Genomic DNA, 57671 nt, shown 5'->3' on the forward strand with positions numbered 1-57671 from the left:
CTTCAAACGAAACTTTCTCTTATTACACTACTTTAGCTGGAGCCAATACAAAAGATGTCACAGCATTAATTTCAAATCCTCTTGCTTTTACAAGCAATAACAAAAGTATCTGGACAAGAGTTGAGAATTCAAATGGATGTTTTTCTGTTGCGCAATTAAATCTGGTAGTTTCAACTACACAAATTGACCCTGCTTTTAAAAGATTATTTACTGTTTGTGATGATTCAGTCGAAAATATAAGTGCAGATACAGATGGTATTGCAACCTTTGACTTTAGCAGTGTGACTAAGGAAATTGAAGCAATGCTTCCTTCCGCAAGTATCAATTATTCAATAAAGTATTATGCAAATGAAATAGATGCTTTTGCAGAAACTAACGCAATACCAAATCCTTCTAATTATAGAAATTCGACACCAAATCAACAGAATATCTGGATAAGAGTCGACAGTAATCTAGATAATGCTTGTTTTGGAATAGGACCATTTATAACATTAAAAGTAAATGCAAAACCCAATATAGATATCAATATCGACAAGAGTGATGACGGATTGGTTTGTTCCAATTTGCCAACCTTTTATATTAAACTTGATGCAGGAATCATCGGAAATATCCCAGCCAGTACATACACTTATGTCTGGTCTAAAAATGGAAGTATAATTCCGGGAGAAACAAATGAAACTTTAGATGTTAATGAAGAAGGAAAATATACCGTAGAAGTTTTTACAAAAGATGAAACCAGTTGCAGTAGAACTCGAACCATTACTGTAACTGCTTCGGATATTGCACATCTCGATTCTGTCTCCATATCGGATTTATCAGACTTCAATACAGTCGAAGTAAATGTTTCGGGAACAGGAAATTATGAATATAGTATTGATGATCCAAACGGTTCTTTTCAAGATTCGAACTACTTTGAAAATGTTCGTGCTGGAATACATGAGCTTTATATCAATGATAAAAATAAATGCGGAAAAATATCCAAAACTATTGCTGTACTTGGAATTCCTAAGTTTTTCACACCAAATAATGATGGTCATAATGATTATTGGAATATACAAGGAGCCGATGACGTTTTTAACACAGGAGCAAAAATCCTTATTTTCGATCGATATGGTAAATTAATCAAGCAGATTTTAGCTTCTGGCAATGGCTGGGATGGAACGTATACTGGAAGCCCAATGCCCGCAGATGATTATTGGTACACTATAAAACTGGAAGATGGACGAGAAGTAAAAGGACATTTTAGTTTGAAAAGATAACTTTTTAATAAATTCCAATTTTAAAAAATCCAAATTCCAAATTCCAAACAAAAACATTAAAAAAAAGAAATCCCAAACTCCTAATTGGAATTTGGGATTTTTTATTTAGAATTTAAAACTGATTAGATTTTATATCTTTTTCTATCTGTTTCGCTTAAGTAGATTTTTCTTAAACGTAAAGATTTTGGAGTAACTTCAACATACTCATCTTTTTGAATGTACTCTAAAGCTTCTTCTAAAGAGAATTTGATAGCTGGAATAATTCTAGCTTTATCATCAGCTCCAGAAGAACGTACGTTAGAAAGTTTTTTCGTTTTAGTAACGTTAACAGTCATATCGTCGCTACGAGTATTTTCTCCAATTACTTGCCCTTCGTAGATATCCTCGTTTGGATCAACGAAAAATTTACCACGATCTTGTAATTTATCGATAGAGTAAGGAATAGCTTTTCCGTTTTCCATAGAGATTAATGAACCGTTGTTACGTCCAGGAATTTCTCCTTTGTATGGTTCGTACCCGATGAAACGGTGTGCCATAATAGCCTCACCAGCAGTAGCAGTAAGCAATTGATTTCTTAAACCGATAATTCCACGAGATGGAATGTTGAATTTAATAATCATACGCTCTCCTTTACCTTCCATAGAAAGCATTTCTCCTTTACGGATAGTTACGAACTCAACCGCTCTACCTGAAAGGTTTTCCGGTAAATCGATAGTCAATTCCTCAATTGGCTCACATTTCACACCATCAACTTCTTTGATGATTACTTGCGGCTGACCAATTTGAAGCTCGTATCCTTCTCTTCTCATTGTTTCAATAAGAACAGATAAGTGCAATACACCACGACCAAAAACCATGAATTTATCAGCAGAATCAGTCTCTCCAACTTTCATTGCTAAGTTTTTCTCCAACTCTTTTGTTAATCTTTCACGGATATGACGAGAAGTAACAAATTTACCTTCTTTACCAAAGAAAGGAGAATCGTTAATGGTAAACAACATACTCATTGTTGGCTCGTCGATAGCGATAGTTTGCAAAGCTTCCGGATTTTCGAAGTCAGCGATAGTATCACCAATTTCAAAACCTTCAATACCTACAACAGCACAAATATCTCCGGCAACAACTTCTTCTACTTTTCTACGGCCTAAACCTTCGAAAGTATGTAATTCTTTAATTCTAGATTTGATGATTTTACCATCTCTTTTTACTAGAGAAATTGGCATTCCTTCTTTTAAAGTACCTCTTTCAAGACGTCCGATAGCGATACGACCTGTAAAAGAAGAGAAATCTAAAGAAGTAATCAACATTTGTGGAGTACCTTCAGATACTTTAGGAGCAGGAACATTAGCAATTACCATGTCTAATAAAGGCTCAATGTTTTGTGTTTGCACTTTCCAGTCATCAGACATCCAGTTGTTTTTTGCAGAACCGTAAACCGCTGGGAAATCCAACTGCTCTTCAGTTGCACCTAATTCAAACATTAAGTCAAAAACTTTTTCGTGAACTTCTTCAGGAGTACAGTTTTCTTTGTCGACTTTGTTGATAACTACACAAGGCTTAAGACCTAAGTCAATCGCTTTTTGTAATACGAAACGCGTTTGTGGCATTGGTCCTTCAAAAGCATCCACTAGTAAACATACACCATCGGCCATGTTCAATACACGTTCAACTTCACCTCCAAAATCGGCGTGGCCTGGAGTATCGATAATATTGATTTTTGTTCCTTTATATTGAACAGAAACGTTCTTAGAAGTAATTGTAATACCTCTCTCACGCTCTAAATCATTATTATCTAAGATTAAATCACCTGTGTTTTCGTTCTCACGAAATAACTGACAGTGATACATAATTTTATCAACCAAAGTTGTTTTACCGTGATCGACGTGGGCAATAATTGCAATGTTTCTAATAGATTCCATCTGTGATTTTTAATGGGCGCAAAGGTACACTTTATTTTTAAAAAAAAAATGTTTCTATCATAGTTTGCGTATATACAATCAATTAGTTAATACAAAACATCAAAATATAGCCCTCAAAATAGTATTAACATATGTTTAGTTATAGTTAATTTAACTATATTTGGAGTAATGAAAAGTAAAACTCTCCAAATTACTCTTATTTACACCATCATCTCGATACTTATGGCTGTTTTATGTCATAAACTACTCATAGGTCACTTTTCATCTTCAGAATACTTGTATTTATCCCTTATAAAAGACATTATATTCATTTTAATTACAGGATTGGTTTTTAGATTTATACTTTCAAAAAATGAAAAAAGAAGCAAAACAATTTTTGAAAAGCTAAACAAAACCAACGAAGAAATAAAAGAATCCAATGAGAAATATGACATTGTAGCAAAAGCAACTAGCGACACTATTTGGGATTGGAAAATACAAGAGGATAGCATAAATTGGAACAAAGGAATTGAAAGTGTTTTCGGGTATAACCCAGAAGAAGTAGGAAAAACTTCTAAATGGTGGTTTGACAAAATCCACCCGGAAGATAGTATCCGAATGTCAATAAAACTATATTCTTTCATTGAACAAAAAACGGAAAAATGGCAGGATCAATATCGCTTTAGATGCGCAGACGGAACTTATAAATATGTTCTAGACAGAGGCTTTTTATTGAAGGATGAAAACGGAAGAGCTATCAGAATGATTGGAGCCATTCAGGATATTACCAAACAAAAAGAAGAAGAACAACGATTAAAACTTCTGGAAACCGTAATTACACAATCTAAAGATTCCATTTTAATCACAGAGGCCAATTCTCCTGATGGAAAAATTCCAAAAATAGTGTATGTTAACCCTGCATTCTCTCAAATGTCAGGTTATTTATCCAATGAAATAATCGGAAAGTCGCCAAACATTTTTAAAGGACCAAATTCCGACTCTGAAGAATTAAAAAAACTCTTAAAAGCTATCAAAAATGAAGAAGAATGTCTCATTGAAACTATAACTTATACTAAAAACAAAGAAGAATACTGGGTTCGTTTTTCTATGATTCCAATTTTCAATAACGAAGGCGTTATTTCGCATTGGATTTCCATACAAAGAGATATTACCGATGAGAAAAAACTGGAAACAGAAAAAGAACATCTCATCCGTGAATTAACTCAGAACAATAAAGACCTAAAACAATTCTCTTATATTACCTCTCACAACCTGAGAGCGCCTTTATCGAATTTAATTGGATTATTAAATCTCATCGAAGACATTCCATTAGAAAACGAAGAATTAGAAGAAATTTTAGCTGGCTTTACCAAATCAACACATTTACTAAATGAAACAATAAACGACTTAGTAAAAGTTATCATCATAAAAGACAACCCTTCAATGCAAAAGGAAGAAGTTTCTTTAAAAGAAGTTTTTGAAAATGTCTTCAGCCAGCTCTCCTTTCAGATAGAGCTGCACAAACCAATAATTAAACTTAAATTTGACAAGGTACCGGAACTAAATACAAACAAAGCATATATTGAAAGCATTTTACTAAACCTACTGACCAACTCAATTAAATACAAATCAGAAAACAGAAAATTAAAAATATCAATTACAGCCGATAAGATAGACAACAAAACGATATTAACCTTCAAGGACAATGGAATTGGAATTGATTTAGAAAGAAATCGAGATAAAGTTTTTGGACTTTACCAAAGATTTCACAATTATCCGGACAGTAAAGGATTAGGCCTTTATCTTGTAAAATCGCAGGTAGAAACAATGGGAGGAATAATTTCTATCGAAAGCGAAGTCAACAAAGGAACCACATTTACAATAACATTTAAAAACTAATTATTATGCTCGAGCAGATTTTATGCGTTGACGATGACCCCATCACGCTGATGTTATGCAAAAAAGTAATTTCTAAATCTTCATTTTCGCATGAAGTTATTACAGCTCAAAACGGTGAAGAAGCACTCCATCATTTCAACACCTTAAAATACACAAACGACAAAAACAAAAAAAAACCAGAATTGATTTTCTTAGACCTAAACATGCCAATAATGGGAGGCTGGGAATTTCTAGACCATTTCACTTCATCGGATTATAAAGAATTCAATTCTGTCCCTGTAATTGTTTTATCTTCTACAATTGACCCCGAAGATCTGGCCAAAGCAAAAAAGTATCCAATTATCATTGATTTCCTGTCAAAACCAATTACAATTCCGATGCTGGAATATCTTAAGAAAAAAATAGACCTTTAGGAAAAATTCCAATCTTTAAATTTCAAAAAACAAAGACTTAAAGTTCAAGTATTACATTTTACAAATAAAAATTGCAAATTCCAATTATCATATAAATTGGAATTTGCAATTTTTTATTAATGGGATTTTACAATTGGAGTTAAAACAAAAAAAGTCCCCTAGAAGAGGACTTTTATATTTTTAGCAAATTGTTTTTATTACAATTTAGCAACGTGTTTAGTTAATTTAGACTTCAAGTTAGAAGCTTTATTATCATGAATGATGTTCTTTTTAGCTAATTTATCAATCATAGAGATTACAGTAGATAATTTAGCAGCAGCATCAGATTTATCAGTAGCTAATCTCAATGCTTTAATAGCATTACGAGTAGTTTTATGTTGATATCTGTTAAGAACTCTTTTCTTTTCGTTACTTCTGATTCTTTTTAATGCTGACTTATGATTTGCCATTTTCTTTAATTTTAGATGTAATAATTATTATAAATACTAGTTAAAAAAGAAAAACCTCCCACAATTGCAAAACAATCACTTTGGTTTTAACTAATAAAATAAAAACCGAGACACCAATTTTTATTTTACAAAACTTATTTACAACTAATTTTGTAGTCCGTAGGGGAATCGAACCCCTGTTACCAGGATGAAAACCTGGCGTCCTAACCCCTAGACGAACGGACCTAAATTCTCCTAAGTTGGAAACTATTCAATATGTAATATAACTTGTAGTCCGTGGGGGAATCGAACCCCCCTTACCAGGATGAAAACCTGGCGTCCTAACCGATAGACGAACGGACCGTGCTTCTCTAATGCGGATGCAAAGATACATCTATTTTTTATCTGCACAATAGCTGATGCTATTTTTTTTATAATTTTTTAGTACGCCTTCGCGAAAAGCACTCTTTTAGAAGAAGGATTCCCAGTAAACACACAGGTTCCCGCCTCTTCAACAGCATCCAAAGGAATACAACGGATGGTTGCTTTTGTCAAATCTTTTATTTTTTCCTCCGTAGCCGCAGTTCCATCCCAATGTGCAGAAATAAAACCTCCTTTACCTTCTAAAACTTCCTTAAACTCCTCAAAATTATTCACTTCCGTGATGTGTGTATTACGATAATCGAAAGCTTTATCAAATAAATCTTTTTGAATCTGTTCTAAAAGATTATTTACATGATCAACAATATTTTCGCTGGCAACAACTTCTTTCGTCAAATTATCACGTCTTGCCACCTCAAAAGTTCCGTTTTCTAAATCTTTCGGACCAACTGCAATTCTAACAGGAACACCTTTCAATTCCCATTCTGCAAATTTAAATCCTGGTTTTTGAGTTGTTCTATCATCATATTTAACAGAGATTTTCAGTTTTCGCAGTTTTGCCGTTAACTCATTAACCGCAGTTGTAATCTGAGCTAATTGCTCATCTGTTTTATGAATTGGAACAATAACAACTTGAATTGGCGCTAAATTTGGAGGCAGCACCAAACCTTGATCATCAGAATGTGTCATAATTAAAGCCCCCATCAAACGAGTCGAAACTCCCCATGAAGTTCCCCAAACGTGCTCCTGCTTTCCTTCTGCATTAGCAAACTTAACATCAAATGCCTTAGCAAAGTTCTGTCCTAAAAAGTGAGATGTTCCAGCCTGCAACGCTTTTCCATCTTGCATCAATGCTTCAATACAATACGTCTCATCAGCACCAGCAAAACGTTCTGTTTCTGTTTTAATTCCTTTAACTACAGGAATCGCCATGAAGTTTTCAGCAAAATCGGCATAAACATTCATCATTTTTTCAGATTCCTCTATAGCTTCTGCTTTTGTCGCATGAGCCGTATGCCCTTCCTGCCATAAAAACTCAGCAGTTCTTAAAAACAAACGTGTACGCATTTCCCAACGAACCACATTTGCCCATTGATTAATCAACAAAGGTAAATCTCTATAAGACTGCACCCATCCTTTATATGTAGACCAGATAATTGCCTCACTTGTTGGACGAACAATAAGCTCTTCTTCCAATTTAGCATTCGGATCAACCATTAATTTCCCAGGTCTTTCTTCATCATTTTTTAATCTGTAATGTGTTACTACAGCACATTCTTTTGCAAATCCTTCAGCATTTGTCTCTTCAGCCTCAAACATGCTCTTAGGCACGAATAAAGGAAAATAAGCATTTTGATGTCCCGTTTCTTTGAACATACGATCTAATTCAGCCTGCATTTTTTCCCAAATGGCATATCCGTACGGTTTAATCACCATACATCCTCTAACTCCTGAATTTTCAGCTAGATCTGCCTTAACAACCAGCTCGTTATACCATTTCGAATAATCTTCTGATCTTGTAGTGAGGTTCTTACTCATATTATATAGTTTGGCACAAATTTTGTTTTCAATAATTTTAACTAAATAGTTTGACAAAACTAACTATTTTTGTAATGTGCAACAATAAAAATCACCACAGATATGAAAACTAACATTTCTCTTCGCCGAAACTCTAATCATTTTTACATAATTGGATTAGTGAGTTTATTACTAGCGTCGTGTGGTTCTTACCAAAATTCATCTTATTACGATAATGACGGTGTATATGGTAACTCATCATCAAATCGCTACGTGCAACAATCCAATGGCACAAGCAATCAATACAAAGAATACTTCAGATCTTTGCAAGACGACGATCAGCCAACTGAAATCTTTACAGACGTTGACAATTATACTAATTACTCAGAAAGCGACAGCACTCAAACTGCCTCTGTAGGCTATCCTGCATGGGGAAGTAGCAGTTCTGACGTTTCAGTAAACTTCTACACTAGCCCAACATGGTCTATGGGATTTGGATGGGGATATCCATATTACGGATGGGGTTACGGCGGTTACTGGGGCGGAGGCTACTGGGGAGCTGGCTGGGGATATCCAGGCTACTGGGGTAGCTGGGGTTATCCAGGTTATTGGGGGCCAGGCTGGGGCTATCCAGGATATTGGGGTGGCAGATATTACGGCTACAACAACTACAACTATAGTTACGGAAGAAGAGGCTCTGCTGCTTACTATGGAAACAGATACTACACCAACAACAGAAATTACACTTCTTCTAACAGAGGTTTTATAACAAATAGAAATTATACCACTAACAGAAGCAGCTACACAACCAACAGAAATTACACCACTAATAGATCATCTAACGGTTACACAGACTTTAGAAGAAGCTCAAACTCTACCTATAATAGAGGCACAGACAGTCCTACCTTTACAAATAGAAGAAGCTACAACAATAGCACAGATTACAGCAACTCTGCCAACAGAAGATCTTACAACAATAGCGGCACAACAAACAGAAGCTACACACCTAGCAACAACAGCAGTTCATCTAGAAACTACAGTCCTAGCCCATCACGTTCTATGAATAACAGCGGAGGAGGAAGCATGAGATCGTCTGGCGGTGGCGGTGGCGGAGGCATGAGATCTGGCGGTGGCGGCGGAGGAAGAAGATAATTCTTCCTCAGTAAACTAATTCAAACTAAAAATTATCCAAATGAAAAAAATACTATTCCTACTAATAACAGGAATAACTGTCAGCGCGTCATATTCTCAAGAAGTTTCAGATGCCTTGCGTTATTCTCAAGACAACTTAACCGGAACTGCACGATTTAGAGCCATGAGTGGTGCGTTCGGAGCTGTTGGAGGCGATTTATCTTCCCTAAGCGTCAATCCTGCTGGATCCGCAATCTTTAATACAAATCAAGTTGGAGTATCTTTTAGCAATCAGAATATCAAAAACAATTCAGAATATTACGGAACTCAAACTTCAGACAAAGCGAATTCATTTATCTTAAATCAAGCAGGTGGCGTTTTTGTTTTTAAGGACCGAAACCCTTCTAATAAGTGGAGTAAAATCGCAATTGGTGCCACATACGAAAACACAAATAATTTTAATAATAATATATTTTCTGCCGGAACAAACCCAACCAAATCAATTGACGGCTATTTCTTAGCATATGCAAATGGCGAACCAGGAAAAAACAACGGAGTTCCATTAGGCGTTATTAAAAATTTAGACTACAGAGATCAATTTTTTACAGAACAACAAGCCTATTTTGGATATAGAGGTTACGTAATTAATCCTGTAAACCCCTTAGATGACAACAACACCCAATATGTAACAAATGTACCAGCAGGCGCGCCTGGAGAAAATGGAAATTATCATCAAGAAAACGAAGTTTACACCAGAGGATACAATAGTAAAGTAAGTTTCAACATTGCAACTTCATACAAAGAAAGATTGTATTTTGGAGCAAATTTAAACGTTCACGTCACAGATTACAGGAGGTCATCAAGTTTTTATGAATACAACAACAACCCTTTAGAAACTTATGAAACAATTTCAAACTTACGTTTCAACAATGAGTTATATACTTACGGAAATGGATTTTCATTTCAACTTGGAGCAATAGGCAAAGTAACAGAAGCCTTTAGACTTGGTATAGCCTACGAATCTAATACATGGTACGAGTTATATGATGAGCTTTCTCAAAGTCTTTATACAACAACTGAAACCAGTTCAGGCGCAACTTTTGATAATGCAATAAATCCAAATGTTGTTAATGTATACGACTCCTACACCTTACAAACTCCTGGAAAATGGACATTCAGCGCCGCATACGTTTTTGGAAAATCAGGTTTGTTAAGTATTGATTATGCGATAAAAGATTATGGAAATTCAAAATTCAAACCAATAAACGACGAAGGATTTTCAAGAACCAATAGAGACATCAGCAGCAGTCTGACCACTGCAGGAGAATTAAGAATTGGAGCAGAATACAAAATCAAACAACTAAGCTTAAGAGGCGGTTATCGTTTTGAAGGAAGTCCTTATAAAAACGGAACTACAGTTGGAGATTTGAACAGCTATTCTGGTGGTTTAGGCTACAGCTTTGGATCAACAAAGTTAGATTTAGCCTATTCTTATTTAGAAAGAAAATCAAATCAAGGTTTTTTCTCAAAAGGTTTTATCGATGGGGCCAACATCAATTCTAAACTCAACAATGTAACCCTTACTTTATTATTTGAATTGTAATTAAGAATAAATAGATGAATGAAGATTTCCGTCAAATCAATTTGGCGGATTTTTTTTATCCGTAAAACAACTGCCTTTCATCCAAAAACCTTCACAAAAAAACACCTAAATAAAACCGAAACAAGTGGTGTTTGAATAAAAAAGTGTAATTTTGCACTCCAATTTATAAAAGTATGAGAACCAAGTCTTTAAAAAAGAACAAAATTAACGTAATCACTCTTGGGTGTTCAAAAAATGTTTATGACAGTGAAGTCCTTATGGGACAGTTGCGCGCTAATGGAAAAGAAGTTGAACATGAAGCTCCAGCAGAAAAAGAAGGAAACATTATTGTAATTAACACTTGTGGTTTTATTGACAATGCAAAAGCAGAATCAGTAAACATGATTTTGGAATACGCCGATAAAAAAGACAGAGGACTTGTTGACAAAGTATTCGTAACAGGATGTTTATCTGAACGTTACAGACCAGACTTAGAAAAAGAAATTCCGAATGTAGATCAATATTTTGGAACTACAGAATTGCCTCAATTATTAAAAGCTTTAGGAGCAGATTATAAACATGAGCTACTTGGAGAACGTTTAACTACAACTCCAAAAAACTACGCCTATTTAAAAATCGCAGAAGGATGCGACAGACCTTGTAGTTTCTGCGCAATTCCACTAATGAGAGGTTCTCACGTTTCTCAGCCAATTGAAAAATTAGTTAAAGAAGCTGAAGGACTTGCCAAAAATGGTGTTAAAGAATTAATTTTAATTGCTCAAGACTTAACGTATTATGGTCTTGACCTTTATAAAAAAAGAAATCTTGCCGAATTACTAGAAGCTTTGGTTAAAGTTGAAGGCATTGAATGGATTCGTCTGCATTATGCATTCCCAACAGGTTTTCCAATGGATGTTTTGGATGTCATGAAACGTGAACCAAAAATCTGTAACTATATAGACATTCCGTTACAGCACATTTCAGATTCAATCTTGAAATCAATGCGTCGCGGTACCACTCAAGCTAAAACAACTCAATTATTGAAAGATTTCCGCGCTGCAGTTCCTGGAATGGCAATTAGAACGACTCTTATTGTTGGTTATCCTGGCGAAACTCAGGAAGATTTTGAAATTTTGAAAGATTTTGTTCAAGAAATGAAATTTGACAGAATGGGATGTTTTGCTTATTCTCATGAAGAAAATACTCATGCTTACTTACTAGAAGATGATGTCCCAGACGATGTAAAACAAGCAAGAGCAAATGAAATAATGGAATTACAATCACAAATTTCATGGGATTTGAACCAAGAGAAAGTTGGTAAAGTTTTCAAATGCATCATTGATAGAAAAGAAGGAGCACATTTTGTTGGCCGAACTGAGTTTGATAGCCCTGATGTTGACAATGAAGTTTTAATAGACGCTTCTAAACATTATGTAAAAACAGGTGAATTTGTTAATATAAAAATAATTGAAGCTACAGAATTTGATTTATACGGAGAACCTGCTTAAATTTACGCTGAACAATTGTTAATACTAGACAAAAATACTTTTATGAAACTTACACAAAACTTAATTATTTTCGTTTTTACTTTATTTTGTTTCAACTCTGTTTCTGCTCAATATGGAAATGGCTATTATAATAATGGCTATGGTAACGGTTATGGAAGAGGCGGCGGAATGGGAATGGATAGAAGTATGATGGCGGGACAAGGGCAAGGCTCACAAAGCAAACCTAAAGAAATTCCTGTGGAAGAAACTGCCAGTAAAATTACTGAACAGATGAAACCAGAACTTAAACTTGATGATTTACAAGCAATTGCCATTACAAATGTTTTAGCAGACAGTTTAAGAGAGCAAGGCATTTTATTAAAAAATGAGAGTAGCAATCAAGATTTAAAAATTGAGCAAATGAAAGCTCTAAGAGAAACTACTGATAAAAAAATCATCTCTTTTTTAAATCCAGATCAAGTTGAACCTTATAAGACTTTCATGGAAAAATTGAAAGAAGGCAAGACAGGCAAACCTAAAAAGAAAAAAAATAAGGATTCTAAAGACTCTAAAGAAGTAAAAGAAAACGCAGATACGAAAATTGAAGAATAATCGTTTAAGCTTATAAACAACGAATTATGACAAAAAAGCATTTTTGTTATCTGATTTTAGCCGTAATTATCAGCGCTTGTTCTACTAATCCGTACAAGACTACCGAAAAAGCGTACGACCAGCAGCTAAAAACTTTAGAAAACCAGATCACGAGCAAGGAAGTACAGCCAATTCCAGCAACCACGGTTGTTATTGACACTACTTATGCACAGCAGTTGAAAATTGTAAAAGATACTTTGTCAAAGACAAATTCAACTTATTTGCAAAATGGGATCAATACGGAATGGATTGGAACCGTAAATTTCAATTTAAGAAAACCGAGTTTCGTTATCATCCATCATACTGCTCAAGATTCATTACAACAGACTATAAATACTTTTACCAAAACCAAAACACAGGTAAGTGCTCATTATGTCATTTCTGAAAATGGAAAAGTAGTTCAAATGCTTAATGATTATCTTAGAGCTTGGCATGCGGGAAATTCAACTTGGGGAAAAGTAACCGATTTAAACTCCTGTTCTATTGGAATTGAACTTGACAATAATGGTTTTAAACCTTTTACCGAAGCACAAATAAGTAGTTTAGTCGCTTTATTGACAAAATTGAAAAAGGATTACAATATTCCAACTCAAAACTTCATAGGCCATGCCGATATTGCTCCAGGAAGAAAACAAGACCCAAGTGCTTTATTTCCTTGGAAAACACTAGCTGAAAAAGGTTTTGGAATCTGGCAGGACGAAGTTTTAGAACCAGCTCCTTTTGATTTTAAAATAGAACCCGCCCTTAGAATCATTGGATACAACACCAAAAATTTAACTGCAGCAATTCAAGCTTTTAAATTGCATTATATCCAAACGGATACAACATCCGTTTTAGACAGAAAAACAATTGATACTATTTATTCTATCTACAAGAAACAAGTTCAATAAATAACATAAACTGGCTTTAAAATATATAACGCATTTCTAATAAAGAAATGCGTTTTTTTTATTTATAAAATCAATCATACTTGAGAAAAACAATAAAAATATGGTACGCAAAAAGATGCACTGCGGCGCATCTCTACAGCTACAAATACAAAAACAACAGCATTTTCACAGTTATAATTGATTAAACAAAGCACAGTTGCGACTTTCACTTCCAACCCTTAACTTCCAACCCTTAACTTTTAACTTTTAACTCTTAACTCTTAACTCTTAACTCTTAACTCTTAACTTCCAACTCTCAACTTCCAACTCTCAACTTCCAACTCTCAACTTCCAACTCTCAACTTCCAACTCTCAACTCTCAACTTCCAACTCTTAACTTCTAACTCTTAAAAAAAAAAAAGCTGCCAAAACATTAATATGTTTCGACAGCTCCAAAAAAAAAAAAAAAATATCAATCTTTATCTCTAGAAAGAGTATGTTGTTGCAATTAAAGCATAGAAGCTTCCTCCTGTTGGCAATGCATCTTTATCTAAGAATATATCTTCAGAGGCTGCATCGTATCTTAGCTCAGGAATAATTGTAAGTTTTCCAACTTTGTAATTTAAAGAAACTGTGTTTGCAAATACACTAGATCCTGTTAATGTTCCCATACTTGGCGCTGCATCTTTAGCATCAAAATACTCCATTCTGTAAGCCAGCAATAATGATGGACTGAAAGAATAATTAGCATATCCAACTATTGAAAACCATTCTCCGTCTAAAGCGCTGTCAAAATCATTTGTTGTTTTTGCATAAGTCGCATTTAAGCCAAGAGAGAAACTATCACTAATTGTTTTCGAAGCAGTTAAATCAAACTGAGTTTTATTCTCGTCTGACACTGGAATGATACTTCCTGGTATTGCATTTGTACTTCCTGTTGTAAAGTTCAAATAAGCACTTCCGGTATCACCAATATACCCCACTTGTCCAATGAACGTTTTTTGGTAAGATCCCGCATCCATAGCCGATTTAAAATCGGTTGGATTTGTCAATCCTAACATAGCTGTGAATTTCCCTGACGTATATTGGGCTTTCACACCAGTATTAAAGAACGGTCCGTATGAGAAAGCATACGACATACTGTAGTTTTTGTTATCTACAGCATCTAAAACTTCATATCCTATATGAGTTCCGAAACTACCCGCAACGAACTTAAATTCATCCGTTACATTGTAGGTAAAATACAACTGTTTAATTAAAAATTTTGCACTTGCATCTTTATCCGGTGTCTCATTATACGAAAACTCTGCTGCTCTTTTTCCGAAACCTAAGTCTACAAAAACAGAAGCTTTTCCGAACGTATGACCTGCTTCTATCGACGCCATTCCTAATTCGAATGAATTCTGTGAGTTGGTGAAGCTCGTTAATCCATTCATTTGTTTTGAAAAATCATATTTATAGTACGCATCTGCAGAACCTCCCCATGTGGTTGCTGGAGCGGCTGCTTCCTCTTCTTGGGCAAAGGCAAAAGAACTTGTTAACATCGCGGCTAAAATGTGAAATGCTTTTTTCATGTTTTAAATTGGTTTTTAGTTATTAAATTGATTCTGGTTAGTTAATCGTTTATATATCTATGTAATAGTATAAGTCATTTCTAAAACCTTTCATGCGCCTTCAAATCATCATCATTTTCATTAGCGAATTTATTAACTTTTGTATCATCAGAATAATTCAAAACCGCTTTTTTGACGTTTTTAGTGAAGAATTACGGATTACAAAAATTAAATTAACAATAATCGTTATTTGATATTATTCTTCAATTGTTTTTGAAAATTCAATAACAGGTTTTTACACAAATAGACCTAAAAATACAATGCAAAACAAAAAACAACCCTTTTTAAAAACAAAAAACATCACTAAAAAGCATAAAAAAAATACCATACCCCATAAATTTTAGGGGTAATTATAAAAAATACAAAAATAAAGACAAACAGAAACAACATATAGACATGAACTCAACCGTAAAAATCAAAGAAAATAATTCTTACAAAAATTAATCTCAAAAGCACATTGCGTTCAATGGCAATTTTAAGCATCAAAAACTGACTTATAATAAAAAAGCCCGCTCTTATTTGAGCGGGCCATCTATCTTGTTTATCATTTTTTATTCCGACTTATTATATTTTCTTAAATACTCACGGACCTTTATTCCAGACTCTTTTAAATCCTCGTCTTTCCATTTTCCATCAGATTCGGCAGTTTTGTTTAAAATTGAACATGTTTCATCTTTATCCGATACTGACCAAGTAATCCAACTTATCTTTTTAGCTTCCATCCAATCAATATAATCCTGCCAAGCTTGGTAATTTAATGGTCCATCACCAGAAGCTTCCATTCCAGCTGATTCTGATACGAAAACCGGCAGACCGCTTTTTATTGCTGCGTCCGTTCTGTCTCTTAAGTCTTTTCCGTGTGTGGCCGCATAAAAATGCATTGTATACATTATATTAGCATAACCTGTTATGGGATCTTCAGCAGGAAGATCGATATCCTGATCCCAATGAGGACATCCAACCAAAATAATATTATTAGGATCGTTCTCTCGAATCACTCTAATTACTTCTTCAGCATAATTTTTTACTTCCCACCAAGTCTCATAATCGGGCTCATTAAAAACTTCATATATAATATTAGGATACTTAGCATACTTTTTTGACATTTCTGCAAAAAACTCTTTAGCTTCTTTTAAGTTTATATTATGACTATGCCAATCTATAATTACATAGATATCTGATTTTATAGCACCTTTTACCACCGCTTCTACTTTTTCTTTAGAAAACTGCGGATTATTTATATAGGAGAGATCACCGAGCTCTACTCCCATTGCAGCACGAACTATATTACAATTAAAATCTTTCTTAAGCCAGTTTACCGCCTTTTCATTATAAAATCTAGGCCATAAACTATGCCAGCCAAAACTCAAACCTCTAAGAACAATTGGATTGTTATTCTTATCTACCAACTGTGTTCCCTGAACGCTTAGCTGACCATGTTTTTTTACAAACTGAGCTTTTGAAGCGTGTACAAAAATCAAAATAAAAACAATGACATAATAAAGCTTAGATTTCATAATACATTTTTTAAGGAATTAATTTTAAAGTAACCACATCATGTGAAGCTATTGCAGTACTAAATATTTTTTTCGTATTTCCTGCTTCTTTATTTTTCCAAAGATCTTTTATTTTGAATGTTGTTTTTGCAAAATTTGCTTCATATCCAAAATCAACATCCTTGAAATTGTTTTTATTCCAATCAAAACTGAATTTCTTTGCTGTTTCAGTTCTATTAACAAAACTCACTGCCCAAGCTCCATCTGAAAGTGGTTTCACCCATACTTCTACTCCATCTAATACAGCGTATTTAAATCCTTGAATCCCTAATTTATCTTGATTTACTGCCAGAAGTTCTTTATTGGTTAAAATTGCTAAAGTTTCTTTTGACATTTTTCTATAATCATTTCCTGTAAATAAAGGTGAAGACAGCATGCACCACATTGCAAAATGTGTTTTATCTTCTGTATCATTCATTTCGTTTCCAACCTCCATCATATCAAAATCATTCCAATGATCTGGACCAGAATATTTACGAATATCTTTTCGCATATCGACGATTTTCATAAATCCCCAAGAAGACCAATTTTCTGGGTGCTTGAATTCGCAGTCAAAACAAGGATAAATATCTCCCGAAATTCTCCAAAGATTCCCAATTGGTTTTCCCCATTCCCATGGCTTATTGTCACCCCATTCGCAAAGACTGAAAACAATTGGTCTGCCCGCCGTTTTCAGCGCATTACTCATGGTTGCATATGCTTCTTTAGCCGTAATTCCTTCTGTGTTGCACCAATCGTATTTTAGAAAATCAATTCCTAGTTTCGCATAAAATCTAGCATCTTGATATTCGTAACCTCTTGTACCAGGATAACCTGCACAAGTTTTTGTTCCTGCACAATTATACAAGCCAAATTTTAACCCCTTATTATGCACATAATCAATCAGCGCTTTCATTCCGTTTGGAAATTTTACTGGATCTGGCACTAAATCTCCATTTTCATCTCGTTCATGCGTCATCCAGCCATCATCTAATACAATATAATTATATCCAGCAGCCGCTAAACCAGATGAAACCATAATATCTGCTGTTTCCTTTACTAACTTTTCATCAATATTGGTTGCAAAAGTATTCCACGAATTCCAGCCCATTGGCGGCGTCATGGCAAGACCTTCAAATTTTCCGCCCAATTGTTTGTGGGTATTACCTTGACCAAAACCAAAACTGGTTATACTAAAAGCAAGTAGTAAAGCAATTTTTTTCATTTTTTCTAATTTAAAATATTTAAAAAAATGTTCCCTAATTTTTCAATCAGAGAACATTTTTAAACTAACTAAAACAAACTATTTTATAAAAATCCTAAATCATCTATATAAAGGATACTACCTGGAGTAATAGTACCTCCAGAAAATTCTTGAATAAATACACTGTCAAAATTACCATCAGTTAAAAGCTCTGGATGCAAAGCAGAAATAGGAATTGAAATATTATTCCATTGCCCAGGCACTAAAGTAACCGTTGTACCTTTAGCAGAATCACCTGTATCACTATTTATGGTCACCATAATTTTAGTGCTTTCTGTTGGGAATATAGACATTTTAACAAATTGATAATCCGAAGTATTTAGCGCTAAATCTGAATGCATAAAAAGACCACTCCAAGCTTCAGCAACTTTTTTAATTGCATTTGTACCTCTACTGACTTTTTCTGTGCTTTCCCAGGTGATATCACCTCCCCAGCCCCAGCCCCATCCTTTCAATGAGTCTTCGTATAATAAATATTTTAGCCCAATACCGCTTGGAGCAGAAACGCCAAAATCAGTTTCTACAACAATAAGTGCGTAAGAATTAAAATCGGCTGGAACCGTTGCTTTTATTTCTGTTTTAGAAACCGCAGTAAATGTAGCCGCAGTAGAACCGAATTTCACACTTTTAACTTTTACAAAATTTTGTCCTGTAATTGTAATAACATCTCCCGGAGAAGCTAAAACTTGCGATAGAGTACTAATTACTGGAGCTGGAGGTGTTAATTCAATCACATTACTTAAAACATTTACAAAACCATTTGTCCCGTAATAATCTAGCCCTGGCGCTTCTTTATCAGATCCGTTAACCTTTAAAACGCCATTGGTTACATTAATGCTTAGCAGATATAGATCAGAATTCAACGCATTTGCCATTGTAGCATAATCCCCTGTTTCCAAATAATCAGCCTCGACACCTGTAAGTTTACCCACTCTTTTTTTGACACCTTTAATAACATGACTTAAAACAAGTTGTTTTAAATCTTCTACAGGAACTAAATTTATATCTGGATATCCTAAATTATTTACATAACCATTGGCTACCAAATAAGCATCGAAAGTAGCATCGTTTGGAACAAAATAAGTATAATTATCAGCCGTATCTAACGTCGATTCTAAACCAGCTAATTTTATTGCTTTTGTAAACGTCGTTAAATTACTATTTGCCTGAATTAAGCCATATGCCGTATTGTAATTTTGCTGTGTTCCTCCAATATCTTCAATTTCGTTATCGCAGGAAGAAGCTGCAACAACCAAAAAGACACTTAGAGCAATGTGTTTTACTTTATTATATATATTTTTCATAAATTCTCTTTTAGTTTTTTAATTATGAATCCTGATTAATAGACTAAATTTTATTGTTCAAATCTATTTTTTTGAATCCTAACAATTATTTCAACACCAATCCGACATCGTCTAGATAGATCACATTTCCGCCAAAACCGCCAAATTCTTGATATCCAATTTGAGATAATTCAGTTGGATTACCAAGTGAACTATATGGCACCTCAACATAAGTCCATGAAGTTCTGACATCAACTATCACAATGTTTTTCTCAGTATCTCCATTAGCAAAAAACTTCACTTTTCCTGCTTTTTCACCTTTAACCCAAAATCTTACCGCTTTGAATTTATCTGTATCATGATAAGACCAATTATTAATACCAATTACATATCCATCCCATTCTCCTGCCTTCCATTGGATACACTTAGTTCCCTGATAAACATCTTTAGCATAAGCCGCATCAAACTCATTAGTACCATCCCAAAGAGATTGCCAGCCCCAAATATTAGTAAAAGCATCGTCATAAATTTCGGAACCTATTACTTGTGGAGCTACCGTTGTTCCAGAGACATTTGTTATCGATAAATTTTTCAAATAACTTCCTTCAGGAACTTTAACCACAATTTCTGTTAATGTTGAAGAAATCGGCTCTACTCGAATATCTCCAAAATTAACTACAGGACGCAAGAAATATTCACCAGTAATGGTGATGATATCTCCTGGGTTTGGATTGACAGGAAATCCTGTAATATTAGGATTTGGAGGTCTGATAGCTATTTTATAACTCAAAGTTCCTTTACCTGTAACTATCTTCATCTCATCCATTTCATTGTAGTACGGTGTTTTTGCATCGACCAATACCACAATAGCATTATCTGTTACGAAAGTTGGATTAAAATAAGACTCTAATCCATTAAATGAAATCGATTTTAATGTAGCAAAACCAGATCCTCTAATGATGTAGTAATTTCCTGCATTAATGATATCCGTCGGAACATCAACTTCTCGATCTCCTTCAACCAAAGGATCGTCAACAACAGATCTGCTAATTCCAGTCACTTCAAGTTTTCCAGACGAACCTGCTCCATCATCATTTGAACAAGAAGCCAACAGCAAAATTGAAATCGAAGCCAAAAAATACAACTTCAATAACATTCTATTTTTTATATTTTTCATAGTGATTTACTTTTAAAAAATTATTTGAAAGCGTAAGGAACTGGCGCCTCTTTCAACTTTGGATTTTTTCTAACTTCAATATCTGGTTTTGGATAAATAAAATCGGTTGGCGTAGGCGTGTAATGCATTACTCCTTGCGAATCAAAACCTCTATCTTGCTGAGAAATTATATTGATTGCTTCCTGACGTGGCAATCTTCCTAAATCGAACCAAAATTCTCCTTCAAAAGCAAATTCGACTCTACGCTCATGAAATAAAGCCACTTTTGTTAAAGGCACATTTGCCCCTAAAGTTCCTAGACCCGCTCTAAACCTTACTTTATTAAATGATTCTTTTGCTGCTGCATTAGTAGTTTCATCTGCTCCTGCCATAATTGCCTCTGCATGAATTAATAAAAGATCGGCATAACGCATAATATAATTACAGTTATTCATTCCTCCCCAAGAATCAGCTGGTCCTGTCTCACTAGTAACTTGGCCTACAACATATTTCTTAACAGCTGCTCCTGTATTAGCTAATACATCCGGATATTTTGTTTTGTCCATAACAAAACCTACAACACCGTCTCCTTTCATGTTAGGATAAGAATCCCCATAAATCATAAAAGACTCTTTTCTTCTTAAATCTCCAATTTCAAAAGCATCCTGAACATCATTACTTGGAACATAAGTAGCACCATACGAAGCATTATCATTCAAAATATCTAAACCATATTGAATATTAGAGAAATTCCCTCCTCCATAAGTATTTATAGCTCCAGACCATTGCCAAGAATAAATAGATTCTTCGTTGTTATTTTTACTTGTCAAAAACAAATCTGCGAAATTTGGCAGTAATCCAAACTCACCAGAGTTAATTACCTTTTCAGCCATTACTTTAGAATCTGCATATTTTTTTTCATATAAATATACTTTGGCTAAAAATGCTTCGGCAGAACCTTGAGTCACAAAAATGTTCTCTCCACCAGGAGTTCTAGATCTCATTCTTGCTTTAAGATTTGCTGCTGCAAATTTCAAATCATTTTCAATGAAGGTATACACATCTTCAATTCTGTTGGTATTAACTAGAGGATCCTTAGCCAAAGCTAAATTATCTTCTATAATTGGCACTGGTCCATACAAACGAACCAAATAAAAATAGGCAATCGCTCTAAAGAAATGTGCCTCAGCAATAGTATTTTTAATCACTGCTCTGCTCACATTAGCCGTAGCATTTTTTTCAATATTATTAATTAAGTTATTGGACTGTGCTACAATTGCAAAACAAGCTCTCCAAGGATCCAGCAAAATTGGACTATCAGAAGTCAATTTAAACTGAATCAGCTCTGGTCCATCAGCATAGGCTAAACAGTTTCCAGATGAAAGCTCAGACAATGCGTAAAAGTTCTTAGTATAATAAGGAGCCCACATTGCACCATACATTCCATAAGTAGTTCTTGCAACCTGCTCATCAGTATTATAAAACTGGTCACTGCTGTAACTATCTTCAGATGGGCGATCCAAAAAATCTTCGCTACAAGAAGTAGTTGCCAAACCTAGTGTTAAGAATAAAACCAAGGTCTTTATATTGATATATTTTTTCATAAGAGTAGTAATTAAAATTCTAAATTCATTCCAAAAGTGAAACTACGATTGGTAGGATAACGACCAGAATCAATTCCTGATAATAATGGATCTTGATTGTACGATCCTACCTCTGGATCATAACCAGTGTATTTGGTAAATGTGTAAAGATTTTGAATACCAAAATAAAATCTTAATTTACTAATGCTCGCTTTTGAAATCACGTCAGAAGGCAGATTATAACCTAAAGTTACTTGCTGGATTCTTAGATAGGAACCGTCCTCTACATAACGATCAGAGATAGCTATATTTGGATGTCCGTCACCACCATCAGGTCTTGGGTATTTGGCATCCGTATTTTCTGGCGTCCAAAAATCTGCAGCTTCTGCCAATTGATTTTCATACAAACGTTGGTTTTTAGTACCTGCACGTCTTGTTAAGTTCATTACTTTATTACCATAGACTCCTTGTAACAGAACCCCTAAATCAATATTTTTATAGGTAAATGTATTGTTGAAACCATAAGTGAATTTTGGCTGTGGATTACCAATATAAGTCAAATCCTTTTCATCAATAAGACCATCTTTGTTTTGATCTACATACTCAACGTCTCCTAACTGACTTTTTACCGCTTTATTTCCTGTAAAAGGAATAGGTGCATTTGCCAATTGTTCATTCGTTCTGATTATACCAACAGACTGATATCCGTAAAACTGACCAACTGCCTGACCAACTATTGTTTTAGTTACTGCTTTTGTAGTATAATCATTAAGCATTACATCTTTAGTCAAATCAAAATTATCCTGCAGGCTTAACAATTTACCTCTATTAGTTGAGAAAGTCGCTTTTGAAGTCCAAGAAAAATTCTTCCCAAACTTATTATTATAATCTAGAGTCATTTCAAAACCTTGGTTTCTTAAGCTACCTAAATTTACACTAGGTGCTCCTAAACCTCCTTGATAAGCATCTGTTCCTGTAACATAATAAGGTAACGGTAAAACAAATAAAAATCCAGCAGACTGTTTTCTATATACTTCAAACGTTGCTTGCAGCTTTGATTTAAAAAGTGTAAAATCCAAACCTATATTGGTTTGTTGAGAAGTCTCCCAAGTTAAGTCAGGATTGGCAATGTTATTGACTGTAAAGAAATTACCCATAGCCGATTTTATTGCACGAACGGTACTCATGTAACCCCCACCGCCAATATTTTGGTTTCCTGTCTCACCATAACCAACTCTAATTTTGATATTGTCAATATATTCTCTAGTTCCTTCCATAAAACTTTCGTTTGAAAGTTTCCAAGAACCTGAAATCGAAGGAAAGTAACCCCATTTTTGACCTGGTCCAAAATTAGAACTTCCGTCTGCCCTCATTGATGCAAGGAGAGTATATCTATTATCATAATCATAATTAAAAGTTCCGAAGTAAGAGTAAAAAGCAGAGCTTCCTTTGTATTCTGAAGCCACAAGTGTATCTGGATCACCTAAACTAATAGAATGAACATCATTACTTACCAAACCAGAAACTGTTTGTGAATTTCCGAACCAATGACTATCATTAGCCTCTTGAGCTGCTAAGAAATTAAAATGATGATTACCTGCATCAACTTTATAGGTTAAAACGTTTTTAACATTAAGACCATACCAATTGTTCGCTCTCTCTGTTAGCTGGTTAGTCTCTCTGACTGCGGCACCCCATTTATAAGTAGGTTGAAAACCTTCAAAATTATCCACATTTGTAGATCCTCCAAATTCAAATTTATATTCAAGTCCTTTTGCCAATCTGAAGCTCGCATAAAAATTTCCTATAAAATTTTTCTTAATCAGTTTATTAGTATTCATCAAAGCAGAAGCCACTGGATTGATCCAAACACCAATTGATCCATCTGCCGGTGGTCCTGCATAGTTACCATTAGTATCTTTTACCGCAACATCAGGAGTAGACAAGATAGAAGTACTAATAATTCCATTACTTGCACCATTAATAGTGATGTCTTCATTGGTAATTCCAGTTCCAAGAGAAACCCCAACTGTCAGCCAATCTTTAAGTTTGCTGTCAATATTCGTTTTAAAACTATATCTTTTGAAAGCTGAACCAATAACAATACCTTCCTGATTGGTATAACCACCTGAAATATAATAATTAGTACCATCTTTTGCACCTGAAAACGAGATCTGATGATTATTCATTATTGCCGTTTTATAAATCTCATCCTGCCAATTTGTTCCTTTACCTAAAACAGATGGCACAGCAAACTCGTCTCTCGGCGTTACACCGTAAACAGCGGCCAAAGCATTTTGCTGCGCTGCGTATTGACTTAAAGTCATAGTATCTAATAAGCGAGTTACATTTTGAACAGAGAAATAGGAATCATATGTGATTTTCCCAGTTCCCTTTTTACCTCTTTTAGTAGTAATAATTACAACCCCATTCGACGCTCTAGAACCATAAATAGCAGTTGCAGAAGCATCTTTTAAAATATCCATAGTTTCGATATCATTGGGATTCAAAAAAGCAATAGGGCTAGAAGTTACGTTTCCTGTGTTTGCACCCAGATAGCCTGTAACAATCGAACCTCCGGTTGCAGTATTTGCAGCATCTCCAGAAATCGGAATACCATCTATTACATACAACGGTTCGTTAGTTCCAGATATCGAAGTAGTTCCACGTATTTTCACTGACACACTACTTCCTGGCTGTCCAGAATTATTCGTTACTGCCACCCCTGCAGCACGCCCTTGTAATAATTGATCTACTGATACTTGTGGAGAATCTGCAATATCTTTTGAAGTTACTGTAGAAATAGCCCCCGTTAAATCCTTTTTCTTAACGCTACGATATCCTACGTTTACCAGAACTTCACGTAAATCCTCTGCACTAAGTTTTAGGACAACATTGATTATCCCTCCATTTTTCACATTAATTGTTTGTGTAACATAGCCAATAAATGAAACAGAAATAATAGAATTTGCAGGTGCATCGATAGAATATTTTCCATCAAAATCTGTTGAAACTGTCTTTTTTGTACCTGTAACCACTATGTTCGCTCCAGGAATAGATAATCCTTTGTCGTCCGATACTGTTCCAGAAACTTTTACCTGAGCCGTAATAAAATTACTTGTCAGTAACAAAAATAATATCAAAGGAGCGGCTCTGTGGTTAGCCTTCCAATGAATGAAGCTAGTCATTAGTTTTTTCATAATAAATGTTTGGTTAGTTTAAATTTGTTTATGCCAATTGTTTATTGCCAATTTAAGAGATAAAAAAAGCAGGGTGTATTTTTTCTCTTAAATTATTTAACAAATCTATAACAGAGAGAATTATCAAATCGATAATATTATATCATTTAATGATAATATTTTTACTTTAAACGAATAAAAAAACACATATTAAAATAAAACACATCAAAAATTACATTATTCTCAATGGTAATCCTCAAAAGAACCTAAACCATACATAAAAAACAACAAAAACTCAAAAATCAAACGTTTTCGTTAAAAATAATATTTGTTAGTGATAAAAAAGTATCATTATAAAATACGTTTCAAACCAGAAAAATCTTCTCTATACTGACTAGGTGTACAGTTTTTCGTCGCTTTGAAACTGCGATTGAAGTTCGCAATATTATTAAAACCTGATTTGAATGCCACTTCAGAAACACTCATATCTTTTTCTACCAGCCAACGTGCCGCATAACCAATTCGGATATCATTAATATAATTCACAAAAGTTTTTCCAGTACGTTTTTTAATAAAACGATTAAAAGAAATAATAGACATACTGGCTACATTGGCAACATCTTCCAAAGTAATTTTTTCAGCAAAATGTTTCTGCACATATTCGTAAACTAATTTCATTTTATCGTAATCATCAAACGTATCATAGTCTACTGTATAAGTAGAAAGCAGACGTTGATTTCTAGAATTTGCCAGATCATATAATAGAGAAGTAATTTCCAGAAAATAATCCATTCCATCTAGTTTCGAGAGCCTCACAAGCCTTGGCGTCAATTCTTCAGCCGTTTTTTTAGAAAAAAGAATACCATGAATAGATCGATTAAACATATCCCGAATTGGATTCATGATACGTCTCGACAATAACGATTCGTGAAATAAATCGTTATGAAACTGAATCGTAATCTCATGAATTTTTTTACTAGTACATTTATTAAGTTCCCAGCCATGATATAAATTTGGCCCAATCAAAACCAGCTCGACATTATCGATTTCTTCAATATTATCTCCCACAACTCTCTTCACTCCTTTTCCGTTTAAAATAAAGTTTATTTCGAATTCTGGATGATAATGAACAGGAAAATCGAAGCTGTCTTTTACACGATCGAAAACCAAAAAACTATCACCTGCTGAAAGAGGCGCAATTTCTCTATAAAAATTTTTTGTAGTACTCATCTTAAAAACTATTTCCAGGAAAGCAATATTTCTCTTTTTTGACTGCAATAATATGATATATAATTGATAAAATAATATTAATTACACGATATTCATCCAATTATCTTTGAAAAATAAATTATCATTTCTTCAAAAAGAGCTTTAATAATAAACATTAATCATTTTTAATGGAATATCTTTTTATAGTTTTAATAATTTTAGAGGCAAATTGCTAAAGAATTTTCGAACAAAATAGTCAATAGATTTTCAGAACCTAAATCATTGTATCTTTAGCATTTAGCTCCATAACAACTAACAATCCGATAATGAAAAAACATTTTATCATGCTTCTAACAGTTGTATTAATTGGTACTTCTTGTAAATCACAGAAAAAACCAAGTGATACAAATTTGTCACTTTCAGATAAAAAAGCAACTTCAGAGACTAAAACACTTTACAAAAACTTATATACACTATCTCAAAAAGGTTTTCTATTTGGTCATCAAGACGATTTAGCGTATGGAGTAAAATGGAAATATGAAGATGGACGAAGCGATATAAAAGATGTTGCTGGCGATTACCCAGCCGTTTATGGATGGGACATTGCAGGCTTGGAGAAAGACAGTCCTAATAATATAGACGGTGTTCCTTTTGCTAAAATGAAACAATATATTATTGAGGCCAATGCAAGAGGTGGCATTTCAACCATAAGCTGGCATTTTGATAATCCTGCAACAGGAAAAGATGCTTGGGACCATACTCCAAATTCGTTGAAAACAATTTTACCTGGTGCAGAAAACCATAAAAAATTCATTTCCTGGTTAGACAAAGCCGCGGTTTTCTTCCTGTCTTTAAAAGATAAAAACGGAAAAAACATTCCAATTCTCTTCAGACCTTTTCATGAACTTACTGGTGGCTGGTTTTGGTGGGGAAAAGGAAATTGTACTCCTGAAGAGTTTAAAACGGCTTGGAAATTCACCTTTGACTACCTTCAGAAAAAAGGTGTCCACAATTTAATCTATGTATACAACACTGGTAGTTTTGGCACTGAAGCCGATTTCCTAACCAACTATCCCGGAGATAATTATGCTGATATTTTAAGTTTTGACACTTATCAAAACAGTAATGATCCGAATGGAGAAAAATTCATAAGTGAAGTTCAAAAACAATTTAAAATTCTCAATAAAATAGGCACTGAAAAACACAAATTGATCGCATTGGCTGAAGCAGGTTACGAAGCGGTTCCTGATCCAAAATGGTGGACAGGTACTTTGTTAAAAGCAATTGGAGATTATAAAATTTCTTATGTCTTATTATGGAGAAATCATGGCTGGCAGGAAAAAGAGCAAAAAATGCATTATTACGCACCATTTTCTGGACAAGTAAGTGAGAAAGATTTTGTCGATTTTTATAACCTAGATAAAACTATATTTGAAAAAGACATTCCAAAAAAATTAAAATAACTGCCCAAAATAAATTAAAACCTTAAAAAATAACCAATGCACGACAAAATCAGTTTAAAAGAAAAAATCGGTTACGGACTTGGAGATGCTGCTTCATCTATGTTCTGGAAAATTTTCAGCATGTATTTACTGTTTTTCTACACCGACGTTTTCGGATTAGCACCTGCCGTAGTAGGAACTATGTTTTTAATTACCCGAATCTGGGATTCTTGTTTTGACCCAATTGTTGGGATTCTGGCTGACAGAACCAAAAGCAAATGGGGAAAATTTAGACCTTACTTACTTTGGGTAGCTATACCTTTTGCCGTAATTGGAGTATTAACTTTCTATACACCTGATTTTGATGAAAAAGGCAAAATCATTTATGCCTATGTTACCTATTCTTTAATGATGATGATTTATTCTTTGATTAATGTTCCTTACGCTTCACTTTTAGGTGTAATGTCTTCTGATCGAAAAGAAAGAAATACACTTTCCTCCTATCGAATGGTTTTTGCTTTTGGCGGAAGTTTATTAGCGCTTTGGTTAATTGAACCTTTAGTAAATTACTTTGGAGGAAATCTCAATTCTAAATCGGGATGGCTGGCAACAATTGCCGTTTTCGGATTCATTACAACTATCTTTTTCTGGGCTTGTTTTGCATTCACAAAAGAAAGAATCAAACCTATTGCAGATGAACAAAACAACCTAAAAGAAGACCTAAAAGATCTTTGGAAAAATAAACCTTGGTGGATTTTGCTTGGTGCTGGAATTGGAGCATTAGTTTTCAATTCTATTCGTGATGGAGCTGCTGTTTATTACTTTAAATATTACGTAAGTAGTGCTGTAAATTTTGATTTTTCACTTTTTGGAAGTGATTTTCACATGACACCAACTTCAATTTATTTGATTTTAGGACAAGCAGCAAACATCATTGGCGTAATCATCGCTACACCAATTGCCAACAAAATTGGTAAAAAGAAAACCTTTTTTGGAGCTATGGCTTTAGCAGCAATTTTAAGTCTTATTTTCTATTTATTCGGAAAAGAAGATATTTTCTTAATCATGAGTTTTCAGGTTTTAATCAGTATTTGTGCAGGCTGTATTTTCCCATTAATCTGGTCCATGTATGCTGACAGCGCCGATTATTCGGAATGGAAACAAGGACGAAGAGCAACAGGATTGGTTTTTTCAGCTTCTTCAATGTCGCAAAAATTCGGCTGGACCATTGGCGGTGCCGGTGCGGGATGGCTTTTAGGATATTTTGGTTTTCAGGCCAATGTGGAGCAAACCGTGGCAACTCAAAACGGAATTCAATTAATGTTAAGCATACTGCCGGCAATTGCAGCGGCTATATCTGTTGCATTCATTTTATTTTACCCTTTATCAGAAGAAAAACTACAAATTATAGAACAGGATTTAAACGAAAAGAGAGATCAAAATTAACAAACAATACAGATAAAGAAATCAATTTATATGACAACAATAACATCTTCGGCGACTTTTCAGGAAAGAAAATCGGCATTGGAAAAAGAACATAAAGCGCTGATTGAGCTTAAAAACATTCCAGAACAAACGGCTGGAAATGGCATATACGAACGTTATAAAAACCCTGTTGTTACTGCAGCACATGCTCCTTTAAACTGGCGTTTTGATTTTAACGAAAACACGAATCCATTTTTGCAAGAAAGAATTGGTATCAATGCCGCTTTTAACGCTGGTGCAATCAAATGGAACGACAAATATCTTCTGGCTGTTCGTGTAGAAGGAATTGACAGAAAATCGTTTTTTGCGATTGCCGAAAGTCCAAACGGAATTGATAATTTCAAATTTTGGGATAAACCTTGTGTAATTCCGCAGACTGAAGATCCAGATACAAATGTCTACGACATGCGTTTGACCCAGCACGAAGACGGTTATGTGTATGGTATTTTCTGTACAGAAAGAAAAGATCCAAAAGCTCCAAAAGGCGATACAAGTTCAGCTGTTGCCAATGCCGGAATTGTACGCTCTAAAGATTTAATAAACTGGGAAAGATTACCCGATTTAATTTCGAATACAGGTCAACAGCGAAATGTTGTACTACATCCAGAATTTGTAAACGGAAAATATGCTTTATACACGCGTCCGCAGGATGGTTTTATCGATGTTGGATCAGGAGGCGGAATAGGTTTAGGTTATGTGGAAGACATGAAAAATCCAATTGTAAAAGACGAAAAAATCATTTTTGGGAAACAATATCATACCATTTATGAATTGAAAAATGGTTTGGGACCAGCACCAATTAAAACTTCAAAAGGCTGGTTGCATATGGCACACGGAGTTCGTAATACCGCTGCAGGATTACGTTATACTTTATACTTGTTCATGACCGATTTAAATGATATTGCAAAAGTTACGCATGTTCCAGCTGGACATTTTATGGGACCTGAAGGAATTGAAAGAGTTGGCGACGTATCGAATGTTTTGTTTTCTAACGGATGGATTGAAGACAAAGATGGAACTGTTTATGTGTATTATGCTTCTTCAGACACTAGAATGCATGTGGCTGTTTCTACTGTAGACAAACTAGTTGATTATGTTACCAATGCTCCTGCTGACACTTTTGTTTCTGCAGGTTCTGTACAAACCATTATTAATCAAATCGAAAGAAATAACACAATTTAAAATATCGTGTCATTACAATCAAAGCTTTTAAAATCGGAACTGACTGCAGAACTTGATGCCATTCTAAACTATTGGTCAGAACGAACTGTAGATGAGAAAAATGGCGGTTTTGTTGGACAAATCGATTTTAACGATCATCTTATTGCCAATGCAGAAAAAGGTTCAGTTTTAAATGCCCGAATTCTTTGGACGTTCTCTGCCAGTTATAAAACCACAAAAAACGAAAACCACAAAAAACTGGCAAAGAGAGCATTTGATTTTCTTGCAGCTTATTTTTATGACACACAATTTGGAGGTCTTTTTTGGAGTATTAATGAGGATAAAACTCCAAAAGACACCAAAAACCAGATTTATGCTCTAGCCTTTGCGATTTATGGTTTATCTGAATATTATGCGATTTCGAAAGAAGAAAAAGCACTAGAAATAGCTAAAAATCTATATCAAAAAATTCAGGAACACAGTTACGATCCTGTCAACAAAGGTTATTTTGAAGCTTTTACCAGAGATTGGCAACCAATTGAAGATTTACGCCTAAGCGCCAAAGATGCCAACGAAAAGAAAACCATGAATACACATCTTCATATTATCGAAGGTTATGTTAATTTATATAAAGTCTGGAAAGACGAAAAACTGCTTGAAGTTATTATCGAACTTCTGGAAACTATCGAGAAATATTTCATCAATACCAAAACAGGACATTTACGTTTGTTTTTTGATGAAAACTGGAAAGAAAAACCAGATGTTATCTCATACGGACATGATATAGAAGCGGCCTGGCTTTTACAGCAATGCGCCGAAATTTCGGGTGATGAAACTTTGATTGCAAATTATAAAAAACATGCCGTTCAAATTGCCGAAGTAACCAAAGAAGGTTTAGACACAGATGGCGGTTTGTGGTACGAGTACAATCCTGAAAAAGATGAATTGATAGCTGAAAAACATTGGTGGCCTCAAGCCGAAGCCTTAATTGGTTTTTACAACGCTTATCAATTAACAGGAAAAGAAGAATATCTGGATATTGTTTACAGGAACTGGAAATTCATAAAAAAACATATAATCGACCAGCAAAACGGAGAATGGGTTTGGGGAGTTTTCCCTGACTATACTGTAATGAAAAAAGACAAAGCCGGATTCTGGAAATGCCCCTATCACAACGGACGCGCCTGCATAGAACTTATGCAGCGAATTCAAGATTAATTTTATTCAATTCTAATTTTAAGTCGTTATGAAACATTTTTTTCTTTTTAGTTTATTGCTCACCTCTTTACTAATTGATGCACAAACCAATCTCCTAAAAAATGGAGGTTTTGAATACGATTTAACCAATTGGAACGGACAAGAAAATGGTGCACTTTCTCCTTATGATAGAAAATCTGGGAAAAACAGTGCCTTAATTAATCAGTTTACGGGTGCAGAATGGAGAGCATTTGATCAAACTGTTCCGCTTGCAAGAAATACTTATGCGATCGAATGCAATGCCTGGATGAAAGTTGAAGGCGTGGAAAATCAAAAAGAAGATTATAAAGCAGCAATCGTAATTGTAGAATTTCTCACTAGTGCAGACAAATCAATTAGCTCCGAAACAATTGCTCGTGCAAAAGGAACAACCAATTGGATCAATTATAAAAAGGCTGTAAAAGTTCCCACAGAAGCTAAAAAAATCAAAGTTATGCTGGCTTTGGCGCAAACAAACGGTACTGTATTTTTTGACGACATAAAAATAACAACACTTTCTGAAGAAGAATTTTCAAAATTGACTCCAGAAACCAAATAAACCAAGATGAAAAAATCACTTTTGAAAATAATAGCACTGAGTTTTTCTATTTTAATTTTGGTTGGATGTTCTTCAGATAATGATTCCAATAACGAAGTCATAGTCGATCCACCGACACAAGATGATCCCTTAACGACATCAAATGTAACGACTTACATGGTTGATCCAAGTGCTACAAACGAAACTAAAGCGCTGTTCTATAATTTAAAAAGACTAGCACAGACCAAAACGGCTATAGGTCAACAAGATGCCTTCAATGGTTTTTATCAGGATACGGGAGGAGATTCAGATATCAAAAAAAATACAGGTTTTGATCCTGCTGTTTTAGGATCCGATTTTATGTTTATAACCGATAAAAGCAATAACGAACAATCTAACAACTGGTTCTACCAGCAGGAACAAAAAATTACCGCCGATGTTAAAGCCGCTTACGCGAAAGGAATAATCAATACCTTCAGCTGGCATTTGAGAGAGCCTAATAAAGAAGAATCTTTTTATGCTGCTGATATGACTTCTGAACATAAATCAACAGCTTTTAGAAGTATTCTTCCAGGAGGAGCAAATAACGAATGGTACAAAAAGAAACTAGACAAAGTGGCCAAAGTTATTCTGAATCTAAAAGGTGCCAATGGCGAATTGATTCCTGTAATCTTTAGACCTTTCCATGAATTTGATGGAAGCTGGTTTTGGTGGGGAGCCGATTTTTGTACAGCAGATGAATACAAAAAAGCTTATCAGTTTACGGTTGATTATTTGAAAAACACAAAAGGAGTCCACAACATTCTGTATGCTTTTTCTCCTGATAATTCCTATACTACCGAAACCAATTACTTAAGCCGTTATCCGGGTGATAAATATGTCGATATTATCGGAATGGATAATTATGGTGATTTTAATAATCAAGGGCAGACAGGATCTGACAAAGCCAATGCTAAACTGAAAATTCTTTCGGATTACGCTAAAGCAAAAGTAAAAATCGCCGCTTTGACCGAAACAGGTTATCGTGTTACCAATACAACACCTGCCGTTACCGATTGGTTTTCGACTTTATTATACAGTGCTTTAACTAAAAATGATATTCAGATAAGTTATGTTATGTTTTGGAATAATAATTCGGACGGTTATTATGTTCCAAATGGAACGGTTTCTAATGCAACCGATTTTAAAACTTACAGTCTCAAAACAAAATCAGCTTTGGTGAATTCCCTGCCAAAAATGTATGAAATGCCAAAATAATGACTCAAACCCGACAGGTTTCAAAAACCTGTCGGGTTTAGCTCCAAAAAATACAAATTATGAAAAACAGATTTTTTAAAACACTTTCCTTAGCCTTGATTTTCTCTACGATAGCTTGTCAGGCACAGGAAAAAATTACCGTAAAAGGAAACCAGTTTTACAAAGGCGACAAACCCTATGCTTATATCGGAACCAATTATTGGTACGGGAGCATGCTGGCTTCAAAGAAAATCGGCGACCGCAAAAGACTGATTCGTGAACTGGATTTAATGAAGAAAAACGGAATTGATAATCTACGTATTTTAGTCGGTGCCGATGGCGGAAAATATGATTTTACCGTTCGCCCAGCGTTGCAATACGAGCAGGGAAAATACGACGAAGATTTATTGGATGGATTGGATTTCCTTCTTAATGAAATGCAAAAACGAAATATGTATGCCGTTTTATACTTAACTAATAACTGGGAATGGTCTGGCGGAATGTCGCAATATTTGGAATGGAATGGTAAAGGCCCTATTCCTGTTCCTAATATTCCGCCAAATACTTGGCCTCAGTTTATGTCGTATACAGAGCAATTTCACAGCTGTGAACCTTGTATGGAAGCTTTAAATAATCATGTTAAATTTATTATTGGAAGAACAAATACTTATTCTAAAAAGAAATACAATGAAGATAATACCATTATGTCATGGCAGGTTGGAAATGAGCCTAGGCTTTTTACAATAGAAAACGAAGTAAAATTCACAAAATGGCTGAATAACATTGTGGATCTGATTAACAGTTTAGACAAAAATCATTTGGTTTCTACTGGTTCTGAAGGAAAAAACAGTTCGAATGACAGTATGGAAATCTTTGAAAGAACACACCAAAACCCAAATATCGATTATTTAACGATGCATATCTGGCCTAAAAACTGGAATTGGTTCAAAGCGGACAATGCTGAAACTACAATGCCCAAAACAATTGAAAATGCTGGTAAATATATTGATGATCACATCAAAGTGGCCAACAATCTAAAAAGACCCATTATCATTGAAGAATTTGGTCTTCCGAGAGAAAATGAAAATCTGAATGCGGGAGCTTCTTCTGTTTACCGAGATAAATTTTACAGCTATATTTTCGGAAGAGTTGCAGAAAGCGTTAAAAATGGCGGGCCATTGCAAGCAGCCAATTTTTGGGGATACGGTGGTGAAGGAAAAGCGATTCATCCTGATGGAAAATGGAATCCAGGAGAGCCTTTCACAACAGATCCACCGCAAGAACCGCAAGGCTTAAATTCGGTTTTTAATGGAGATAAATCGACATTGAAAATTGTAAAAGATTATAATCTGAAATTGAAAAAATAGAATGAAATTCATACCTGTTTTTCGTAGAGACGCACTGCAGTGCGTCTTATGCGTAAAGAATATGTGCGACGTAAACTGGGCGTAGACGCACTGCGGTGCGTCTCTACAGAATAACCAAAACAAAAACTTCATGAAAAATATATTTATTCTTTTTTGTTTTACCCTCGCAAACTTTTCTTTTTCACAAAAGAAACAGGATTTCAACATAATTTCTCCAAATGGAAAAATCGATGTGAAAATTGCTGTGAATGACAAAATTTTATGGTCCATTTCGCATGAAAAAGATTTGATTTTAGCACCTTCCGAAATGACTATGACTTTGGACGGAAATGTTATTTTAGGAAAAAATCCAGTTGTCCTAAATTCAAAAAAAGAAAGCGTCAATACTTCTTTTGAAACGCCTTTATACAAAAAAAAGACCGTAAAAAATCAATACAATAAATTGACTATCAACTTTAAAAATGATTTCGCAATTGAATTCCGTGTTTTTGACGATGGAGCAGCATATCGTTTTATCACAAAAAAGAAAAAAGAGATTACAGTAAAATCAGAAGAAGTAGTTTTAAATTTTGATCAGGATTACAATACTTTAATGCCATATGTTCGTGATTTGAGAAATCCAAAAGATCAATTTATTTCTTCGTTTGAATCGCATTATGAAAACAAAAAAATCAGTGAATTTTCTAAAGATACTTTGGCATTTTTACCTTTTTTAATTGATTATAAAAACCATAAAAAAGCAGTTTTCCTTGAAGCAGATTTAGAAGATTATCCAGGATTATTTATCACCAACAATAAAAACAAAACAGGTTTTGAATCTCGTTTTTCAAAATATCCAACTCAAGAAACCAATGGCGGATTTAATTTCCTCAACAAATTAATTACAGAAAGAGCCGATTATTTGGTAAAAACCAAAGGAACCAGAACTTTTCCGTGGAGAGCGATTGTAATTGCTCAAAATGATGCCGATTTAGCCAATAACGATATCGTTCAAAAATTGGCTGAACCATCAAGAATAAAAGATATTTCGTGGATAAAACCTGGAAAGGTGGCCTGGGATTGGTGGAACGACTGGAATATTTACAATGTCGATTTCAAAGCAGGAATCAATACCCAGACTTATAAATACTATATTGATTTTGCTTCTAAAAACAAGGTTGAATATGTGGTTTTAGATGAAGGCTGGAGTGTTGAAACGGATATCATGAAACACAATCCAAATGTAGATTTGGAAGAATTGATTGCTTACGCGAAAGAACGAAACGTCGGTATTATTTTGTGGGCTTCGTGGATGGCAATCCATAATAAAACAGAAGCCGTTTTTGACAATTATGCAAAACTGGGCGTAAAAGGTTTTAAAGTCGATTTTATAGATCGTGACGATGCCAAAATGGTGAATTCCGTTTATGATATTGCGCAGAAAGCAGCAAATCATAAGCTAATTATTGATTTCCACGGAATGTACAAACCAACTGGAATTCAGCGTACTTATCCAAATATTTTAAATTTTGAAGGCGTAAAAGGTTTAGAAAATAATAAATGGACACCAAATGATGATGTACCGCTTTATGATTGTACCATTCCATTTATCCGAATGATTGCCGGCCCAATGGATTACACACCAGGCGCGATGCGAAACGCCACAAAAAGCGAATTCAAACCTAGTCATTCGACTCCTATGAGTCAGGGAACCAGATGTCACCAATTGGCGCTTTACACTATTTTTGAAGCTCCTTTACAAATGATGGCCGACAGTCCAACGGCTTTTATGAAAGAGCAGGAAAGTACCGATTTTATTGCTAAAATCCCAACTACTTTTGATGAAACTCTAGCTCTTGATGGCGAAGTTGGAAAATATGTTTCAATTGCCAGAAAAAAAGAAAATATTTGGTATTTGGGTACCATAACAAATTGGGATCCCAAAGACATTACAATTGATTTTTCTTTCCTTGAAAAAGGCAAAAAATTCCAAGCTGAAATTTTCTCTGATGGCCTAAATGCCGACAAAGCCGCAACAGATTATAAAAAAGAAATCATAACCGTGGATTCAACAACGAAACTAAAATATCATTTGGCAAGCGGTGGCGGATTGGCAATGATTATTAAATAAAAAACTCTTCTAAAAGTTTTCAAACCCGACAGGTTTTGAAAACCTGTCGGGTTTAATTACGAAAACGTAAAACCTATATTATTGGAAACCGACAGGTTTTAAAAAGCCTGTCGGGTTTGTTACTCATGACATAAACGTTATGCTAATATCTTCTCAATCTCATTCAATTCATCATGCGTAAATTCAGTATTCTCCAAACAATCAATATTATTACACAATTGTTTTACAGAACTCGCCCCAATTAAAACTGATGTAATTCGTTTGTCTTTTTGCAGCCAAGCCAAAGCCATTTGTGCCAAAGACTGATTTCTGTTTTTAGCAATTTCATTCAGCTGAATTAATTTCTGAATTCTTTCCTGCGTAACCTCATCTTCCCTCAAATGTCCGTTTGGATTATGGGCTCTTGAATTTTCTGGAATTCCGTTTAAATATTTATCTGTTAAAAGTCCTTGTGCCAAAGGCGAAAAAGCAATGCAACCTACTCCTTTTTCTTCTAAAACATCTAATAAACCATCTTCAACCCAACGTTGCAACATAGAATATTTTGCTTGGTGAATCAAACATGGCGTTCCTAATTGCTTTAAAACATCAACCGCAACACGAGTCTGTTCTGCCGAATAATTACTAATTCCAACATAAAGCGCCTTTCCACTTCTAACAGCATAATCTAAAGCCATCATGGTTTCTTCGATTGGTGTTTCGGGATCCGGACGATGCGAATAAAAAATATCTACATAATCGACTTTCATTCTTTTTAAACTCTGGTCTAAACTTGACAATAAATACTTTCTTGATCCCCAATCTCCATAAGGTCCATCCCACATAGTGTAACCTGCTTTGGTTGAAATAATAATTTCATCACGCAGATTTCCCTGAAAGTTATGCCACAAAATTTTACCAAAATTAGTTTCAGCAGAACCGGGAACTGGCCCATAATTATTGGCTAAATCATAGTGCGTAATTCCTTTATCAAAAGCCTCTACAGCAATACTTTCTGCATTATCAAAATTATCTACTGATCCGAAGTTATGCCATAATCCTAAAGAAATCTCTGGAAGCAGCAAACCGCTTTTCCCGCATCTGTTATATTTCATTGTTTTAATTTATAAGTTGAAGGTTTAATAGATTTTAAAAATACGAAAAAATACTAAGCTTTGCCACAAAGGCACAAAGTCACTAAGATTTTTAAACAAAAAGAAATCGCCACGAATTTACGAATTATTTATTTAAAATTTGTGAATTCGTGGCGAAAAAAAAACCTTTGCTTCTTAGCGCCTTCGCGGCAAAACCCTTTTTAGTCTTTTATTTCAAAACCACCTTGCAAACCTTTATCAGAACTTCCTCCAACCATAATTTTAAAAGTTCCAGGTTCAACCAAATAAGTTCCCTCGTTGTTATAAAATCCTAATTCTTTATCCGTTAAAGTAAAGTTTACGGTTTTAGTTTCTCCTTTTTTCAGATTAACCAATTCAAAACCTTTCAATTCTTTTATCGGACGCACAATACTTGCATATTCATCATGAATGTATAATTGAACAACCTCTTTCCCATCATAGTTTCCAGAGTTTGTAACCTCAACACTCACCTGAACTTTTTCTCCTTTTGCAAAAGCAGTTTTATTAATTTTCAGATTTTTATAATCGAATTTAGTGTAGCTTAAACCAAAACCAAACGGAAACTGAGGTGTTTTTTCTACATCCATATAATGCGACCAGAAAACGTTTTTATCACTATCAACTGGTCTTCCTGTGCTGTATTTGTTATAATAAATTGGCACTTGTCCCACATTTCTTGGAAACGACATTGGCAGTTTTCCACTTGGGTTATAATCGCCATATAAAACCTGTGCCACAGCATTTCCAGTTTGAGTTCCCAAATGCCAAGCTTCTACAATTGCCGGCACATTCTCTGCAGCCCACGGAATACTCAACGGACGACCGTTATTTAAAACCAAAACCACATTTGGATTTACTTTATAAATTTCTTCTAATAATTCTTGTTGTAAGCCTGGTAAATTCAAATCGGTACGGCTTCTTCCTTCACCGCTTTGGAAACCATATTCACCTAAAACCATTACCACAACATCTGCATTTTTTGCGGCTGTTTTTGCTGCTTCAAATCCGCTTTTGTCTGTGGTGTTGAAAACTGTTTCCGTTAAGAAAGTAGCTTTTTGTTTTAATAAATCTGCTCCTTTTTCAAAAACCAATTGATTGTCTTTGTATTGTTGCATTCCTTCTAAAACCGAAACTGCAGTATCATCAGAAGCTGCAATTCTCCAGCTTCCTAAAGGACTGTTTTTATCATTTGCCAAAGCTCCAATCAAAGCAATCTTTTGTCCTGATTTCTTTAACGGAAGTAAATTCTTTTCATTCTTTAATAAAACGATCGATTTTTTCGCCATGTCCAAAACGCCTTCATTATTGGCTTTACTTCCAACCACTTCTTTTTCACGTTTTTCATCGCAATATCTGTACGGATCATCAAATAATCCCAATTCAAATTTCACACGAAGAATTCGGCGAACGGCATCATCAACCAAAGATTCTTTTACTTTTCCTGATTTTACCAAATCAACCAATTTTGCCACATACAAATACGATTCCATATCCATATCAGAACCCGCAACTACAGCTTTTGCAGTTGCATCGGCTTCGTCTTTTGCATAACCATGTGCAATCATTTCGCGAATCGAAGCGTAATCAGAAATTACAAATCCGTCAAACTTCCATTTTCCTTTCAAAATATCTCTTTGCAAGAAGACATTTCCAGTTGCAGGAACACCATTTAACGTATTAAATGAATTCATAAATGTACGAACTCCCGCATCAACAGTGGCTTTAAAAGGTGGCAGAACCGAATTGTACAATTTAGAGTTACTGATATCTACAATATTATATTCCAAACCGGCTTCAACATAACCATAAGCAGCAAAATGTTTCGCACAAGCCGCAATCGTATTTACTTTAGCCAAATCGGCAACCGTTTCTCCCTGAAAACCTTTTACTCGGGCATAAGCCACTTTGCTTCCTAAATATGGATCTTCTCCCGCACCTTCCATCACACGTCCCCATCGCGCATCATTTGCCACATCGACATTGGGTCCAAAAGTCCAATTAATTCCAGACGCCGAAGCTTCATCTGCCGCAATTGCCGCCGATTTCTTAATCGCTTCTAAATCCCAGCTCGCTGCTTCTGCCAACGGAATCGGACTTAACGTTTTATAGCCATGTATTACGTCAAAACCAATAATTAACGGAATCCCCAAACGAGTTTCTTCTACAGCAATTTTCTGAACAGCACGAACTTCCTTAACACCACGAACCGTCAGCATCGATCCGACTAATCCTTTTCTTAAATGTTCATATTTTAATTCGGCTGATCCACCTTTTGGTGCTGGTCCCGTAACATCCCAAAAACCATTATATTGATTCATCTGTCCTACCTTTTCCTCAAGCGTCATCAACGGCAAAAGCAAATCTATACGCTGCTCAACAGTTTTATTTTTATCCAGATACGGCTTTTTTTGTGCATTCATATTTCCAATCGTAAAAAGGGAAAAGACCCCAATAAATATTATTTTTTTGTTTTTCATAGTGTGGTTTAGTTAGTTTTTTCTTTAAGATTCTGAGGTTCTGAGATGCTAAGATTCTAAGTTTTTTTTGGCGTGTCCCGCCGAAAAAGGCGGGTCGGGCTTTCGGCTATATCTTTTGTTCCGTTTCTCTTCACAAAAGGATACCGCCTCAATCCCTCACGCAAATCGGTTTCAAAAGACACAATCTTGTCATTTCGACTGAAAGGAGAAATCACACTCGGAATTCGACAAAGATTGGCGAATTTCTGTGTGGGACTTCGACTTCGCTCAGCCTGACAAAAAATGCGGAAAATCTACATTTTAAAATCTAAAATCATTCCGTCATAAAACAAGAAGCCGGCAAATTCGCTTTATTAAACAAATCCGATTGCGTTGTGTTTCCCCATGCAAATCTCACTTTTGTTGGAGAAATCACTTTTTTACTTGTCAAAATCACTTCGTTATTTTTAATTGAAGCTTCGGCTGGATAGAAAACTCCATCTGTTCCTGCAACTTCAAACTGATTGGATTTTTTATCTTTAAAATACAATCCGTCTGCATAGTCAAAAGAGACGGTTGCTTTATTTTTGTCTATCTTAAAGGTTTTAAAAAGTGGTCCATTAACCAAATTAGAATTGGTTTTATAAATTTCAGCCAAAGCTAAATTCGCCAAACGAATTCCAACCGATTTCTTATTTTTTGGATGAATATCAATCGTATCCGAAATATCACTGATTACCACCATTCCAGTTTTCGGAACTTCTTTCAAAAGTTTTCGCTGAGAATCTCTTACCGTCACATTCGAAAAGTTATTGCTTCCGGTCTTAAATGGCGCTATCTGTACATAATAAAACGGAAATTCGTCTTTCCATTCTTTTCTCCAAGATGTAATTAAAGCACCTAATGTTTTATCATAAACTAAAGAACCAACATTAGATTCTCCCTGATACCAAAGCGTTCCCGCAATTTTAAATCCGATAATTGGGTAAATCATTGCATTGTAAGCACGTCCAGGCTGTCTTGGTCCATATTCTTGTTCATTGAGTTTTTTAGCGTTTTCTAATAAAACAGGATCGTTATTAACAACTTCAGATGACATCCAGATTTCAGCAGGAGTTCCGCCCCAATTCGAAGAAATTAATCCGATAGGAACATTTTTTAAATCCTCGCGAAGACGTTTAGCAAAAAAGTATCCAACCGCACTAAAATATTTCATGGTTTCAGGAGTTGATTCAGTCCAATTTCCCAATAAATTATTCTGTGGATTTTCGGCTGTCAATTTCGGAACCGTAAAAAATCGGATATTCGGATTTGTGGCATTTTTAGCTTCTTCTTCTCCCTCGTCAATTCCCCAGCTTACCGACATTTCCATATTAGACTGACCTGAACAAAGCCAGACTTCCCCAATCAAAATGTTTTTCAAAACCACTTCATTATAACCTTTTATAGAAATCGTAAAAGGTCCGCCCGCTTCTGGAGTTTTAATTGTCAATTCCCATTTTGCCTGATTGCTGGCAACGGTTTTATATTCTTGATTATTCCAACTCGAAACCAATTTGATTTCTTCTTTTGGATTGGCCCAACCCCAAATTTTCACTTCAGAATTGCGTTGTAAAACCATATTGTCTCCAAAGATATTTGGAAGCGAAACATTTGCCATCATAGTACTGGAAATCAACAGAAAGAAAACAAACTTAAATATATTATTTTTCATTTAGAAGCTTTTTTAAAAAAGGTCCGTATTGATCTGCCATTACTTTTTGATCTGCCACATCTGGATGTCCTAAACAGCCATTTGGTTTCATTGGTTTAAACTTAAAAATCAAAATAGGTTTATGCGATTTATCTGTTGCAAAAGCTTGCTTTACTTTGTTAAGACAATCTTCAAAGACCACTGCTCTGTCTCCACCAACCATTGGACTGTTTGTAATTACAATTTGTGCTTTTGGATTGTGTTCATAAAGCATTTTTATAAAATTGATATAATTCGAAACGTATTTTTCAGCATTAAAAGGCAAACGCTCTTTCTTGCCATCTCCACCAGAAAAATCATTAGTTCCCAACGCAATGCTGATAATATCTGGCTGAAAAGCAAAATCATATTTCGGTTTTGAAGTCTCTTTTGTGAGATATAAATTTTGATAAACGTCTGGCATAATGGCTTCGTCTCTATTTTCATCATTCCAGTTTCGGTAGATTCCGATTCCTGAAACAGAACTTGTCAGGTAATCAACATCAATTGCTCTCGAAAGCGTCGGACCATATGCATAATATCCGTTATGGTGATCCATATATTCCCCTTTTTCACAATTAACAGCATCACTTGCCGCTGCGCAGGTTATAGAATCTCCTATAAATTCTATTTTCTTTTTCTTTTTTGCTGTAATTGAAGTCAGTTTTGCAGTCGTACCTGCAAATAAAACCCCTCCCGTATGTGCTTCTGTATTTTTGTATATTTCCAGTTTATGCACTTTATTTGAAGAAGTCGTTTTTATTGGAAAAGATTGTGCCGGGCCTTTTTCAATTTTAATTTTCCCAAGATATTTTCCATCCAAAACTAAATCAACATAATTATGATGTTCATACGAGTCAACACTTTGCAGTGATATCGAACATTCGTTTCCAATGAAATTAAACGAAACTGAAGAAGCAGTTCCTATTAAAACAACATTTCCGTTCTGAAGTTGTTCAATACGACCTTGGTACAAGAAAGTTTTAGCAGAATTTTGAGTTTGTGAATTCGAAACTACTGAAATCAGCAAAAACGAAATTAAAAGAGTTATTTTTTTGAGAAACATAATTTATTTGTTAAATCTAAATACGATTCACAAATATATTTGAAATGAATTATTCAGAAAGATACTAAAATGTCAAAATACGATAAAAAAACACCACATAAACACATCATTTGGATGCCAAATGGTGCACATTCGTACTTTTTAGGGTGTTTTTGTGCTTTTTAAAACAAAATAACGGTTTATCTTTAGCGTTTCAATTTATATAAAACTAAAAAAAATGAGATCACGCCTACTGTTATTTTTACTTCCTGTTATTTTTCTTTCTTCTTTCACTTTAAAAAAGAAAGAACCTCAAATAGTAGTTCCAAACACTAAAATTCAGACCGAAGTAAATCGTGATTCTATTATTTCTTATGCCAAACAATATCTAGGAATTCCCTACAAATATGCCAGCAGTGATCCAAACAAAGGTTTCGACTGTTCTGGTTTTGTGAGTTATGTTTTTAAGCACTTTAACCAAACACTTCCTAGAAGTTCCAGCGGTTATAAAAATTTAGGAACGGCTTTAAAACCGGAAGAATTTAAAGTGGGGGATGTTTTAGTTTTTTATGGATATAAAAACAGAAATGTAGTGGGGCATGTCGGCATCATCTGCGAAGCCAACGGGATGCAGTCCAAATTTATTCATGCCTCTTCAGGAAAAGCACAACAAGTGACTATAACAGCGCTTGATACAGAACATTATACCAAACGCTTTTATAAATGTGTTGATGTTTTGGCTAAATAGTTTTATTATTATTTTTTCACGCAGATTTTGCAGATTATAGCAGATTTAATTAGATCTTTTGCTCACTTCAATAAATAAATCTGTGAACATCTGCTTAAATCTTTTCAAATCTGCGTGAGATCAACTTTTATTCTTCGGTTAAGAGCTTTAGCAAACTCTCGTCTCTTTGGTAATATACCAAACGGTTTTATAAATGTGTTGATGTTTTGGCTAAATAGTTTTATTATTATTTTTTCACGCAGATTTTGCAGATTATAGCAGATTTAATTAGATCTTTTGCTCACTTCAATAAATAAATCTGTGAACATCTGCTTAAATCTTTTCAAATCTGCGTGAGATCAACTTTTATTCTTCGGTTAAGAGCTTTAGTAAACTCTCGTCTCTTTGGTAAATATCTTTATAGAAATTTAGTTGTCCGTCACGATCTACCCAAGCCGTAAAATAACCAATATAAACCGGAACTTTTTTCTTCAAAGTATACCAGCTTTCTTTTCCGGCATGCATGGCTTTATCAATTCGTGCTGGATTCCAAGCTGGATCTGGTTTTAATAACTCAATTGCCAATTCTCTTGGTTTTGCTACACGAACGCAACCGTGACTGAAAGCTCTGCTTTCTCTTTCAAATAAACTTTTTGACGGTGTATCATGCAGATAAATATTGCTTGAATTTGGAAATAAAAACTTTACCAATCCCAAAGAATTATTTCTCCCAGGAAGCTGACGGACAGAGCCATTATTCCACTCCAAGTTTTTCTTTTGCAAATAATTTTTGTCTCTAGCCATTCCCGGTTTTATCTCCGATTTTATAATACTCGGCGGAACATTCCAATACGGACTAAAAACAATGTTGCTCATCATTCCACTGAAAACAACTGTTTTTGTCATGGCTTTCCCCACAACAACTGCCGATGTAAAAGCAATTTTTCCATCTTCAATTATATACAATTTGAACTCCGGAATATTCACTTCAATGTATTTCTGTCCTTTTTCCAATTCGGGATCAATCCATCTGCAACGCTCCATATTGGCAATAATGGTTTTGATTCTTTCCGAAACCGGAATATTTAAGTCTGTAATATGTTCTTTTAAAATACTATTTTTTGGTGCATAGCCATGACGCAATTCATAGTTTTTCATGGCTTTCATTAAAACTGTATCGCAAACCGCGCTTTTAGTATCTTCCTCAAGATCTTTAGTTACAAAAAGCCTTTCTCTGATTTGAGCAATCACATTGGATGAATCTCCTACTTTCAGACTTTTATAATCTTCTCCGGTTTCAATTGTTTTCCATCCTCCTTTTTTCTCTATTTCACGATATTCTTTCAGCGCATCACGAAGTTTGTAATACTGGCTGAACATCTTTTTTTTCTTATCATCCTGTATGGTTGATTTCTTAAAGATTGAATCTGAAAGTACTTGGTAATTCAGTTTTTTACGAGGTAAAAGCCATTCTAAAGAAACCACTGTTTTTTCGTCAAAACCACCAACTTTTTCACCGTAATAGTAATATAAATTAGAAAGCAATAAATCGGTATCTTCTTTTGAAAGTTTAGAATTAGCATTGTTATCAAAAACGGAACTTAGTTGTTCATTATAAGGAAAATTAGCTTTTAAACCTTCCTGATCCAAGTTTTTGTACTGATTGAATAAGGTGTTACCAAATTCCACTACCCCTTTATTATCCTGCCATAATTGAGTGGATTTGTTTTTTTGATACAAGGAAGTCACATCCGTTTTAAATTTTGCCAATTTTGGATAACTTTCATAAAACTTTGCAATGCGGACAGTATCAATAGTAAGCTTTAATTCCGGGATTTTTTCAACTTTATTTATTACATTTTCTTCTTTCTTATCTGCTTTCGAATTACACGAAAAAACAATCAGAAAAACAACTGCGATTAAGGGCGTATACCAAATTTTCATAAGTAGGAATTTTTATTAAAAGTAAAAAAAAATCTATTAAATCAAAATCTTAAAAAAGCGAATCGTAGATATGCTATTTTTATATTATTCGCAAAGTCTCCAAAAACAAAAAGCCCCAAACAATTTCTTGTTTAGAGCTTTTACCATATAACCAACCTATTAAAAATCTTAAATTACCGTACCCTTTAAAGTAAGGATTTTTGGAGTTGTTTCTGCACTTGTTGTCACAGTAACCGTCTTTGTAAACGCTCCTTTGTTTGCTGCATTATAAGTAGCAGTAATTTTTCCGGATTTACCAGCCTGAATTGGTTCTTTTGTATAGTCTGTAGCAGTACAACCGCAAGAACCCTGAACATTGGTAATCACTACAGCAGTTTTTCCAGTGTTTTTAAATTCATAAACAATTGCTTTTGGAGTTCCTTGTGGAATTTGTCCAACATCAATTGTTTCTGCTTTCCATACAATTGTAGAAGCTGTAGTTTCTGAAATTGCAGTTTCTGAAACTAGAGATTTTACCGGAGCAATTGCCGAAAAAGACATTAGGCCTAAAGCCAAAGCTAACATCGAAATTTTAATTATTTTCATAACGGATATATTAAAATGGTTTATAGTTCATTTTGATATTACAAAGGTAATTCAGACAAAATCAAAACGCTGTTAACCGCTTTCAAACGTTTGTTAATGACTTGTTAACCGCCTGTTTTTAGGCTAAAATTGATTAATATTACACTCTCAAAATTGCTTATTCTTGAAAATTAATAAACTCAACAGTATCATTCTCTTAGGATTGGTAGCCATCATTAGTATATTGGTGGCACAATTGCTATGGACAAAAGAGGCTTTTACTATCGAACAAAAGAAACTGAGTCAGAAGGCACATATTGCTCTGCTTGAAGTGGCTAAAAAATTGTACGAAGGAACGAATCATGAACTTCCTGCTCAGAATCCAGTACAGAAAATTTCGAATGACTATTATATCGTAAATGTTGATAATGAATTTGAACCCGAAATTTTAGAGTTCTATTTGAAAACAGAATTCAAGAAAATGAATATCACCACCGATTTCGAATACGCAATGTACAATTGCCAAAGCGACGAAATGATTTATGGTGATTATATTACGCTTACAAAGAAAAAATCAGAATGTAAAAAGACTGTTTATTTTCCGAAACATAAAAATCTGGTTTATTATTTCGCTGTTCGTTTTCCGAATGAAACGACTTATTTGTTTAGCTCGATGCGATTCTGGTTTATTCTTTCGACTGCTTTGATCTTAATTTTGCTGATTTACGTTTATTCTATTTTCAAACTTTTACAGCAGAAAAAATACTCTGAATTACAGCGTGACTTTATCAATAATATGACGCATGAATTTAAAACGCCTTTGGCTTCCATTCTTATTGCTTCTAAATATTTGATTGAACAAAAGCCTATTAAAGAAGATAAAAAACTTTTTACTTATACTGATATTATTATCAATCAGGGGAATAAGCTGAATAGCCATATTGAAAAGATTTTAAATATCGCGAAATCAGATTATGCTCCTTTGGAACTCAACAAAGAAAGTATTTTGATTGTTCCGATAATTGAAGAAGCTATAGAAAACATCAAGTTAAAATATCCTGAAGCTTCTCTTTCTATTGAAACGGCATCAACTCAATATTTAATCAATACAGATGCTTTTCATTTTGGTAATCTGGTTTATAATTTATTGGATAATGCAGTGAAATATTGCAATGAAAAACCTGAAATCAAAATTAAAATCACAGAAGAAAGCAATTGTTTAAAACTAGAGTTCAATGATAATGGAATTGGGATTAATCCTAAAAAAATATCTTTTATCTTTGATAAGTTTTACCGTGTTCAGAACGAAAAAAGTAACGAAGTCAACGGATTTGGTCTTGGCTTGTTTTATGTAAAAGAAATCTGCAATCTTCAGAGCTGGAAAATAAAAGCCGAAAATAATCCGGAGAAAGGCGTTACCATAACTTTATCTATTCCTTATAAAAAATGAGAAACTTCAAAATACTTTATGCAGAAGATGATGAAACTCTTGCGTTTTTAACCAAAGATAATTTGGAACAAAACAATTATGACGTAACGCATTGTTCCGACGGAAAATCAGCTTTAAACATTTTTGAAGAGGAAGAATTCGATATCTGTATTTTTGATATTATGATGCCAAAAATGGACGGTTTTGAGTTGGCAGAAGCGGTTCGAAAAATTGATGTTGATGTTCCAATTATTTTCCTTTCGGCCAAAACTTTAAAAGAAGACCGAATTAAAGGTTTACGTCTTGGAGCCGATGATTATTTGGTTAAACCTTTTAGTATTGAAGAATTATTATTGAAAATTGAAATCTTCTTAAAGCGTTCTCAGAAAAATATTCCGCCTGCAAAAACAATTTATGAGGTAGGAAAATATCAGTTTGACACCAAAAATTTTATTCTTTTTAATGATGAAGAAAAAGTCGGATTGACACAACGTGAAGCCGAATTATTAAAACTTTTTCTGGATCACAAAAATTCTGTTTTAAAACGCGAACAAATCTTAACCTCTTTATGGGGAACAGATGATTATTTTATGGGAAGAAGTCTAGATGTTTTTATTTCGCGTCTCCGTAAGATCCTGGCAAACGAAGAAGGGATTTCGATAGAAAACCTGCATGGAATTGGGTTTAGGTTTTCTATTGGGTAAACTTTTTTTCTTTTGAAGCAAAGTAACGACAACGTTTTGTCATTTCGAGCGTAGGAGACTCGAGTGATAGCGAACAGGGGAAGCAAATCACACACGCTAATCGCCAAAGATTGTCGATATACTTTGCGGAGTTCCTAGTGTGATTTCTCCCTTCGGTCGAAATTGACAAACTAGAAGTAAACTTATTGAATAAAAATTATTAGTAACTCCAACATAAAAAACAGATTTCGCTTTATTTGTCAAAATATAAATGAAATAGGTATGAAAACCTTCTTGTAAATGCATAAACTTAAATAATAACAATCCTGTTAAAAATAAAGAAAAATCTGTAAATTAATTTTCGAAAAACTTTGTATTTTTAATATCTAATTTTCTTGGATATGAAATTACATCATTTGCGAAATGCCACTTTGGTGATTGAAACAGAAAAGCATGTCATTTTAGTTGACCCAATGTTAGGCAAAAGAAAAACAATTCCTCCTTTCACTATTTTCAGATACAAACCAAAACGAAATCCACTGGTGGCACTGCCTAAAAACAGTCGCGATATTTTAAGCCGTGTGACGCATTGTTTGATTACACATTTACATCCGGATCATATTGATAAAGCAGGTGAAGTATTTTTGAGAAGAAAAAGTGTTCCTGTAATTTGTAGTTCCAAAGACGAGAAAGCACTTGTCCAACGTGGCTTGAGCGTAATTCAAACCCTAGAATATTGGGAACCGCAAAAATTCCTCGACGGAAAAATAACTGGAATTCCTGCTATACACGGTTACGGATTTGTCGCCAAATTAATGGGAAATGTAATGGGATTTCATATTGAGCTGGCCGATCAAAAATCAATTTATATTAGTTCTGATACCATTTTTACAGAACATGTCGAAAAAGTTTTGACAGAGTTAAAACCTGACATTGCCACTGTTGCTTGCGGTACCGCAAGATTAGATTTTGGACAGCCCTTATTAATGCGAATGGATGATATTTTGAAATTCACCAAATTGGCTCCGGGAAAAGTTTTTGCTAATCATTTAGAGGCTTTAAATCATTGTCCAACAACTCGTTTACTACTAAAAAATGCTCTTTCGGACAATGGCCTTTTAGGAAAAACGGTTGTACCAAATGATGGTGAATGTATTGAGTATTAGTTAAAGTACCAACAATCCAAACTCACGCAAAGTATTTACAGGTTTTGAATACCAAAACAATTCAAAATCTTCTAATTCGGATTCGAAATCATTCTTTACTTCCTGGAAAGTAAAGTTTTTAGCATTTGAAATCGAAATCTTAGACAGAATCGAAATCAGCCATTCTCCTTCTGCTTTACTAGTCTGAACATCGAAACTTTCTTTTTTATCATGAAAAGTAAGCGACATCATTTCCCAGCTTCTTCCTTTTTTTGATTTTTTGAAAATTTCAGCAGAAGGTTTTCCGCCAAGCCAGACTACTTTTGCATTTGGTTTTGTATTGAAATCGTTTTGTTCTTCAAGTGCGTTAAAGATAAAATCCGGATGAATTTTTGTTTTCGGAATCTTAAAATCGAACCATTCCTGCAGTTCGTAATCAAAACAAATTCCGTGCATGAAATTAAAGAGTGATTTTTTTAAGCCAAAGCTAAATTTATCATGATTGATTCCCGTTGCATCCGTATATTCAATATCATTATTGGCGAAAGCTCCAATTTTTTCCGTTTTCTTAGTTACGCCAAACTGTTCCGGATACAATCCAACCGGACTATGAGCTGTCAAAGCAAACTGATGCCAGAATCCAGATTGCAAAACCCCCGCTTCAAAAAGCTGGCGAACCATTTCTAGACTATCAACCGTTTCCTGAATCGTCTGAGTTGGGTATCCATACATTAAATATGCATGTACCATAATTCCCGCTTCGGTGAAATTTCGAGTTACTTTTGCGACTTGTTCTACTGTAACGCCCTTGTCAATTAATTTTAGTAATCGATCTGAAGCAACTTCTAAACCACCAGAAACGGCAATGCAGCCAGAAGCTTTTAGCAACAGACATAAATCTTTTGAAAAACTTTTTTCAAAGCGAATATTTGTCCACCAGGTTACGGCTAGTTTTCTTTTTAGAATTTCAAGCGCCAGAGCACGCATTAAAGCTGGTGGAGCCGCTTCGTCCACAAAATGGAATCCATTTTGTCCTGTTTTTTCAATTAATTCTTCTATTCGATCGCAAAGTAAACTTGCTGCAACGGGTTCGTAAACTTTTATGTAATCTAGAGAAATATCACAGAAAGTACATTTTCCCCAATAACAACCGTGTGCCATTGTGAGTTTATTCCATCGTCCATCACTCCACATTCTGTGCATCGGATTTACAATTTCGATAACCGAAATATATTTATCCAAAGGCAGATCGGAGTAATCCGGAGTTCCAACCTGAGATTGTTTGTAATCGTGTTTTAAAGAATTATTTTTATAAACCACTTCCCCATTTTCCAATAGAAAAGTCCTTTTAAATGAATTATAATCCGGATTTTCTAAATTAGCTATTAATTCTTCGATTGGCACTTCACCATCATCTAAAGTAATAAAATCGAAAAACTCAAAAACACGTTTATCCGAAAGCGAACGCAATTCGGTATTTGGGAAACCGCCCCCCATTGAAATCTTAATTTCAGGATTATTCTGCTTTACCCATTGCGCCGAACGAAATGCACTGTATAAATTTCCAGGAAACGGAACAGAAATTAAAAACAAAGTTGGTTTTACAGTTTCAATTTTTTCTTTCAAAAGTGAAATTAAAATGGAATCGATATAAGTTGGTTCTTTTTGAAGCTCGGCGTATAATTCGTCAAACGAATTGGCACTTCTTCCTAAACGTTCTGCATATCGGCTGAAGCCAAAATTTTCATCGACACATTCTACAATAAAATCCGAAATATCTTCAAGATATAAAGTAGCCAAATGTTTGGCTTTATCCTGAGTTCCCATTGTTCCAAAAGCCCAATCCAATTCTTCCAACTGCGCAAAACGAGAAGCCTCGGGCAGAAAATCTTCCTGACAAATCTGCAAGGCTAAAGTTGGATTTTTTCCTTGCAAAAACTGAATTACAGAATCAATTGTTTTGATGTACTCATCCTGTAAAGCAAAAATACGTTTCGAGTTATCTAAAATTTCATTTCCAACAACATCAAACTTAAAACTTGAAACTTGAAACAAATTTTGAAGTCCTTTCTTTGAAAACAATTCTAAAATGACATCAATACCCAAATCAGCCTGAACCGATTCTATATTCTTTGTATTCAGAAAACCTTTTATATACGCCGTTGCCGGATACGGAGTATTCAGTTGGGTAAATGGCGGTGTAATTACAAAAAGTTTTGTTTTCAAATGGAATTATTTTTTTTGCAAAAATACAGGTTATTGAGGACTTTTTCGCATTTGATTTTTTGATTTGAAATTGTAAACATTTAATTACATTTGTCTCAGCCCAAATTACTCAAATGAAACAAAAATTACTTTTTCTTTTTCTACTAGTTACAGTTGCATTATTCTCTCAAAATAAAAATCAATCTATTGGTTTTAAAGAAAACAAAGGACAAATTGTAGATCAAAATGGAAAATTAAACACAGCTGTTAAATATTTATTAAACGCGAACGGTTTAAATGTCCAACTCAAAACAAATGGCTTTTCTTATGATGTTTATGAAGTAAAAAAAACTCCAATTCTTGGTTTAAGAACTGCAAAAACACTTCCTTATTTAACTCAAAAAGAAAAGGAAAGAAAAGAAGAATTTAATTTAGAATATGTTTTTCATCGAATAGACATTGATTTTCTAAACTCCAATCCAAAAGTTGAATTAATTACCGAACAGAAATCAACTGATTTTGACAACTATTATAATATTCCAAATAAACCTGAAGGAATTACCGGAGTTTATCAATACAAACAAATTACTTATAAAAACATATACCCAAATATTGATGTTGTTTTTACAATTCCTGATGATCCACAAAAGACCGTCGAGTATAATTTTGTAATTCATCCAAAAGGAAATATCTCGGATATCCAGTTAAAATTTAATGGTGCAGAAACGAATTTAGTGAATAACAAAATCCAAATGAATGTTCGTTTTGGAAAGATGGAGGAAACGCTTCCTGCAAGCTGGATTGAAGAAAAAGGGCATAAAAAAGAGATTATTGTTGGGTATAAAAAAATAAAAAAAGATGTTTATGGATTTCGTTCGGCCAATTTTTTAAGTGGAAAAACTGTTGTAATTGATCCTGTACCTATTAAACTATGGGGAACTTTGTACGGAGATAAAACTAATAATTATTACATACTTGAAACCACTAGTTTAATTGCTGATAATTTAGGAAACTCATATCTAACTGGCGCTACATCAGCCTTTAATTCTTCCTTTGCGAGCTCTGGCGCACATCAATTAACAATTCCTCCTTCAATATATACCTCAACAAATGGAATAATTGCAAAATTTAGTCCAGATGGAAATCGCTTATGGGGAACTTACTATGGAGGTAAAAATTTTAATCAAATTACTGATATAAAAATAGATTCTCAACAAAACCTAGTTATTTCTGGAATTACTCAAGGAGATACAAATATTAGTACTTCTGGAGCATTCAAATCTAACATAAGCGGAGACTACGATGCATTTTTAGCTAAATTTAACACTTCGGGTGTAAGGATTTGGGGAACCTATTTGGGGGGAGAAAATATAGATGCCGCATATGCCCTGGATGTGGATTTGAATAATAACATCTATGTTGTTGGCAGAACTAAAAGCAAATCAAATATTTCGATTAATAACAATTTTCAGACGCAATGGAATAATGATTTTGATGGTTTTATTTCAAAATTCAATACTAATGGAGACATTGTTTGGAGTACTTATGTAGGAGGAGAAAATTGGGATGAACTCCAAAATATAGTGGTTAAAAACAATTACTTTATTACGGGTGGATATTCCCTTAGTTACAATAATATTGCTTCGTCAGGAGTTTTTCAGGAACACCATGATGTTAATAATCATTCAGACGGAATCGTGTATAAATTTTCTCTAAATGGAGATCGAATTTGGTCATCGTACTACGGAGGAGAACAGGTTGATTATATTTATACTATCGCAGTTGATGATGAAGACAACATTTATCTAGGAGGAGAAACAGCAAGTAACAACAATATAACAACACCAGGAAGCTTTGAAAGCTCTAACATTCTTTCTCTATATAAAGGTTTTTTAGTAAAACTAAGTAGTAACGGAAAAAGGATTTGGGGATCTTACTTAGGTGAAGCTCTTCCTTATTCTCTCTTTTTTAGAAATAACTCTTTATATATTGGAGCTACAAATAATCGTTCTTATAGTACTAAATTAACAACTCCTTGTTCTTACAAACCAAATAATGAATCTTCGGAAGGATACATTGGTAAATTTTCAAAAGATGGCGAACTTATTTGGGGAACCTATATTGGGGGAACAAGTACATTTCGAAAAACTAAAATTGCCTTAGGAAACAATTCCATATTCATTAGCGGAATTACTTATTTAAAAAACGGAATTACAGATAATACATCATATCAGCAGAACCTTTTAGGTACAGAAAATTATTTTTTGATGAAATTTCAAGAAAATAATTCAACTACGGTTCCTGAGCTCGAAAGTAATTCCCCTGTTTGTACAGGAAGTACTTTGGAACTAAAGTCATCTGGTGGAACAAATTATTTTTGGACTGGACCAAACGGATTCACATCAACAGAACAAAATCCAATTATAATCAATGCCAAATCAATAAACAGTGGCGAATATATATGTTTAATTGGTGGGGTAGCTGAATGTGAAAAGACAAAAAAAATAACAGTTTTAGTTAATGAAACTAATACTCCAACTACAATCGCAAATCAACAATTTTGCACGGGACAAAACCCAACAATATCCAACTTGGAAATTACTGGAAATTCAATAAAATGGTACGATGCACTAACAAATGGAAATTTATTAGCAGAAACAACAAATCTAGAAAACGGTAAAACGTATTACTCATCTCAAACAGAAAACGGTTGCGAAAGTCCAAGATTTGGAGTTACGGTTTCAATAGTAAATACTCCTTCTGTTCCATCTGGAAATCCAGAGCAATCTTTTTGTAAAAAAGAAAACAAAACTCTTAATGACATTCACATAACGGGACAAAATGTCAAATGGTTTGATACCATGATGTCTGCATCAGCATTACCAAATACTACCTTATTAGAAAACAACAGAATCTATTATGCATCTCAAACTGTTGGATGCGAAAGTGACAGAACGCCAATTTTGGTTCATGTTTACGATACTCCTTTACCCACTGGAAATAACAACCAGCAATTTTGTATTGATGAAATTGCCACTTTAGAAAATTTAAACATAACTGGAACTAATATTAAGTGGTATGATACTTCAACAGCTGGAAATATTTTACCTGAAACAACTTTGTTACAAACTGCAATTTATTACGCTACGCAGACTGTAAACAGTTGCGAAAGTGAAAGATTTGAAGTAAACGTTAAAATCCAAGACACTCAAATTCCTATTGCAGATTCTCCACAAATATTTTGTATTCAAAAAAATGCAAAAATTAGTGACATTAAAGTTTCGGGCAATAACATCAAATGGTACGAAAATATTTCTTCAAATATTTCTATTTCAGAATCAACACCTCTTGAAAACGGAATTACTTATTATGCCACTCAAACTATCAATAAATGTGAAAGCGATAGAATTCCTGTTACCATAAATATTTTAGAAGCAACAACTAGCGATTGTATCCATTTTGTTGAGGAACTTCCATACCCAAAATTCTTTACTCCGAATAATGATGGTCATAATGATACTTGGACGATTGATTTTGCTTATTTAGCCCCAAACAGCGGTATTAGAATTTTTGACCGTTATGGGAAATTTATTAAAGAATTACGTCCAGACACTTCTTGGGACGGAACTTACCTTGGTCATCTGGAACCCGCATCAGATTATTGGTTTATTGTCAAAAGATTAAATGGTACAGAATTTAGAGGCCATTTCAGTTTGAAGAGATAATATAAAACACAAAGTCCGCAATTCTTAATAAGGATTCCGGACTTTTATTTTTTAAGATATTAACTTTTAAAACTTATGTTCATCTTTACTAATTACTATAAATGAAATCAAAGAAATAAAAGCAGCTGTTACCAAATAATAGCCCACATAACTCACATCATATGTCTTGGCTAACCAAATGGCAATCATTGGTGCAAAAGCTGCTCCCAAAATCCCAGCCATATTAAAAGTTAATGATGCTCCAGAATAACGAACATTTGTTGGAAATAACTCTGATAAAAAAGTACCTAACGGACCATAAGTAAATCCCATTAAAGACATTCCGATACAAGCAAAAATCGTAACTAATGCTATGTTTCCGACACTTAAGAAATAAGAAAAGAAAAATCCGAAAACAGCAATTGCAGCTGTAGCCAGAATAAGCATTTTACGGCGCCCAATTTTATCTGCCACCACCGCAGAAACTGGAATAAAAAGCGCAAAAAACAATACAGAAAATAACTGAATCAACAATCCATCTCTTTTCACGATACCTAAATCTGAAGTTGCCCAGCTTAAGGTAAATACAGTCATCAAATAGAAAACCAAGAAAGTTGTGATCGCTGCAAAAGTTCCAAAAATCAATTGGTTCTTATATGATTTTACTAATTCCAGAAAAGGAACTTTAACTTCTTCCTGCTCTTTTTTAGAATTTTCGAAAGAAGGTGTCTCTGTAATTTTTGTTCTGATGTAAAAACCAACGATTACCAACAAAGCACTAGCAATAAATGGAATTCTCCAACCGTAATTCATAAAATCTTCATTGCTCATCGAATCGGTTAAAAGCAAAAAAGTTCCTCCCGAAAGCAGTAATCCAATTGGCGCTCCTAGTTGCGGAAACATTCCGTACCAAGCGCGTTTATTTGGTGGAGCATTTTCTATAGCCAATAAAACAGCTCCTCCCCACTCGCCTCCTAAACCAACACCTTGTCCAAATCTGCAAAGCATTAACAATAAAGGTGCTGCAACTCCAATACTTTCATAACTTGGCAGAAAACCAATCGTAACTGTAGAAATTCCCATAGTTAATAAAGCGGCAACTAAAGTAAATTTTCGACCAATTTTATCTCCATAATGTCCAAAAAAAGCAGAACCCAAAGGACGAGACAAAAATGCAATTGAAAATGTTGCTAAAGACTCCAATGTTGCCATTGTCGAATCTGAACTAGGAAAAAATAACTGTGGAAAAACCAACACCGCTGCATTGGCATAAATATAAAAATCAAAAAATTCGATTGTTGTGCCAATAAGGCTTCCAAAAAGAACATGTTTTAAGGAGTTCTTTTTATTCGGGTTCGTTTTCATGTAAAATTGATATAACTTTTTTTTGATTACAAAAATATAGTTTCATTATTAATAATTTACATTTAAGAGGATTAGTTTCAAAACACTTTCAATTTTTTAACAAAATTCATGTGTTTTATATTTTAACAAACTAATTACTTATCGATTTTCAAAAACCTGATTCAGGGAACTTTAAAATAAAAATGAAAAATCAAATCTTAAGCATTCGTTAAAAACGTTTTTAACTGTATATTTTCATTAAATTTACAGCTGTCAAAAATAAATTTAAAATTATGCCTACCGACTGTATCAGCTTTCAATCTTCTGGTTATTTTTCTAAACTAATGCAAGATTACTTAGATCAAAAAGAAGAATTAAAACCGCTGTACAATAATTTTCCAACCTTAGAAAATTTCGAAAAACAAATTGCTGAAAAAACAGCTAATTTTGATCACAACAACCGAATCCCATTGGTTAAAACCTTGGAAAAACAATACCAAAATATTGAAATTTCAGATTCGACGAAACAAAATATTTCGCTTTTAGCACTCGAAAATACTTTTACCATTACAACCGGACATCAGCTAAATTTATTCAGCGGGCCGTTGTATTTTTTGTATAAAATCATTTCTGCAATTAATTTAACCAAAGAATTAAAATCTAAA

41 protein-coding genes and 2 tRNA genes (2 of these 43 cut by a window edge) are annotated in these 57671 nt (G+C 34.3%); 22 read left to right on the top strand and 21 right to left on the bottom strand.

Going from position 1 to position 57671, the window contains the following annotated elements:
* Nucleotides 1-1259, top strand: the final stretch of a protein-coding gene (locus tag BM289_RS07330) for a T9SS type B sorting domain-containing protein (RefSeq protein ID WP_091492099.1). The gene continues 3232 nt to the left of window position 1, outside the view; only the last 1259 of its 4491 coding nucleotides appear in the window; its start codon lies off the left edge, out of view; it ends in the stop codon at nucleotides 1257-1259.
* A gap of 122 nt (nucleotides 1260-1381) precedes the next feature.
* Here the strand turns inward: BM289_RS07330 and typA are convergent, their stop codons facing one another.
* Nucleotides 1382-3178, bottom strand: a complete 1797-nt coding sequence (gene typA, locus BM289_RS07335) for a translational GTPase TypA (RefSeq protein WP_091492101.1) — start codon at nucleotides 3176-3178, stop codon at nucleotides 1382-1384.
* Between the two features lie 168 nt (nucleotides 3179-3346).
* Here typA and BM289_RS07340 point away from each other — a divergent pair, with 168 nt between their 5' ends.
* Both BM289_RS07340 and BM289_RS07345 read left to right on the top strand, forming a co-directional pair.
* Nucleotides 3347-5056: a PAS domain-containing sensor histidine kinase gene (locus BM289_RS07340; RefSeq protein WP_091492103.1), complete on the top strand. Its 1710-nt coding sequence runs from the start codon at nucleotides 3347-3349 to the stop codon at nucleotides 5054-5056.
* Nucleotides 5057-5061: 5 nt separating this feature from the next.
* Nucleotides 5062-5469, top strand: coding sequence for a response regulator (locus tag BM289_RS07345; protein WP_091492105.1), 408 nt, complete (start codon nucleotides 5062-5064; stop codon nucleotides 5467-5469).
* Nucleotides 5470-5666: 197 nt separating this feature from the next.
* On the opposite strand, the gene rpsT is transcribed toward BM289_RS07345, so the two are convergent.
* The 4 genes from rpsT to proS form a co-directional block, all read right to left on the bottom strand.
* On the bottom strand, nucleotides 5667-5918 hold the full coding sequence (gene rpsT / locus BM289_RS07350; RefSeq protein WP_091492106.1) for a 30S ribosomal protein S20: 252 nt from the start codon (nucleotides 5916-5918) through the stop codon (nucleotides 5667-5669).
* A 153-nt stretch (nucleotides 5919-6071) separates the two neighbouring features.
* Nucleotides 6072-6143: transfer RNA gene (locus BM289_RS07355), tRNA-Glu, on the bottom strand.
* A 45-nt stretch (nucleotides 6144-6188) separates the two neighbouring features.
* A tRNA-Glu gene (locus BM289_RS07360) sits at nucleotides 6189-6260 on the bottom strand.
* Between the two features lie 78 nt (nucleotides 6261-6338).
* On the bottom strand, nucleotides 6339-7817 hold the full coding sequence (gene proS, locus BM289_RS07365; protein WP_091492108.1) for a proline--tRNA ligase: 1479 nt from the start codon (nucleotides 7815-7817) through the stop codon (nucleotides 6339-6341).
* 102 nt (nucleotides 7818-7919) lie between these two features.
* Between proS and BM289_RS07370 the strand changes: the two genes are divergently transcribed.
* The 5 genes from BM289_RS07370 to BM289_RS07390 all read left to right on the top strand — a co-directional run bounded on the left by BM289_RS07370 (nucleotide 7920) and on the right by BM289_RS07390 (nucleotide 13537).
* Nucleotides 7920-8948, top strand: coding sequence for a hypothetical protein (locus BM289_RS07370; RefSeq protein WP_091492109.1), 1029 nt, complete (start codon nucleotides 7920-7922; stop codon nucleotides 8946-8948).
* 40 nt (nucleotides 8949-8988) lie between these two features.
* The gene (locus BM289_RS07375; protein WP_091492111.1) at nucleotides 8989-10530 is read left to right on the top strand and encodes an OmpP1/FadL family transporter; all 1542 of its coding nucleotides are present in this window, start codon (nucleotides 8989-8991) and stop codon (nucleotides 10528-10530) included.
* 173 nt (nucleotides 10531-10703) lie between these two features.
* Nucleotides 10704-12017 carry a 30S ribosomal protein S12 methylthiotransferase RimO gene (gene rimO, locus BM289_RS07380; RefSeq protein ID WP_091492112.1) on the top strand — a complete coding sequence of 438 codons (1314 nt, stop codon included), beginning with the start codon at nucleotides 10704-10706 and terminating at the stop codon, nucleotides 12015-12017.
* Between the two features lie 42 nt (nucleotides 12018-12059).
* The gene (locus tag BM289_RS07385) at nucleotides 12060-12608 is read left to right on the top strand and encodes a hypothetical protein (RefSeq protein ID WP_091492114.1); all 549 of its coding nucleotides are present in this window, start codon (nucleotides 12060-12062) and stop codon (nucleotides 12606-12608) included.
* Between the two features lie 26 nt (nucleotides 12609-12634).
* Complete coding sequence (locus BM289_RS07390) at nucleotides 12635-13537, top strand: N-acetylmuramoyl-L-alanine amidase (protein ID WP_091492115.1); 903 nt, start codon at nucleotides 12635-12637, stop codon at nucleotides 13535-13537.
* Between the two features lie 464 nt (nucleotides 13538-14001).
* Here the strand turns inward: BM289_RS07390 and BM289_RS07395 are convergent, their stop codons facing one another.
* From BM289_RS07395 to BM289_RS07430, 8 genes are all read right to left on the bottom strand, one after another.
* A complete protein-coding gene (locus BM289_RS07395; RefSeq protein WP_091492116.1) occupies nucleotides 14002-15090 on the bottom strand; it encodes an outer membrane beta-barrel protein in 1089 nt (362 codons plus the stop codon).
* 590 nt (nucleotides 15091-15680) lie between these two features.
* Nucleotides 15681-16646: a glycoside hydrolase family 5 protein gene (locus tag BM289_RS07400; RefSeq protein ID WP_091492118.1), complete on the bottom strand. Its 966-nt coding sequence runs from the start codon at nucleotides 16644-16646 to the stop codon at nucleotides 15681-15683.
* 10 nt (nucleotides 16647-16656) lie between these two features.
* A complete protein-coding gene (locus tag BM289_RS07405; protein WP_091492120.1) occupies nucleotides 16657-17889 on the bottom strand; it encodes a glycoside hydrolase family 27 protein in 1233 nt (410 codons plus the stop codon).
* 83 nt (nucleotides 17890-17972) lie between these two features.
* Nucleotides 17973-19232, bottom strand: coding sequence for a fasciclin domain-containing protein (locus BM289_RS25565; RefSeq protein WP_208610238.1), 1260 nt, complete (start codon nucleotides 19230-19232; stop codon nucleotides 17973-17975).
* A gap of 85 nt (nucleotides 19233-19317) precedes the next feature.
* Nucleotides 19318-20388, bottom strand: a complete 1071-nt coding sequence (locus BM289_RS07415; RefSeq protein WP_091492122.1) for an IPT/TIG domain-containing protein — start codon at nucleotides 20386-20388, stop codon at nucleotides 19318-19320.
* Between the two features lie 20 nt (nucleotides 20389-20408).
* Nucleotides 20409-21971, bottom strand: a complete 1563-nt coding sequence (locus BM289_RS07420; protein ID WP_091492124.1) for a RagB/SusD family nutrient uptake outer membrane protein — start codon at nucleotides 21969-21971, stop codon at nucleotides 20409-20411.
* Nucleotides 21972-21982: 11 nt separating this feature from the next.
* Nucleotides 21983-25150, bottom strand: a complete 3168-nt coding sequence (locus BM289_RS07425; protein ID WP_091492125.1) for a SusC/RagA family TonB-linked outer membrane protein — start codon at nucleotides 25148-25150, stop codon at nucleotides 21983-21985.
* A 330-nt stretch (nucleotides 25151-25480) separates the two neighbouring features.
* The gene (locus BM289_RS07430; RefSeq protein ID WP_091492127.1) at nucleotides 25481-26359 is read right to left on the bottom strand and encodes an AraC family transcriptional regulator; all 879 of its coding nucleotides are present in this window, start codon (nucleotides 26357-26359) and stop codon (nucleotides 25481-25483) included.
* Nucleotides 26360-26664: 305 nt separating this feature from the next.
* On the opposite strand from BM289_RS07430, the gene BM289_RS07435 reads away from it, so the two are divergent.
* The 8 genes from BM289_RS07435 (at nucleotide 26665) to BM289_RS07470 (ending at nucleotide 36913) form a co-directional block, all read left to right on the top strand.
* Nucleotides 26665-27801 (top strand): glycoside hydrolase family 26 protein, encoded by a 1137-nt coding sequence (locus tag BM289_RS07435; protein ID WP_167365398.1) that lies wholly within the window; start codon nucleotides 26665-26667, stop codon nucleotides 27799-27801.
* A 36-nt stretch (nucleotides 27802-27837) separates the two neighbouring features.
* Entirely contained in the window at nucleotides 27838-29226 is a 1389-nt protein-coding gene (locus BM289_RS07440) for an MFS transporter (RefSeq protein WP_091492128.1), read from the top strand.
* Nucleotides 29227-29256: 30 nt separating this feature from the next.
* A complete protein-coding gene (locus BM289_RS07445; RefSeq protein WP_091492130.1) occupies nucleotides 29257-30447 on the top strand; it encodes a glycoside hydrolase family 130 protein in 1191 nt (396 codons plus the stop codon).
* A 6-nt stretch (nucleotides 30448-30453) separates the two neighbouring features.
* Entirely contained in the window at nucleotides 30454-31644 is a 1191-nt protein-coding gene (locus BM289_RS07450; protein WP_091492131.1) for an AGE family epimerase/isomerase, read from the top strand.
* 28 nt (nucleotides 31645-31672) lie between these two features.
* On the top strand, nucleotides 31673-32221 hold the full coding sequence (locus BM289_RS07455) for a hypothetical protein (protein ID WP_091492133.1): 549 nt from the start codon (nucleotides 31673-31675) through the stop codon (nucleotides 32219-32221).
* Nucleotides 32222-32227: 6 nt separating this feature from the next.
* A complete protein-coding gene (locus tag BM289_RS07460) occupies nucleotides 32228-33457 on the top strand; it encodes a glycoside hydrolase family 26 protein (RefSeq protein WP_091492134.1) in 1230 nt (409 codons plus the stop codon).
* 59 nt (nucleotides 33458-33516) lie between these two features.
* Nucleotides 33517-34803 (top strand): glycoside hydrolase 5 family protein, encoded by a 1287-nt coding sequence (locus BM289_RS07465; protein ID WP_091492136.1) that lies wholly within the window; start codon nucleotides 33517-33519, stop codon nucleotides 34801-34803.
* Between the two features lie 130 nt (nucleotides 34804-34933).
* A complete protein-coding gene (locus BM289_RS07470) occupies nucleotides 34934-36913 on the top strand; it encodes a glycoside hydrolase family 97 protein (protein WP_091492137.1) in 1980 nt (659 codons plus the stop codon).
* 137 nt (nucleotides 36914-37050) lie between these two features.
* Here BM289_RS07470 and BM289_RS07475 read toward each other — a convergent pair whose 3' ends face one another.
* The 4 genes from BM289_RS07475 to BM289_RS07490 form a co-directional block, all read right to left on the bottom strand.
* Nucleotides 37051-38007 (bottom strand): aldo/keto reductase, encoded by a 957-nt coding sequence (locus BM289_RS07475; protein WP_091492139.1) that lies wholly within the window; start codon nucleotides 38005-38007, stop codon nucleotides 37051-37053.
* Nucleotides 38008-38207: 200 nt separating this feature from the next.
* On the bottom strand, nucleotides 38208-40505 hold the full coding sequence (bglX, locus tag BM289_RS07480) for a beta-glucosidase BglX (protein WP_091492140.1): 2298 nt from the start codon (nucleotides 40503-40505) through the stop codon (nucleotides 38208-38210).
* Between the two features lie 313 nt (nucleotides 40506-40818).
* The gene (locus BM289_RS07485; RefSeq protein ID WP_091492142.1) at nucleotides 40819-42198 is read right to left on the bottom strand and encodes a sialate O-acetylesterase; all 1380 of its coding nucleotides are present in this window, start codon (nucleotides 42196-42198) and stop codon (nucleotides 40819-40821) included.
* Nucleotides 42188-43282 carry an SGNH/GDSL hydrolase family protein gene (locus BM289_RS07490; protein ID WP_091492143.1) on the bottom strand — a complete coding sequence of 365 codons (1095 nt, stop codon included), beginning with the start codon at nucleotides 43280-43282 and terminating at the stop codon, nucleotides 42188-42190. The genes BM289_RS07485 and BM289_RS07490 overlap by 11 nt, the downstream gene beginning before the upstream one ends.
* A 217-nt stretch (nucleotides 43283-43499) precedes the next feature.
* On the opposite strand from BM289_RS07490, the gene BM289_RS07495 reads away from it, so the two are divergent.
* Nucleotides 43500-44009 carry a C40 family peptidase gene (locus tag BM289_RS07495; RefSeq protein ID WP_091492145.1) on the top strand — a complete coding sequence of 170 codons (510 nt, stop codon included), beginning with the start codon at nucleotides 43500-43502 and terminating at the stop codon, nucleotides 44007-44009.
* Nucleotides 44010-44354: 345 nt separating this feature from the next.
* Here BM289_RS07495 and BM289_RS07500 read toward each other — a convergent pair whose 3' ends face one another.
* Entirely contained in the window at nucleotides 44355-45932 is a 1578-nt protein-coding gene (locus BM289_RS07500; RefSeq protein ID WP_091492147.1) for a L,D-transpeptidase family protein, read from the bottom strand.
* A 168-nt stretch (nucleotides 45933-46100) separates the two neighbouring features.
* Nucleotides 46101-46517, bottom strand: coding sequence for a DUF1573 domain-containing protein (locus tag BM289_RS07505; RefSeq protein WP_091492148.1), 417 nt, complete (start codon nucleotides 46515-46517; stop codon nucleotides 46101-46103).
* Between the two features lie 163 nt (nucleotides 46518-46680).
* Here BM289_RS07505 and BM289_RS07510 point away from each other — a divergent pair, with 163 nt between their 5' ends.
* The 3 genes from BM289_RS07510 (at nucleotide 46681) to BM289_RS07525 (ending at nucleotide 49774) form a co-directional block, all read left to right on the top strand.
* Nucleotides 46681-47946: a sensor histidine kinase gene (locus BM289_RS07510; RefSeq protein ID WP_091492150.1), complete on the top strand. Its 1266-nt coding sequence runs from the start codon at nucleotides 46681-46683 to the stop codon at nucleotides 47944-47946.
* Complete coding sequence (locus BM289_RS07515; RefSeq protein ID WP_091492151.1) at nucleotides 47943-48629, top strand: response regulator transcription factor; 687 nt, start codon at nucleotides 47943-47945, stop codon at nucleotides 48627-48629. The genes BM289_RS07510 and BM289_RS07515 overlap by 4 nt, the downstream gene beginning before the upstream one ends.
* 380 nt (nucleotides 48630-49009) lie before the next feature.
* Complete coding sequence (locus BM289_RS07525; RefSeq protein WP_091492152.1) at nucleotides 49010-49774, top strand: MBL fold metallo-hydrolase; 765 nt, start codon at nucleotides 49010-49012, stop codon at nucleotides 49772-49774.
* Here the strand turns inward: BM289_RS07525 and BM289_RS07530 are convergent, their stop codons facing one another.
* Complete coding sequence (locus tag BM289_RS07530; protein WP_091492154.1) at nucleotides 49775-51979, bottom strand: B12-binding domain-containing radical SAM protein; 2205 nt, start codon at nucleotides 51977-51979, stop codon at nucleotides 49775-49777.
* 113 nt (nucleotides 51980-52092) lie between these two features.
* On the opposite strand from BM289_RS07530, the gene BM289_RS07535 reads away from it, so the two are divergent.
* Nucleotides 52093-55683: a DUF7948 domain-containing protein gene (locus tag BM289_RS07535; RefSeq protein ID WP_091492155.1), complete on the top strand. Its 3591-nt coding sequence runs from the start codon at nucleotides 52093-52095 to the stop codon at nucleotides 55681-55683.
* Between the two features lie 66 nt (nucleotides 55684-55749).
* Here BM289_RS07535 and BM289_RS07540 read toward each other — a convergent pair whose 3' ends face one another.
* Entirely contained in the window at nucleotides 55750-57027 is a 1278-nt protein-coding gene (locus BM289_RS07540) for an MFS transporter (protein ID WP_091492157.1), read from the bottom strand.
* Between the two features lie 272 nt (nucleotides 57028-57299).
* On the opposite strand from BM289_RS07540, the gene bshC reads away from it, so the two are divergent.
* A protein-coding gene (gene bshC / locus BM289_RS07545; RefSeq protein WP_091492158.1) for a bacillithiol biosynthesis cysteine-adding enzyme BshC crosses the window boundary here: on the top strand, nucleotides 57300-57671 show its 5' portion. It continues 1218 nt past the right edge of the window; only the first 372 of its 1590 coding nucleotides appear in the window; its start codon is at nucleotides 57300-57302; the stop codon falls past the right edge of the window.

It is taken from the genome of Flavobacterium phragmitis, assembly GCF_900112575.1.
Lineage (GTDB): Bacteria > Bacteroidota > Bacteroidia > Flavobacteriales > Flavobacteriaceae > Flavobacterium > Flavobacterium phragmitis.

Coding starts and splice junctions, on each gene's coding strand:
- typA (WP_091492101.1), bottom strand. CDS start 3,178: ATGGAATCTATTAGAAACATTGCAATTATTGCCCACGTCGATCACGGT.
- BM289_RS07340 (WP_091492103.1), top strand. CDS start 3,347: ATGAAAAGTAAAACTCTCCAAATTACTCTTATTTACACCATCATCTCG.
- BM289_RS07345 (WP_091492105.1), top strand. CDS start 5,062: ATGCTCGAGCAGATTTTATGCGTTGACGATGACCCCATCACGCTGATG.
- rpsT (WP_091492106.1), bottom strand. CDS start 5,918: ATGGCAAATCATAAGTCAGCATTAAAAAGAATCAGAAGTAACGAAAAG.
- proS (WP_091492108.1), bottom strand. CDS start 7,817: ATGAGTAAGAACCTCACTACAAGATCAGAAGATTATTCGAAATGGTAT.
- BM289_RS07370 (WP_091492109.1), top strand. CDS start 7,920: ATGAAAACTAACATTTCTCTTCGCCGAAACTCTAATCATTTTTACATA.
- BM289_RS07375 (WP_091492111.1), top strand. CDS start 8,989: ATGAAAAAAATACTATTCCTACTAATAACAGGAATAACTGTCAGCGCG.
- rimO (WP_091492112.1), top strand. CDS start 10,704: ATGAGAACCAAGTCTTTAAAAAAGAACAAAATTAACGTAATCACTCTT.
- BM289_RS07385 (WP_091492114.1), top strand. CDS start 12,060: ATGAAACTTACACAAAACTTAATTATTTTCGTTTTTACTTTATTTTGT.
- BM289_RS07390 (WP_091492115.1), top strand. CDS start 12,635: ATGACAAAAAAGCATTTTTGTTATCTGATTTTAGCCGTAATTATCAGC.
- BM289_RS07395 (WP_091492116.1), bottom strand. CDS start 15,090: ATGAAAAAAGCATTTCACATTTTAGCCGCGATGTTAACAAGTTCTTTT.
- BM289_RS07400 (WP_091492118.1), bottom strand. CDS start 16,646: ATGAAATCTAAGCTTTATTATGTCATTGTTTTTATTTTGATTTTTGTA.
- BM289_RS07405 (WP_091492120.1), bottom strand. CDS start 17,889: ATGAAAAAAATTGCTTTACTACTTGCTTTTAGTATAACCAGTTTTGGT.
- BM289_RS25565 (WP_208610238.1), bottom strand. CDS start 19,232: ATGAAAAATATATATAATAAAGTAAAACACATTGCTCTAAGTGTCTTT.
- BM289_RS07415 (WP_091492122.1), bottom strand. CDS start 20,388: ATGAAAAATATAAAAAATAGAATGTTATTGAAGTTGTATTTTTTGGCT.
- BM289_RS07420 (WP_091492124.1), bottom strand. CDS start 21,971: ATGAAAAAATATATCAATATAAAGACCTTGGTTTTATTCTTAACACTA.
- BM289_RS07425 (WP_091492125.1), bottom strand. CDS start 25,150: ATGAAAAAACTAATGACTAGCTTCATTCATTGGAAGGCTAACCACAGA.
- BM289_RS07430 (WP_091492127.1), bottom strand. CDS start 26,359: ATGAGTACTACAAAAAATTTTTATAGAGAAATTGCGCCTCTTTCAGCA.
- BM289_RS07435 (WP_167365398.1), top strand. CDS start 26,665: ATGAAAAAACATTTTATCATGCTTCTAACAGTTGTATTAATTGGTACT.
- BM289_RS07440 (WP_091492128.1), top strand. CDS start 27,838: ATGCACGACAAAATCAGTTTAAAAGAAAAAATCGGTTACGGACTTGGA.
- BM289_RS07445 (WP_091492130.1), top strand. CDS start 29,257: ATGACAACAATAACATCTTCGGCGACTTTTCAGGAAAGAAAATCGGCA.
- BM289_RS07455 (WP_091492133.1), top strand. CDS start 31,673: ATGAAACATTTTTTTCTTTTTAGTTTATTGCTCACCTCTTTACTAATT.
- BM289_RS07460 (WP_091492134.1), top strand. CDS start 32,228: ATGAAAAAATCACTTTTGAAAATAATAGCACTGAGTTTTTCTATTTTA.
- BM289_RS07465 (WP_091492136.1), top strand. CDS start 33,517: ATGAAAAACAGATTTTTTAAAACACTTTCCTTAGCCTTGATTTTCTCT.
- BM289_RS07470 (WP_091492137.1), top strand. CDS start 34,934: ATGAAAAATATATTTATTCTTTTTTGTTTTACCCTCGCAAACTTTTCT.
- BM289_RS07475 (WP_091492139.1), bottom strand. CDS start 38,007: ATGAAATATAACAGATGCGGGAAAAGCGGTTTGCTGCTTCCAGAGATT.
- bglX (WP_091492140.1), bottom strand. CDS start 40,505: ATGAAAAACAAAAAAATAATATTTATTGGGGTCTTTTCCCTTTTTACG.
- BM289_RS07485 (WP_091492142.1), bottom strand. CDS start 42,198: ATGAAAAATAATATATTTAAGTTTGTTTTCTTTCTGTTGATTTCCAGT.
- BM289_RS07490 (WP_091492143.1), bottom strand. CDS start 43,282: ATGTTTCTCAAAAAAATAACTCTTTTAATTTCGTTTTTGCTGATTTCA.
- BM289_RS07495 (WP_091492145.1), top strand. CDS start 43,500: ATGAGATCACGCCTACTGTTATTTTTACTTCCTGTTATTTTTCTTTCT.
- BM289_RS07500 (WP_091492147.1), bottom strand. CDS start 45,932: ATGAAAATTTGGTATACGCCCTTAATCGCAGTTGTTTTTCTGATTGTT.
- BM289_RS07505 (WP_091492148.1), bottom strand. CDS start 46,517: ATGAAAATAATTAAAATTTCGATGTTAGCTTTGGCTTTAGGCCTAATG.
- BM289_RS07515 (WP_091492151.1), top strand. CDS start 47,943: ATGAGAAACTTCAAAATACTTTATGCAGAAGATGATGAAACTCTTGCG.
- BM289_RS07525 (WP_091492152.1), top strand. CDS start 49,010: ATGAAATTACATCATTTGCGAAATGCCACTTTGGTGATTGAAACAGAA.
- BM289_RS07535 (WP_091492155.1), top strand. CDS start 52,093: ATGAAACAAAAATTACTTTTTCTTTTTCTACTAGTTACAGTTGCATTA.
- BM289_RS07540 (WP_091492157.1), bottom strand. CDS start 57,027: ATGAAAACGAACCCGAATAAAAAGAACTCCTTAAAACATGTTCTTTTT.